The following is a 55,324-nucleotide window of genomic DNA, read 5'->3' as shown; positions in this document are numbered from 1 at the left end:
CCACCGGTTGCTGCAGACCGGCGTGAACTGGAAGAACCTGGGGCTGGTCATCGTCGACGAGGAACAGCGCTTCGGCGTCGAGCACAAGGAGCACATCAAGGCGCTGCGCACCCACGTCGACGTGCTGACCCTTTCGGCTACCCCGATCCCGCGCACCCTCGAGATGTCGATGTCCGGCATCCGCGAGATGTCCACCATCCTCACCCCGCCCGAGGACCGCCACCCGGTGCTGACCTATGTCGGCCCCGAGGAGGAGCAGCAGGTCGCCGCCGCCATCCGGCGCGAGCTGCTGCGCGACGGGCAGGTCTTCTACATCCACAACCGGGTCTCCGACATCGAGAAGAAGGCCCGCCAGCTGCGCGAGCTGGTGCCCGAGGCGCGCATCGTCGTCGCCCACGGCCAGATGAGCGAGGAGATCCTCGAGCGCACCGTGCAGGGCTTCTGGGACCGCGAGTACGACGTCCTGGTGTGCACCACCATCGTGGAGACCGGCCTGGACATCCAGAACGCCAACACCCTGATCGTGGAGAACTCCCACCATATGGGGCTCAGCCAGCTGCACCAGCTGCGCGGCCGCGTCGGGCGTTCCCGCGAGCGCGGCTACGCCTACTTCCTCTACCCGAAGGGCACCACGCTCACCGAGACCTCGTACGACCGGCTCTCGACGATCGCGCAGAACAACGACCTCGGCGCGGGCATGGCCGTGGCCATGAAGGACCTCGAGATGCGCGGCGCCGGCAACGTGCTCGGCTCCGCGCAGTCCGGCCACATCGAGGGCGTCGGCTTCGACCTGTACATGCGCCTGGTCGGCGAGGCCGTGGAGACCTACCGCGCCCTGGCCGAGGGCAAGACCCTCGACGCCACCGACAAGGGCCCGAAGGAGATCCGCGTCGACCTGCCCGTCGACGCCCACATCCCGGAGAGCTACATCAACTCCGAGCGGCTGCGCCTCGAGGTCTACCGCCAGCTGGCCGCCTCCGAGTCCGATCAGGACCTGCAGCTGGCCGTCGAGGAGATGGAGGACCGCTACGGGCCCGTGCCCGAGGAGGTCGCCCGGCTGCTCTCCGTGGCCCGGCTGCGCCACCAGGCCCGCAGGGCCGGGGTGACCGACATCGCGGTGCAGGGCACGCGCATCAAGGTCCACCCCGTCGAGCTCAGCGACTCGCGCCAGGTGCGCCTCAAGCGGCTCTACCCGGGCTCGAACTACCGGGCCGCCGCCAAGGCGATCCAGCTGCCCTTCCCGAAGGCCGGGCGCAAGCTGACCGACCCGAAGCTGCGCGACGAGGACCTGCTGCAGTGGGTGGCCGACTTCCTCAGCGAGATGTTCGACCTCGAGCACGCCGACGTCCGCGGCGGCGGTGCCGATGAGGACGGCAAGGGCGCTGACGGTAAGGACAGCAAGTCCGGGAAGAGGCGGGTCGTCTCCGTCAGCGAGTGAGCCGGGGCTCAGGCCTCGGGGTCGCGCAGGCCGCCGGTCTCGCGCAGGTAGTGCAGGATCGCGCGCACCCGCCGATTGTCCTGCTCCGGGGAGAGCCCCAGGCGCAGGAAGATGTTCGCCACGTGCTTGGACACCGCCGCCGGCGAGAGCACCAGCTCGGCGGCGATGTCCGCGTTCGAGCGCCCGCGCGCCATCAGGTCGAGCACCTCGGTCTCCCGCGGGCTGAGCCGCTCCACGCCCGCCCCGCGCGAGCGGCGCAGCAGCGTGGCCGCGACCTCCGGGTCGATGACCATGCCGCCACCGGCGACCACCGACAGCGCGTCGAGGAACTCGCGCACGTCCGAGACCCGGTCCTTGAGCAGGTAGCCCGTGCCCGCCGCCGAGCGGTCCGCCTCGGCGAGCAGCCGGTCGGCGTGGGTGACCGCCACGTACTGGGAGAGCACCAGCACCGCCAGCCCCGGGTGCGTGCCGCGCACCTCCAGGGCCGCCACCAGGCCGTCGTCGCGCATGCCGGGAGGCATGCGCACGTCGGCGATCAGCACGTCGGGGACGTCTGCGGCGCCGAGCCCGGCCGCCCACGCGCGCAACTGCGCGGCGTCGGCAAGCTGGGCGCACACCTCGTGGCCGCGGCGGGTGAGCAGGCCCGCCAGGCCCTCGCGGAAGAGCACGGAGTCGTCGGCGAGCGCGATGCGCAGGGGAGCGGTCATCAGGATTCCTCTCCGATCAGTCCGGGTTCGCCGCGGTGGAGCAGCAGCGGGATGCGCGCGACGACCTGGGTCGGCCCGCCGGCGGGGGAGTGCACCGTCACGGTGCCGTCGAAGGCCTCCAGGCGGCCGGACATCTCGGCCAGCCCGCCGCCGGGGCGCACCTCGGCGCCGCCCGGGCCGCGGTCGACCACGGAGACGGTCAGCTCCGAGTCCGCGGTCAGCAGCACGGTCACCGGTGCGCCGGGGGCGTGGCGCGCACAGTTGGTCAACGCCTCGGAGGCGAAGAAGTAGGCCGCGGCCAGCACCGCCGCCGGCAGCTCCGGCAGCGGGTGGGGCGCGCGCACCTGCACGTGCGAGCCGTAGGAGGCGGCCACCGCGCCCACGGCGGCGGCCAGGCCTTCGTCGACGAGCACCTGCGGGTGGATGCCGTGCACGGTCGCTCGCAGCGCCGTCAGGCCCTCGCCGAGCAGTTTCCGGGCTCGGGCCAGCTCACGGGCCAGTTCCCCGGGAGCCGAGCCCGTACCGGCCTCCTCGGCGAGCATCTCCGCCTCGCCGAGCGCCATCGCGGCGGCGACGAAGTACTGCTGCGCGCCGTCGTGCAGGTCGCGCTCGATGCGGCGGCGCTCGCGCTCGTAGGCCTCGGCCACCGAGCGCCGCGAGCGGGTCAGCTCGGCGATGCGCGCCGCCGACGCCGCCTCGCGCGACTCCTGCACCCTGTCCCGGAGAACGCGGCTCCGGCGTGCCCAACCCAGCATGACGTCTACCCTAAACGGGGCCCGACGTCGCGGGGGTGGAGCCAGCTCCACCCGGAAGACTCGGCTCCGGGCCAGTGTGCACGCGGCGGGCGACTGCTGGACTGGAGGTCATGGAAAACACACGCACCACGGCGCACGAGCCGCTGCTCGTCGCACGCGACATCACCAAGGACTACGGCTCGGGCCCCGTGCTCGGCGGAATCAGCCTCAGCGTCGGCCACGGAGAGACCGTCGCGATCATGGGGCCCTCGGGCTCCGGCAAGTCGACCCTCCTGCACTGCCTGTCGGGAGTGCTCCAGCCGAGCACCGGCGAGGTCCGCTTCGCCGGCGCCGAGCTGAGCGCGGCCGGCGACCGGCGGCGCTCCCGGATCCGGCTGCACGACTTCGGCTTCGTCTTCCAGGACGGCCAGCTCCTCGACGAGCTCACCGCCGCCGAGAACGTCGCCCTGGCCGCCCGCCTGGCGGGCACGACGCGCGCCGCGGCCGAGCGCGAGGCCGTCGATCTGCTGAGCCGGCTGGGCGTCGGCGGGCTGGCCGACCGCCGCCCGGCGGCGATGTCCGGCGGGCAGGCCCAGCGCGTGGCCATCGCCCGCGCGCTGGCGAACTCCCCGCAGGTCGTCTTCGCCGACGAGCCCACCGGCGCGCTCGACCAGGCCACCGGCCACGAGGTCATCCAGCTGCTCACCGCGCTGACCGCCGAGCGCGGTGCGTCCCTGGTGATGGTCACCCACGACCGCGGGGTGGCCGACTGGTGCGGCCGGCTCGTCGAGATCCGCGACGGCATCGTGCACGCGGATCGGAGCAACCGATGAACCCCGCGCAGATCGCGGGCACACTCGCCCGCGCGAACCTGAGAGGCGACCACGGCGGTCGCGGAGCCTCGCTGATGCCGCTTCTGGCCACGGCCGCGTTCACCGTGATGAGCTGGCTGGCCGCCACCATCGCCGGCGGGGCGTGGATGTTCTACGAGCGCGCCCATGGCGGCGCCGAGCTGGCCCCGGAGTTCGCCCAGCTGCCTCAGGTCCAGGTCATCCTGAACTTCTACCTCGTCCTGACGAGCCTGGCCTGCGTCTTCCTCGTCCCGGCGATGTTCTCGCTGACACAGCGGGCCGCCGTGCTGGGGGCCAGCGGGCGCGAGCGCCGGTTGGCAGTGCTGCGCCTGCTCGGGCTCTCCGCGCGGAAGGTCACGGCGGTGGCACTCGTCGAGACGCTCACCCAGGCGGCCGTCGGCGTGCTGCTCGGCACGCTGCTCTCGCTTCTGACCGCGCCGCTGTGGCAGGCGTTTACCTTCCAGTTCACCCCGTTGCGCACCGCCGAGATGATCCTGCCGTGGTGGGGGTATGCCTCGCTGTGCCTGCTCATGCTGGGCCTCGCGGCGGCGGGCGTCGCCGCCGGGCTGCGGCGGGTGTCGGTCACCCCCCTGGGGGTGGCCCGCAGGGCGCCGGCCGCCCGGATGGGCAAGTGGCGGCTCTGGGCCGTTGTGGGCGTCGTCGTCGTGGTCGTCGTGGTGGTCGGTGTGGTCGACCCCGAGACCGTCGGGCGCATCCTGCCGGTGCTGCTGCTCGCGGTGATCGCCGCGTTCCACCTCGCCATGACATGGGTCCTGAAGGTCCTGGCGGCCGTCGCCTCCCGCCTGCCCGGGGTCGCGCACCACACGGCCTGCCGGCGCATCGTGGCCGAGCCCGCGCGCACCTGGAACGGGGTGGCGGTGCTGGCCTACCTCTTCGCGTTGCTGGGCGCGATCGCCGTCCAGCCGGTCGAGATCCTCGCCGACGGCGACGAGGCGGAGCTGAAGTTGATCGCCGACGTGGTCACCGGCGGCTACCTCACCGTCGGCTTCGCCTTCGTGATCGCCGCGGTGACCACCCTGCTCGAGCGCTCGGCGGCCGTCTACCGTGAGCAGCGGCTCGACCACTCGCTGCACCTGCTCGGCGCGCCCGGGTCCTTCCTGCGGCGTGTGGCGTTCCTGCAGGTCTTTGAACCGCTGGTGGTGGCCGTCGTCGCGGGGCTGGCGCTGGGGGCCAGCGGGCTCGGCCCGGCGATCTCCTGGTCCGTCGACGTGGACCCCGAGCTGAAGAACCTGCTGTTCACCTCGCTCGGCGCTGTCGCGGGATTCGCGGTCGTCGCGCTGGCGCAGGCGGGCAGCGAGGCGCTGCGCACCCGGGTGCGCGCGGCGGGCGAGTACCGCCGCCGCGAGTGAGCCTTACAGCGCCATAGAGCCGGTGGCCAGCCCCCACACGGCGAACGCGGAGGCCACGCAGATCAGCGCGACCACGCACCACTCGAAGCCGTTGAAGAGCCGCTCCCCGCGCAGCCGGCGCGTCCACACGTAGGGGATCAGCCCCGGCAGCACGGACAGGGCGCCGAAGAGCACGTAGCGCGGCTCGGCGGCGTAGAAGAGCCACAGCGAGTAGATCAGCGCGACCAGCCCGATGAGCAGGTGGCGGCGGTTGTCGCGGCGCGGGATCTCGGGGCCGGAGTCGTCGAAGCTGACGCCGGCCTGCGGGTGCGAGATGCCCTTGCCGCGCACCGCGAGCAGCACCAGGTAGAACGCGGAGAAGAGGTAGGGCAGCAGGTAGAGCACCGTGGCCAGCTGCACCATCTGCACGTAGGTCGTCTCGTTGAGGAAGAAGACAATGACCCACATCTGGATGACGGTGGTGGAGATCAGCTGGGCAACCCAGGGAGCGCCCGAGTCGTTGACCGCCCCGATGCGCCGCGGCAGCAGCCCGTCGACGGCCATCATCATCACCGGCTCGGCGCACAGCATCTGCCAGGAGACGTAGGCGCCCAACACGGACAGACACAGGCCCAGCGAGACCAGCGCGCCGCCCCAGGGGCCGACGACGGCCTCGAGCACGCTGGCCATCGAGTTGTCCGGCAGCGCGGCCAGCTCGGCGCGCGAGAGCACGCCGAAGGAGAGCACGGAGACGCTGACCAGGAGCGCAAGCACGGAGAGGAACCCGACCACGGTGGCGCGCGCGACGTCGGAACGCGAACGCGACTGCCGGGAGTAGACGCTGGCGCCCTCGACACCGATGAACACCCACACGGTGAACAGCATCACGCCCTGGACCTGCTCGAAGACGTCGCCGACGCCGCCGTCGCCCGAGCCCCAGAAGCCGAGGGTGAAGCGGTCCCAGGAAAACCCGATGAAGGCCGCGAGGACGATGAACGCGAAGATCGGCAGCAGCTTGGCCACCGTCGTCACCGCGTTGAGCACCGCGGCCTGGTGCACCCCGCGGGCGAGCACGGCGAAGATCACCCAGGTCAGCACCGTCACCGCGCTGGCGGAGACCCAGCGGTTGTCCGCCGAGAACAGCGGCACGTAGTGGCCGATGGTGGAGAAGAACAGCGTGGCGTAGCCGACCTGTGCGATCACGCTGCCCAGCCAGTAGCCCCACCCGGCGGTGAAGCCGATGAAGTCGCCCAGGCCGGCGCGCGCGTAGGCGTAGACGCCGGAGTCCAGGTGCGGCTTGCGGCGGGCGAGCACGTGGAAGACGAACGCGACCGAGAGCATGCCCACGCCCGCGATGGCCCACCCGATCAGGGTGGCGCCGGGGGCGGCCACGGACGCCAGATTCTGCGGCAGCGAGAAGATACCCGCGCCGACGGTGGAGCCGATGATCAGCCCCACGAGGGTCCACATGGGCACTGACCGGCGCCGGGAGTCTTCGCCTGCGATAATCATCGGTCAAATCTTACGCAGAGCGCCTCAGTGACGTAACCTCGGGGACGCATTAATCGCGACCGACTGAAAGGACACCACAATGGGCATCTTCGACAAGGCCAAGGGCAAGGCGGAGGAGTTCCTCAACTCCGACGAGGGCAAGCAAAAGGCGAACGACGCGCTGGACACCGCGGCCGACAAGGCCAAGGACCGCTTCGGCGAGGACAACGCCGACAAGATCGACACCGTCCGCGACAAGATCGGCGAGCGTCTCGGCGGCGACCAGCCGGAGGGCGAGAAGTAGTTGACCGTCCTCGTCCTTGACGCGCGGTGGCCGGACCTGGTTCCGGCCACCGCTTTCGTTTCGGGTGCGCTGTGCGCACCCGTCTCAATTTCCGACGCCGTGCCCCACGACGTCGCCGCGATGGCTGACGCGGTTGCGGCGCAGGCGCCGGCTGACGCCGGCGCGGGTGCCGAGGGCACCTGGGTGACTCTGGACGAGACGGACGCGGAGGCGCGGCGTCGGAAAGCGGCGGGGGAGCAGGTCCTCCGGGCGGCGAGCCTTGCGGACCCGGTTGCCGAGGCGCGCCGGGTCATCGCCGCGGCCCGCGAACGCGGCGAGTGGGAGCGCGGGCAGACGCACGTCTCGCTGCTGCCGTACCTGGCCGAGGAGGCCGGCGAGTACGCCGAGGCGGCGCGCGCCTGGCAGGCCGCCGAGGACGCCGGCGGGGCGGGGGATGCCGAGGAGGCCGAGCTGCTCGCCGAGCTCTCCGACGTGCTGCTGCAGGTGCTCTTCCACGCCGAGATCGCCCGCGGGCGCGGGGCGTGGGACTTCGGCGACGTCGCGGCGCGGTTCACCGCGAAGATCCGCTCGCGCGCGCCCTACCTCTTCGACGGCTCGACCGGGGTGGTCGACCAGGCCGCGCAGGACGCCGCGTGGGCGGCGGGCAAGGCGCGCGAGAAGGGCGGCGCGGTATAGCGCGCCGACGGTTCCGGGGGGGGGCTTCAGGGACCCCGGGCCCACGTCCCGGAATTACAGGGAGGACAGCAGGGTCAGCGTGTCGTAGGCCTTGTCGAAGCCCGGGATCTGGGAGCTCAGTGCGACCTGCGGGTCGGGGGTGACCACGCCGCACTCGAGGGCGCGGTCGGCCACGGCGGTGACCGACTGCGCGGAGATCAGCTTCAGGGTGGTGTCGTCGGAGACACCGCGCAGGTTCTTCACGAGCTCCGAGCGGGTGGTCTTCTCGCCGACCATCCCGGTGCTGCGCAGCGCGAAGTCCACGACGCGGCAGTCGGCGGTGGCGATGTTGCCGTTGAGCTGGTCGAGCAGCCCGGTGCGCGTGTCGGCGGCGTTCGCGGCGGGGGCGAGGACGCCGGTGGCCAGGGCGGCGGTGGCGAGGGCGGCGGCGAGGGTCTTCTTCACGGCGGTGTCCTTTCGGGAACCTCTCCTGTTATTGATGTGGCATAAGTATCTTCGTGTGGCTGATGTTGTGCAACCGGGGCTGAATATCGGGGGAGCGGGAGGTCGCGTGGGCCGGTTCGACGGGTGGCTCCGCGACGCGTGCCTGCGGGTTGCGCGCCTGTGCGGCGGTGGGCGGTAGGATCGCTCGCCATGGACGAAACGGGACGGCGGGGCAGAGGCTGCGGGTGCATGACGGCGCTCGCGGTCGTCCTCGTCATCGCCGTGGTCGGCTGGGCGCTGTCCATGGTCGTCGGCGGCACCCAGCCCTTCCGCCAGCTGCAGCCGATCCCCGACGACGTGCCCCCGGCCGCCGGCGAGCCCGTCGCCGAGATCGACGTTCACGGCCCGGGGCGCACCGCCGACAAGCTGACCTACTGGGCCGGCGACCTCTCCGAGGACACCGGCATCCCGGCCGCCGCGCTGCGCGCCTACGGCAACGCCGAGCTCATCGCCCGCGACGCCTGGCCCGAGTGCAACCTCAACTGGACCACGCTGGCCGGCATCGGGCAGGTGGAGACCCGCCACGGCACCTACTCCGGCAAGCTGCTCTCGGGCGGCTCGCTCGACGAGAACGGCTACGCCAACCCGCCGATCATCGGCCCCGCACTCGACGGCAGCGGCGGTTTCGCCGCCGTGCACGACACCGACGGCGGCGAGCTCGACGGCGACACCGAGTGGGACCACGCCGTCGGCCCCATGCAGTTCATCCCCGAGTCCTGGGAGCGCTTCGGCATCGACGCCGACGGCGACGGCCACCCCGACCCCAACCAGATCGACGACGCCGCGGCCTCGGCGGCGAAGCTCCTGTGCAACGGGCGCGACCTCTCCGACCCCGAGGACTGGGTTAGCGCGGTGAAGTCCTACAACATGTCCGGCGAGTACCTCACGGACGTTCGCGACGCCGCCAACTCCTACGCCCTGCGTCAGCCCGCGGCGCACTAGGTGGCGTGGCTCCGCCACGCCGCCGGGGTGAAGGCGCGCTACCGGGGTGAGGGCGCGCCACCGGGGTGAGGGTGCGCCACGGGGGAGGGATGCAGATGGGTGACCCGCGGGACGTCGTCAATCGTGTCTGCGAGTGCCCAACCGGGCGTCCGGTTGCACGTTCAAACGACCGTGTGTGCCGTCGATCGGCGGCCGCGGGGTGGGAATCCGCGCACAATTTCCCGCACATGCAAGCCCGGGACCTGCATGTATTCAAAAATCGGGGGGAACCGGGCAGAACCGGACATGTTCCAACGGGCATTCCGGGCGAATCTTTGGAATAATGGCCCCTGAAGATGCCGCGGGGCTCGGCCGGCGACTGCGACCGAACGGTGCAGCGGCCGACGCGGTGCCCATGCACCCTCGGAACCCAAGGCGTCTCAACGAGAAGCTGTTCCTGCTCACGAGATGGCAATAGGAGGCCACGGTGGCTGACATCATGCACGTTTTCGCCCGCGAGATTCTCGATTCCCGCGGTAACCCGACCGTTGAGGCTGAGGTGTTCCTGGACAACGGCGCCCACGGTGTCGCCGGTGTGCCCTCCGGCGCCTCGACCGGCGTCCACGAGGCGCACGAGCTGCGCGACGGCGGCGACCGCTACCAGGGCAAGGGCGTGACCAAGGCCGTCGCGAACGTCAACGAGGAGATCGTCGACGAGGTCGCCGGCATGGAGGCCGACGACCAGCGCCTCATCGACGAGGCCATGATCAAGCTCGACGGCACCGAAAACAAGTCCCGCCTCGGTGCCAACGCCATCCTCGGTGTGTCCATCGCCGTGGCCAAGGCCGCCGCCGAGTCCGCCGAGCTGCCGCTGTACCGCTACATCGGCGGCCCGAACGCCCACGTGCTGCCCGTGCCGATGATGAACATCCTCAACGGTGGCGCCCACGCCGACTCCGGCGTCGACGTCCAGGAGTTCATGATCGCCCCGATCGGCGCGGAGACCTTCTCCGAGGCCCTGCGCATGGGCGCCGAGGTGTACCACACCCTGAAGTCCGTCATCAAGGAGAAGGGCCTGTCCACCGGCCTGGGCGACGAGGGCGGCTTCGCCCCGTCCGTCGACTCCACCCGCGCCGCCCTCGACCTGATTGTCGAGGCCATCGAGAAGGCCGGCTTCAAGCCGGGCGCCGACGTGGCCCTGGCCCTGGACGTCGCCTCCTCCGAGTTCTACAAGGACGGCACCTACCACTTCGAGGGCGGCGAGCACTCCGCCGAGGAGATGGCCAAGGTCTACGAGGAGCTCATCGCCAACTACCCGATCGTCTCCATCGAGGACCCGCTGCAGGAGGACGACTGGGCCGGCTACACCACCCTGACCGAGAAGATCGGCGACAAGGTCCAGATCGTCGGCGACGACTTCTTCGTGACCAACCCCGAGCGCCTGAAGAAGGGCATCGAGGAGAAGGCCGCCAACGCCCTGCTCGTCAAGGTCAACCAGATCGGCACCCTGACCGAGACCTTCGACGCGGTCGACCTGGCCCACCGCAACGGCTACCGCACCATGATGTCGCACCGCTCCGGTGAGACCGAGGACACCACCATCGCCGATCTCGCCGTCGCCCTGGGCAGCGGCCAGATCAAGACCGGTGCCCCGGCCCGCTCCGAACGCGTGGCCAAGTACAACCAGCTGCTGCGCATCGAGCAGGAGCTGGGCGACGCCGCCGTCTACGCCGGCCGCTCCGCCTTCCCGCGCTTCCAGGGCTAAGACCCGGAACCGGGAGGCCCCGGACCAGACCCCGTCGCCCGCGGGAGTTCACTGAGTTGAACCCGCGCGGTCCGGCGGGGTTTTTGCCGTGCCGGGGGCTGATAGTCTGTCCTCCATGGACTCGATGAAGGTCACGGACCTGCCCGACCGGTCGCAGGACTACCTGAAGAAGATCTTCGACCTGGTCGACTGGGGCCGCGGGGACGTCTCGACCGCCTCCGGCGTCGCGCTCTCCGACCTGGCCGAGGCCCTCGGCCAGCAGCGCTCCACCGCCTCCGAGGCGGTCAAGCGCCTCGCCGGCATGGGGCTGATCGACCACACCCCCTACAAGCCGATCATGCTCACCGAGCAGGGTCGCGAGCTCGCCGTGCAGCTGGTGCGCCGCCACCGGCTCGTGGAGACCTTCCTCGAGCGCGTCGTCGGCTACGGCGTCGAGGAGATTCACGCCGAGGCCGAGGTGCTCGAGCACGCCGTCTCCGACCTGTTCATCGAGCGTATCGACGAGGCGCTGGGACACCCCACCCGTGATCCGCACGGCGACCCCATCCCGTCCTCCGACGGCACCGTCGAGACCGTCGACAGTGTGCCGCTCTCCGCGCTCGAGGAGGGTGAGCCCGCCATCGTGGTGCGCCTGCGCGACCGCGACGCGAAGCTGCTGCGCTACCTCACCGATTGCGGCGTGGCCCCCGGCGTGGGCGTGCGGCTGCTGCCGGCGCCCTATGACGGCATGGCGCGCATCGCCGTCGACGGCCGCGACGAGGCCGTCACCCTCGCCGCCGACGCGCTGGGTCACATCCAGGTCCGACGCGAGCCGGCGGAGTAGAATCCCCCTGGTATGAGCACCGCCGAGACCAGCACCGACGAGGCCGACGAGGCCGCCGAGGAGACCCGCACGAGCGAGCGGGCCCCCCGGCGCGGCCGCGTGCCGGTCACCAGCCGCGACAACGCGCCCGCGCGCCCGAAGCGGCGCCTGCCGCGGGTGCGCATGGGGGCCGCCGACCTGGCCGTGCTCGCGCTGGCTGCGCTGATCGTGCTCGGTGCCGTGGCCGCACCCGCGCGCAACTACTTCAGCGGGCGCACCGAGATCGCCCGCCTCAACGAGTCCATCGCCGCCAAGCAGGAGCGCGTCGACGAGCTCGACGCCGAGCTGGGCCGCTGGAACTCCGAGGCCTACGCCCGCGAGCAGGCCCGCCGCCGCCTCGGCGTGATCGGGGAGGGCGAGACCGCCTACCGCATCCTCGACCCCGAGATGGACCAGACCCCGACCGTGGCCGGCGAGGTGCCCGCCTCCCAGGACCGCAGCTGGCTGGACAAGCTGTGGGACTCCATCTCCGTGCCCGCCGAGGAGGCCGGTTCCGCGGCCTCCGACGAGAAGGGCGCGATCGGCGGCGGCGAGGTGGACACCCACATGCCGCTGGACGGCGAGGCCCCGGCCGAGGGTGAGGCGCCGGCGGCGGGGTAGCGCCCGGCCGAAGGCGAGGATCGCGCCGCGCCGTGACACAATGACTGCCATGACAGTCAGCCAGACGGACCTGGAGACGGTCGCCGAGCAGCTGGGGCGTACCCCGCGCGGCGTCGTCGACGTCCCTTACCGCACCCCGGACGGCGCCCCCGCCGTGGTCACCACCGCACCGCGTCTGCCCGACGGAACCCCGTTCCCCACGCTCTACTACCTGACCGACCCGCGGCTGACCGCGGAGTGCTCGCGCCTCGAGGTCGCGCAGGTGATGGTCTGGATGACCCGCAGGCTCGGCGAGGACGCCGAGCTGGCCGCCGACTACCGCGCCGCCCACGAGCACTACCTTCAGGTGCGCAACGCGATGGCGGACCTGGGCACCGACTTCTCCGGCGGCGGGATGCCCGACCGCGTCAAGTGCCTGCACGTGCTGGCCGCCTACGCGCTGGCCGAGGGGCCGCAGCGGGTGCGTCTGGGCACCGAGACGGTCGCCATGGCCGCCGACCACGCCGGGCTGCGCGGCACCGCAGTGCCGGCCGACTGGCCGAGCTGTGCGGACCTGGGCATCGACCTGGTCGACTTCGACCTGGAGCCGGTCCACGAGCCGGAGCAGGGCGCGGACGTCGAGGTCGAGTCATGACCCGGCTGGCCGCCGTCGACTGCGGCACCAACTCGATCCGCCTGCTGGTCAGCGAGGTGGGCCCGGCGGGCCGCATCCGCGACCTGCACCGCGAGATGAAGATCGTGCGCCTGGGCCAGGGCGTCGACGCCACCGGTGAGCTCGACTCCGAGGCCATCGAGCGCACCCGCGCGGCGCTGGCGCACTTCGTCGAGATCATGCGCCACGAGCACGTGGAGAAGGTCCGCATGGTCGCCACCAGCGCGACTCGCGACGCGACGAACCGCCACGACTTCTTCGACATGACCGCCGAGCTGCTGGGCCAGGTCCAGGAGGGCGCGCGCGCCGAGGTCATCACCGGTGAGGAGGAGGCCGAGCTCTCCTTCCGCGGCGCGATCGGCGACCTCGCCGCCGACCGCGGCCCCTTCCTGGTCATCGACCTCGGCGGCGGCTCCACCGAGTTCGTCGTCGGCGACGCCGAGAACGGCGTGGCGGCCGCGCACTCGACCCAGATGGGCTGCGTGCGCCTGACCGAGCGCATCATGCGCGCCGATCCGCCGACGGCCACCGAGATCGAGATCGCCCGCGACTACGTCGAGGAGCGCCTGGACCGCGTGCGCACCCTGCTGCCGCTGTCGAAGGTGCGCACCGTGGTCGGCTGCGCCGGCACCTTCACCACGCTCTCCGCGCTCGCGCAGGGCCTCGAGGAGTACGACCCGGACGCCATCCACGGCTCCGAGCTGAACTTCTCGGCGCTGCGGCTGATCACCCAGATGCTCATCTCCGAGTCATCCTCGGCGCGCGCGGCCAACCCGGTCATCCACCCGGGCCGCGCCGACGTCATCGGCTCCGGCTCGGTGATCGTCGAGCAGATCATGGACCTGGCCAAGGAGTCCACCCAGGCCACGAGCTTCGTGATCTCCGAGAAGGACATCCTCGACGGCATCATCGCCGGGCTGGCCGAGGGCTAGACAAGGCCCGGGAAGGCCTGGAAAGGGCGACGCCCCGCCGCTCGGGGGAGCGGCGGGGCGTTGCTAGGATTGACCGGCGCCCGTGCGGGGCGCCCACGGCCCCCATGGCCCAATTGGCAGAGGCAACGGACTTAAAATCCGTGAGTTCTGGGTTCGACTCCCAGTGGGGGCACCGTCTGCGCGTGCGGCGTCACCGTCAGAGATTGTCGACGGCGTACTGCGCCTCCTCGGGGGTGAACTTCTCGCCGTACTCGCTGACCAGCTGGTCGTAGATCGCGTCCGTCGACATGGCCATGGTCTCCTGGTAGTTGCGCGCCTTGGCCAGGGCGTTGGCGTTCCAGTCGGCTTCGACGTGGTCCACGGCGTACTGGGCGGCCTCGGCGGGGAACTGGCCGCCGTACTCGCTGATGAGCTGGTCGTAGATGCCGGCCTTGCTCATGTGCAGCGTCTTGGCGTACGACTTCGCCTGGCGCAGCGCGTTCTTGCCCTGCTCCGGCACCGCCTCGTCGGCAGGCTGGGAGTCGGCCTCCGGGGACGCGGCGTCCCCGGCGCCGAGCGCCGCGGCGTCGGTGTCCACGTCGGCGGCGGTGTCGGCGAGGCCCGTGGTCGGGTCCGCGGCCTCGACGTCGTCGGCGGCCGCAGCGGTGGTCTCGGAGTCGGCCGGGGACGAGGACGTCCCGGTCGAGTCGTCGCCGAGGCCCATGCCGATGCCGGCCAGGACGACGAGGATGATCAGCCAGACCCACCAGCGCTTGTACCAGGGCTTCGCCTCCTTCACGGGCTGCTGTGCGAGGACCGCCGGGGCGCCGCCGGGGTAGTTCGCGCCGGGGTGGACCGGAGTCTGGGAGGGCTGGGTCATGGTTTTCCTTTCCGGAAAGTGGGGGCGGTCCCTGTGACCGCCACGCACACAACCTGGGAGAGGGCCGGGACAGAACTGTCCGCCCGCTAGGAAAGGTGTTCGAGTCCCGACCGCGATCGCCAGCATGAGCGGCGGAAACGTGAGAGACTCCCGTCTGGGCCCGGCGGCGGGGAACTTCCGCGGGGGCCGATGCGTTGAACAAAGTGGACGCGCCCGGAGGGCGCGCGCGAACACACGTAAATCACACGAAGAAGACGACGTCGCACAACAGGCGACACCGACGAAAGAGAGGACCGCGGAGTGCGCAGTTCCAACCCCGTCATGCGGAACCTCGGCAGCGACTTCAACCGCAACCAGTCCGCCGGGGCCTACCAGCAGGGCTTCCAGAATCAGTTCGACAGCTACGGCGCCCAGGCCGGCCAGGACCGCGGTTACGGTCAGCCGGCCTTCGGCGGCCGTCAGGGATCCGAGCGCCCGATGACCGTCGACGACGTGGTGACCAAGACCGGCATCACCCTCGGCGTGATCGTGCTCTTCGCCCTGATCAACTTCGGCCTGTCCTTGGTCAACCCGGGTCTGGCCCTGATCCTGACGGGCGTGGGCGGCATCGGCGGCTTCATCACCGTGCTGGTCCACTCCTTCGGCAAGAAGTTCGGCTCCGCGGCGGTCACCCTGATCTACGCCGCCTTCGAGGGCCTGTTCGTCGGCGGCATCTCGCTGGTCTTCGCCGGGATGTTCAGCAGCCAGGGGATCGACGCTGACGCCGGTGCCGCCATCATCGGCCAGGCGGTCCTGGGCACCATCGGCGTCTTCATCGGCATGCTCTTCGTCTACAAGACCGGCGCCATCAAGGTCACCCCGAAGTTCCAGCGCATCGTCACCGGCGCGATCGTCGGCGTGGCCGTGCTGGCCCTGGGCAACCTCCTGCTGGCCCTGTTCACCGGTATGAACCCGCTGCGTGACGGCGGCATGCTGGCCATCATCTTCTCCCTGGTCTGCATCGTCCTGGCGGCCCTGAGCTTCCTGCAGGACTTCGACCTGGCCGACGAGCTGGTGCGCGCCCAGGCGCCGCAGCAGATGGCCTGGGGCGTGGCACTCGGTCTGGCTGTCACGCTGGTCTGGCTCTACACCGAGATCCTGCGTCTGCTCAGCTACTTCAACCGCAACTGACGCAGACGGCCCCCGGGGCCGGAACCCGCCCCGGGTAAGCGAACCGCCCGCAGGAGTTGATCTCCTGCGGGCGGTTTTTCCGTCGGCGCCGTAAGGCGCCGCACGCGCTTAAGGGGTGACGGTCTCGCCGTCGACGGTGACCGTCGTGAAGACGGTGGCGCCGGCCTCGTTGGCGGTCGGCTCGGAGAGCTCGACGTCGACCTTCTCGGAGCCGCGGGTGCCGGTGCCGGTGGCGCCCTCGGCGGTCCACTCGTCCCACTGGACGCCGGTCACGCGGTCGTCGAGACGCACGCAGTCGAGGGTGAGGGTGGCCGGCTCGGTGACGGGCGCGGCCTGGCAGTCGGCGTAGCCCGGCAGCTCGGCGGCGGCCGCGGAGGTGGTCGCCGTGGCGCTGCTCGTCGCGGAGCTGGCCGCGGTGGCCTGGCCGGCGGGCGCCTCGGTGGCGGTGTCGAACTTCTTCTCGGAGTCCTGCTCGTTGGGCGGGGAGCAGGCGGACAGCGCCAGGCCGGCGGCGAGGGCCGCGGCGCTCAGCGCGCCGAAGCGGCGGAGGGAACGGTTCATGGGAGGCTCCTTGGGGTCGTGGGGGAGGGGGTTACGGGAAAGTCCCGGGCCTTAGCTCTGACGCGGGGTGGCGGCCTTGATGGAGTCGTAGGGGGCGGCCGACTCGATGGTCACGGAGATGGTGCGGCCGTTCGGGGCGGTGTACTCGCGGGTCTCGCCCTCGCTGGCGCCCAGGATGGCGGCGCCGAGCGGGGACTGCTCGGAGTAGGTCTCCAGGTCCTTGTTGTCCGAGGCGGCGGCGCGGGTGCCGATCAGGAAGGTCTCCTTGTCGCTCTCGTCGCCGTTGTAGTAGACGTGCACGACGCAGCCGACGTTGGCCACGCCCTCGACGACGGCGGAGCGCTCGGTGGTGGAGTTGGCGAGGATCTCGGAGATCTTCTTGATGCGGGCCTCCTCCTGGTCCTGCATCTCACGCGCGGCGTCGTAGCCGGCGTTCTCCTTGAGGTCGCCCTCCTCGCGGCGCTCGTTGATCTCGGCGGCGACCACGGGGCGGTGGTCGATGAGGCTCTGCAGCTCCTCCTCGAGCTTCGCCTTGGTCTCGGGGGTGATGTACTGCTGCTGACCGTCTGCCATGCGTGGCGTCCTTTCCGCTTTGCGAATCCTCGTCGGCCCGCCGCGCGGGGCTGCTCCCGCGGCGCGGGCGGGCCGTCACACACCACCCGCGGCCTCCCCGCCCGTGGCCCCTGCCGGGCCGGGGCGGTGAAACCGCAGGTCAAATGCGCACTAGATGGTGCCCGATCCTAGCACACGGGTGCTAGTGCTCCAGGAAGGCGGGCATGTTCGTGGAACAGCCGTAGACGCTGCCCGAGACCGGCAGGTCACGGGTGGTGATCTCGACGTCGATGCGCTGCGTCTCCGGCCCGCCGGCGGGGATGACGACGTCGCGGCGACCGACCTCGGCCTTGTCGTAGTTGAGCGCGGTGACGATGCAGTAGGAGGGCTTGTCGACGTCGTCGCGGGTGACGTCGATGCTCATGGCCAACGTGTCGTCCTCGACGCGCTCGAAGTTCGTCATCGAGGCGGTGACGTCGGCGTCCTCGCGCTGCGAGATGAACTGGGCGAAGAGGACGACGGTGACGATCGCGACGAAGAGGACGGCGAGGATGAGTGCCCGGCCGGTCCTGCGGTTGGACTTGTCGACGGGTCGGCGCGCGGCCCCATAGCGCTCGGCGGGGCGGGTGAACTTGGTCGAATCGGACACGGTGGTCGCTCGGGCCTCCTCGGCGCGGGATCGGTTCAGGGGCGCGGTGACGGCGGGCTCGCGCACCCGCGGTCACCGGTGGCGGTGCCCTCATCGTAGCCTGCCGCGTACAGTGGGTAGTCTTGTAAGGTTCCCCCGAGACCCACCCGCGAAAGGAAGGGATGCACCGGTGAGTGCCACCCGGCTTCTGGCCATCCACGCCCATCCGGACGACGAGTCGTCCAAGGGTGCGGCGACCCTCGCCCGCTACGCCGACGAGGGCCACCCGACGACGGTGCTCACATGCACCGGTGGGGAACGCGGCGACATCCTCAACCCGGCGATGGACCGCCCGGGGATCAAGGAGAACATGGTCTCGGTGCGCCGCGAGGAGATGGCCCAGGCCGTCGCCGCGCTCGGCGTGGACCACGTCTGGCTCGGCCACGTCGACTCGGGCCTGCCGCAGGGCGACCCGCTGCCGCCGCTGCCGGAGGGCTGCTTCGCCCTCGACGACAGCGAGGAGGTCACCCGCGAGGTGGTCAAGGTCATCCGCGAGCTGCGCCCGCACGTGATCATCACCTACGACGAGAACGGCGGCTACCCGCACCCGGACCACCTGAAGGTCCACGAGGTCTCCATGAAGGCCTGGGACAAGGCCGGCCGCTCCGACTACGCCCCGGAGCTGGGCGCCCCCTGGGCACCGCTGAAGCTGTACTACACGCACGGCTTCGTCCGCCAGCGCCTCGAGCTCTTCCACAACCTGCTCATCGAGCAGGGCCTGCCCAGCCCGTACGAGCCGATGTTGGCCCGCTGGAAGGCGCATGACGCCGACATCATGGCGCGCGTGACCACCCAGGTGCGCTGCGACGACTACTTCACCAACCGCGACGCCGCCCTGCGTGCGCACGCCACCCAGATCGACCCGGCCGGCGCGTTCCTGGCGACCCCGCCCGAGGTGCAGGCGCGCCTGTGGCCCACCGAGGAGTTCGAGCTCGCCCAGACCCGTGTGAGCACCGACATCCCCGAGGATGACCTCTTCGCCGGCATCTCCGACGACGTCGCGGAGGCTGACGCCCAGGAGGCCGCGGCCCGCGCCCGGCTCTGATCCTGGCGCCCGCGGAGACTAACCTGGAATGAAACCGGGCGCATGTGCGCCCGCCCGGAGACTGACCCGGGGACCGACTAGAGGAAAGGCGGATGACGCCCGTGACCGGATTTGCTGCCGCTGCCCCGGCGTTCAACGCCGCGCTGGCCGGCGCCCGCGCGGACTTCGGCTACCTGATCGTGCTCGCCCAGCAGGAGAAGGGGGGACCGCTCGGCCCGGAGTTCGGCAAGGCGTCCCCGGTCGGCCTGCTGGTCATCGTGGCCCTGCTGGCCGCGGTGCTCTTCATCGGCTGGCGTTTCTACCGCCGCTACGCCCGGATGAACCGCCGCATGATGTTCGCCGAGCGCCACGGCATCGACCCCTTCGACGAGAAGGCGATCGACGAGGCGATGGCCGAGGCCGGTGTGCTCGACCGGTCGAAGAAACGCTGGCTGTAGGCTTCGCGCTCCTCGGCGCGCTGCCGCGCCGGCGCGCGGCCCCGCGGGATTCCCGCCCGAAAACGCCCCCGGCCGCCCGGCCGGTGTGCTAGCGTCGGGCCCATGACGCAGACCAGGCGATTTTATTTCGGCGAGGCTCCAGGAGTGAGCCGCGCCGCAGCGTCGGCGCCCACCCCCTGATAAGGCGCAGCCCTGGAGCAGCAGCACTTCCGCCACCCGGCGGGAGGGCTGCTTTTTTGTGTCCTGACCCCCTTTCCACCCCGCCACCGCCCGTACCGCGCGAACCACAGAATCCGCGCGGGCCTCACGAACCAGGAGCCACCCCATGAGCAGCCCGGTCTCCCTCGACCACCCGGCATCGACGACCAACCGCCGCGTGCTGGCCTTCCACTCCCTGCCCAGCCCCGCCAAGATCCAGTCCGAGCACCCGCTCGGCGCTCGCGCCCAGGCGCAGGTGGAGCGCGACCGCCAGGAGATCGCGGACGCCTTCGCCGGGGAGGACGACCGCCTGACCGTGATCGTGGGCCCGTGCTCGATCCACGACCCGGTCGCCGCGCTCGACTACGCCAACCGGCTCAGCCCCCTGGCCGCGCGGCTGTCCGACGAGCTGAAGATCGTCATGCGCGTCTACTTCGAGAAGCCGCGCACCACCGTCGGCTGGAAGGGCCTGATCAACGACCCGGACCTCAACGGCACCTTCGACATCCCGCGCGGGGTGCGCCTGGCCCGCCAGGTCCTCACCGAAGTCGTCACCCTGGGCCTGCCGGCCGCCTGCGAGTTCCTCGAGCCCAACAGCCCGCAGTACTACTCGGACGCGGTCGCCTGGGGCGCCATCGGCGCGCGCACCACCGAGAGCCAGGTGCACCGCCAGCTGGCCAGCGGCATGTCGATGCCCATCGGCTTCAAGAACGGCACCGACGGCAACGTCCAGGTCGCCGTCGACGCGGTGGCCGCCGCCGCGCAGCCGCACACCTTCTTCGGCACCACCGACGACGGGGAGCTCGCCGTCGTCGAGACCGCCGGCAACAACCACTGCCACATCATCCTGCGCGGCGGCACCGGCGGGCCGAACCACGACGCCGGCGCCGTCGACCGCGCCCTGCAGCGGCTCTCCGACGAGCGGCCGAAGCGGCTGATGATCGACGCCTCGCACGCCAACTCCGGCAAGGATCACGTCCGCCAGGCCGACGTGGTGCGCGACATCGCCGCCCAGGTCACCGCGGGCGGGGCCCACGGCTCGGCGATCGCCGGGATCATGATGGAGTCCTTCCTGGTCCCCGGCGCCCAGAAGATCGACCCGGCGCGGCTGAAGGCCAACGGGGGAGAGGGCCTGGTCTACGGCCAGTCGGTCACCGACGCCTGCATGGGCATGGACGTCACCGTCGACCTCCTCGGCGAGCTGGCCGCGGCGGTGCGCGCCCGTCGGGCGGCGCGCGACTAGACTCGGATGGCGTGAACTTCTCCCCGCGCAGGCTGCTCTACCCCCTCTACGAGCGCCGTCTCGAGCGCGAGCTCAAGGGGCTGCCGCAGCCCCGGCACGTCGCCGTGATGTGCGACGGCAACCGCCGCTGGGCCCGGGAGGCCGGCTTCGACGACGTCAGCCACGGCCACCGCGTCGGGGCGAAGAAGATCGGCGAGATGGTGCGCTGGTGCGTCGACACGCAGGTCGAGATCATCACGGTCTACCTGCTGAGCACCGAGAACCTGCGCCGCGAGCCCGAAGAGCTCACGATGCTCTACGACATCATCGCCGAGGTCGTCGCCGAGCTCGCCCAGAAGGAGAACAACTGCCGGCTGCGCCTCGTCGGCCACCTGGACCTGCTGCCCGAGGCGATCTCGCGCCGGCTCAGCGACGCCGCCGCCGAGACCGAGGGCAACGACGGGGTGACCGTCAACGTCGCCGTCGGCTACGGCGGGCGCCAGGAGATCGTCGACGCCGTGCACGCGCTCATCGACGAGGAGGTCGCCGCCGGCACCCCGGCCGAGGAGCTGGCGGGCAAGGTCTCCGTCGAGTCGATCTCGCACCACCTCTACACCCGCGGCCAGCCGGACCCGGACCTGGTCATCCGCACCTCCGGCGAGCAGCGCCTCTCCGGCTTCCTGCTCTGGCAGGCCGCCTACTCGGAGATCTGGTTCACCGACACCTACTGGCCGGCCTTCCGCCGCATCGACTTCCTGCGCGCCCTGCGCGAGTACTCCAAGCGCTCGCGCCGCTTCGGCCGCTGACACCGGCCGCGCCGCCGCACCGGCCCCGCGCCGCTGCCCACGGACCCACCGGTAGCCTGGGCCTTGACCGTCGCCCCGCCCGCGGGGCCGGCCTCCCGTCCGATCTCTCCGCACCCGTCGCCCTCCAGGAGCGCTGATTCACCCATGCCCGCAGCCGACGTCTTCTTCACCACCACCTACGGCTCCACCCGCCGCTACGCCGAGGAGCTCGCCGCCCGCCTGGGCACCGTCGCCCGCCCGCTCGACGAGGCCCGCGCGGCCGACCTGAGCGCCTCGCAGGCCCCGCTGGTCATCGCCTCGCCGACCTTCGGGCCCCAGGTCGAGGCCGCCGACTTCCTCGCCGACGCCGAGATCGGCACCCGCCCGGCCGCCGCGGTGGCCGTGGGCATGTCGCTGCCCGCCTCCGCCCGTGAGCGCGACCAGATGGCCGGCAAGCTGCGCGACCGGCCCGGCATCGCCCGCTTCTACCTGCCGGGCAAGCTGTTCTACTCCGAGATCAGCCGCGCCCACCGCGCGGTGATGTGGGGCGTGATCCGCGCGCTGAAGGCCAAGCCGCGCAAGTCCGACAACGACCGCGCGATGATCGCCGCCTACGACCGCGACGTCGACCAGGTCGACTTCTCCGAGCTCGACCCCATCGAGGCGTGGGTGTGCGCCAACGCCACGCACTGACGGGGAGATTGACGACGCCGCGCCCCGACGCTTCGCGGTTCCCCGCGGCGTGGGCGCGGCCACGGCTTTCCGGGCCGTAGAGCCTCAGAGCTTGCGCAGGCGCACCCGGGTGACCTGGTGGTCGTCGCCCTTGCGCAGCACCAGGGAGGCGCGCACCCGGGTCGGCAGGATGTTCTCGACCAGGTTGGGCAGGTTGATCGACTGCCAGATCTCGCGGGCCTCGGCGACGGCCTCGGCGTCGGGCAGGCCCGCGAAGTGGCGGAAGTGCGCGCCGGGCTTGGTGAACTCGGTGGAGCGCAGCGCGAGGAAGCGCTTGATGTACCACTCCTCGATGGTGGCCGTGGGCGCGTCGACGTAGACGGAGAAGTCGAAGAGGTCGGAGACCATCAGCGTCGGCCCGGTCTGCAGCACGTTGAGTCCCTCGAGGATGAGGATGTCCGGGCGGCGCACCGTCTGCACCTCGTCGGGCACCCGGTCGTAGAGGCGGTGGGAGTAGACGGGCGCCTCGACGGCGGGCATGCCGGACTTGACGTCGGTGACGAAGCGTAAGAGCGCGCGCCGGTCGTAGGACTCGGGGAAGCCCTTGCGGTTCATCATCCGGCGCCGGCGCAGCTCGGCGGCCGGCCACAGGAAGCCGTCGGTGGTCACCAGGTCGACCCGCGGGTGGGAGTCCCAGCGCTGCAGCAGGACCTGCAGCAGGCGGGCGGTGGTGGACTTGCCCACGGCCACGGAGCCGGCGACCCCGATGATGAAGGGCACGTGCTGGGCCTCGGCGCCGAGGAACTCGTCGGTGGCGGCGGTCAGGCGCTGGCGGGCGGCGACCTGCAGGTGGATCAGACGGCTCAGCGGCAGGTAGACCTCGGCGACCTCGCGCAGGTCGATGTTCTCGCCGATGCCGCGCAGGGAGGCGACCTCCTCCTCGGTGAGCACCTGCGGCATGGCACGACGCAGCTTCCGCCACTGTTCCCGGTCGAAGTCCAGGTAGGGACTGATGACGTTGCTGCGCGACATGGCCTACATCTTGCCAGGGAGGGTGCGGGTGGGTCGTCGCGGGGCGGGTCTAGACTGTGAACCGTCGCACTTGACCGTAGACAGGAACGAAAGGCCCGTCAGCCCCCATGACCGAAGACACCCGCCTGCAGCCGCTCTCGACGCTGGACCCCGACGTCGACGCCGCGATCCGCGCCGAGCTCAACCGCCAGCGCACCACCCTGGAGATGATCGCCTCCGAGAACTTCGTGCCCCGCGCCGTCCTGCAGGCGCAGGGCTCGGTGCTGACCAACAAGTACGCCGAGGGCTACCCCGGGCGCCGCTACTACGGCGGCTGCGAGCACGTCGACGTCATCGAGGACCTGGCGCGCGAGCGCGCGAAGTCCCTCTTCGACGCCGACTTCGCCAACGTCCAGCCGCACTCGGGCGCCCAGGCCAACGCCGCGGTGCTGCACGCCGCGGCCCGCGCCGGCGACACGATCATGGGTCTCTCGCTGGCCCACGGCGGCCACCTGACCCACGGCATGAAGATCAACTTCTCCGGCCGCCTCTACAACGTCGTCGCCTACGAGGTCGACCCGGAGACCATGCGCATCGACATGGACAAGGTCCGCGAGCTGGCCCTCGAGCACCGCCCGAAGGTCATCATCGCCGGCTGGTCCGCCTACCCGCGCACCCTCGACTTCGCGGCCTTCCGCTCCATCGCCGACGAGGTCGGTGCCGTGCTGTGGACCGACATGGCCCACTTCGCCGGCCTGGTCGCCGCCGGGCTGCACCCCTCGCCGGTGCCGCACTCGGACATCGTCTCGACCACCGTGCACAAGACCCTGGGCGGCCCGCGCTCCGGCATGATCCTGACCAAGCAGAACTGGGCCAAGAAGATCAACTCCGCGGTCTTCCCCGGCCAGCAGGGCGGCCCCCTGATGCACGTGGTGGCCGCGAAGGCCATCGCGCTCAAGATCGCCGCCACCGAGGAGTTCAAGGCCCGCCAGGAGCGCACCCTCGAGGGCGCGCGCATCCTCGCCGAGCGACTGACCGGCGAGGACTGCCGCGCCGCCGGCGTCGACGTGCTCACCGGCGGCACCGACGTGCACCTGGTGCTCGCGGACCTGCGCGAGTCCAAGCTCGACGGCCAGCAGGCCGAGGACCTCCTGCACCAGGTCGGCATCACCGTCAACCGCAATGCCGTGCCCTTCGACCCGCGTCCGCCGGCAGTCTCCTCCGGCCTGCGCATCGGCACCCCGGCGCTGGCCACCCGCGGCCTGGACACCAAGGCCTTCGAGGAGGTCGCCGACATCATCGGCACCGCCCTGGCCGCAGGCGAGAACGCCGACGTCGAGGCCCTGCGCGCCCGCGTGGCCAAGATCGCCGAGGACTACCCGCTCTACGATGGGTGGGAGAACTGGAAATTCAGCGACTAGAGGCCGCCTGAGTCGCCCCGGGAACCGGGGCGGCACCCGCAACGGGGCGGCACCCGCCCAGGGTGCACCGCGCGGCGTCGCCAAGCGGAAACGGAGAGCAGACCGTGAACCTCGACTACGCCATCTGGTGGCACGTCTACCCCCTCGGCGCCTGCGGGGCACCCGTGCGCGACCGGGACGGCGACGACGCCGCGCCGCGGCTGCGCCGCCTGGAGCCCTGGCTCGACTACGTCGTCCGGCTGGGCTGCAACGGGCTCTTGCTCGGCCCGATCTTCGAGTCCGTCGCGCACGGCTACGACACGCTTGACCACTACCGCATCGACCGGCGCCTCGGCGACGAGGAGGACTTCCGCCGGCTCATCGAGGCCGCCCACGCCCGCGGGCTGGACGTGATCCTCGACGGTGTGTTCAACCACGTCGCCGCCACCCATCCCTTTGTGGACGGGGGCGGTCCCGTGCGCCGCGACGCCGGGGGCGACGTCGCCGGCTGGGAGGGCGACGGCACGCTGGCCGAGCTCGACCACTCGGACCCACGCACCGCGGACTTCGTCGTCGACGTCATGCGCCACTGGCTGGACCGGGGGATCTCCGGGTGGCGCCTCGACGTCGCCTACGCGGTGCCCACGCAGTTCTGGGCGGAGGTCATCGACCGGGTGCATCAGACACACCCGGACGCGAAGTTCCTCGGCGAGATGATCCACGGCGACTACGCGGAGTTCGGCCTGGCCTCGCACCTGGACACGGTCACCCAGTACGAGCTGTGGAAGGCCGTGTGGAGCTCGCTGAAGGACGCGAACTTCTTCGAGCTGGCCCACGCGCTGGGCCGCCACCACGACTTCTCCGCGAAGCTGCTCATGCAGACCTTCGTGGGCAACCACGACGTCGACCGCATCGCCGGCACCGTCGGCGACGCCGGCGCGGTGCTCGCCGCCACCGTTCTGTTCACCGTGCCCGGGCTGCCGAGCGTCTACTACGGCGACGAGCAGGCCTTCCGCGGCGCGAAAGGGGAGGGCTGGGGCGCCGACGACGCGCTGCGCCCGCCGCTGCCCGGCACCCCGGAGGAGCTCTCGGGGCTCGGCCGCTGGCTCTACCCGGTCTACGAGGCGCTCATCGCGCTGCGCCGGCGCCACCCGTGGCTGACCCGCGGCGAGATCGAGGTCGTCGACACGGAGAACACGCGCCTGGTCTACCGGGTCACCGGTGCAGCCGACGGCGCGGAGCACCGCGCGGACGTGGAGCTGACGGTCTCCGGGCCGGTGCCCGAAGACGCGGACGCGCCGTACCCGGAGGGCACGGCGCGCGTCACCGTCGACGGTGAGGTGGAGTTCGCCTGGCCGCGGCGCTAGGCGCGGCCAGGCGGCGGGGTCAGTCCTCGTCTTCGGCCGGGGCCTCGGCGTCGTCCGCCGGGGCCTCTTCCTTGGCCTCGCCCTCGCCGCGGGCGGCCTCGCGCTCGGCGCGCAGCCACTCGGGCTGGTCGGCGAGCAGCGCCTCGATCTCGGCGGTGGTCAGGGGTCCGGCGGAGTCGTGCCGCTTCAGCGCGGCGATGGTCACGCCCAGCTTGGCGGCGACCACGGGCCGCGGGTGCGGGCCCTTCTCGCGCAGCTCGGTCAGCCACTGCGGCGGGTTGTGCTGCAGTTCGCGCAGCTCCGCGTGGGTGACGGCGTTGTCCTGGAACTCCTGGGGGGTTGCGGGCAGGTAGACGCCGAGCTTGCGCGCGGCGGTCTGCGGCTTCATCGCCCGGCCTGAGGGGCGGCGTCCGGCCAGTTCTTCGCTCATGGGCCTCACGGTAGCATTACCGCCATGTTGACCTTGAGTTTCGCCACCGGTTGCGAGCCCGGCAAGTGGCTGCGCCGCTACCGGCAGACCACCGCGCACGGGGGAGTGGAGGCCGCCGCCTCCGACGACCCCGTCGCCGAGGTGCTCGACGGCCGGGTCACCCTCGCGCTGGTGCGGCTGCCCGACCCGCGTGTCGAGGCCGCGCTCGAGAGCCTGCACAAGGTCGAGCTCTACGACGAGGCCCCGGGCGTGGCGGTGCCCAAGGACAGCGTCTTCGCCGAGCTCGGCGAGGAGGTGTGCCCCGCCGATCTCGAGGGCGAGACCGTGCACTACCGGCCCGCCGCCGACGGCACCGTCGACATCGCCCAGGTGCGCACCATGCTGCCCGTCGTCGGCGCGAACGTTGGCGTGGTGCTCGCGCCGCGCCCGGTGCTCAAGGTCCTGGCCAAGCGCCAGGTGGTTCCGTTGACGCTTGCCGACGCCGCGCAGGCCGGCGTGGTGCCTACCCGCGTGGCGTTGGTGTGGCGACGTGAGGCGGACTCGGACGCGGTGCAGGACTTCGTCGGCGTGGCCAAGGGACGCACGGGCAACTCGACCCGGCGCGCCAACCCGCGCGGCGGGCGGGGGAGCAGCGCGGGCGGCGCCCGGGACGACAAGGCGGGCAAGGGCGCCAAGGCCGGGAAGAAGGGCACCAAGGCCGGGAAGGCCGGTAAGGGCGGAAATGACAGGAAGGGCAGGGGCCCCGGGAAGTCCGCCGGGATCGGGGGACGCCCGGGCCGCGGCCGCGGCGGTCGGGGCGGACGTGGCGGGCGCGGGGGCCGCGGGAGGCGCTGAGCGGAGGCACCGCGGGGCGGATGCACGGGCACCCCGCCGGATCACGGGAGTGTCACAGTTGTCACCCACGGTGGCACGGGGACGGTCACATGACGCACCATGGAAAAGTACACACTCACTGTAAGAAAGGTCTTCACCATGAACCGTTCCCTCACCCGTCGCGTGCTCGCCGGTGCCGCCGCCGGTGCCCTGGCCCTCGGCCTGGTCGCCTGCTCGGATGACGGCAACGACGGCTCGATCGACGAGACCGTCACCTCCAACGCCGTGACCAGCGAGGCGGACGCCTCCGACTCCTCCGACCCCTCGGAGACCGCCTCCGAGTCGGCCTCCGCCTCCGAGTCGGACAAGGCCGACGGCGAGACCCAGGAGATCGAGACCGCCGGCGGCGAGAAGGTCGCCGTGCCGGGCGCGCTGGCCAAGGCCATCGAGGAGCACGAGTCCGACTTCGGCAAGGTCACCGACGTCGAGGAGGGCGAGAACGGCACCGTCGCCACCTTCGAGAACGACGACCGCATCGTCTACTCTGAGGAGACCGACCCGGTCGAGCTGGTGGGCAAGATCGGCGAGACCTGGGTCGAGGAGGGCGGCCTGGACGCCGAGGTCGGCCTGCCGACCGCCCCGGAGAAGGACGCCTCCGAGGCCACCGGCTGGACCCAGGAGTTCCAGAACGGCACCATCTCCTGGATCGACGAGGGCTCCGGCTTCGGCGCCGACATCCAGCAGAGCTAGGGCTCTGGGCTGAGGGCTGAGCCGAGGCTCACCCGGCCGGATCGCCGGTCCCGCACCACGTCGGTGCGGGACCGTTTTCGTCTCCTGGGGCTGTTGTGACTCGAGGGGAAAAGAGCCATCGGAAGTATCCGGCACAGTCACCGACCGTTCATATCCCAGCAATGTAATTCCCGCATACGGCCCTTAGCCTCGGCGGTGGACAGAGGAAAACCCGGCCTACCGAGGAGACGTCCCGACATGACCAGCCCGATCACGCGCACCGCAGAGCACGCCGAGCGAGAGGAGGAGGGTCGGGTGGCCACACGGACCTACGTCATCGACACCTCCGTCCTCCTCTCCGACCCGCACTGCCTGACCAAGTTCGCCGAGCACGAGGTCGTGCTCCCGCTGGTGGTCATCAGCGAGCTCGAGGACAAGCGTAACCACCCGGACCTCGGCTGGTTCGCCCGCGAGGCGCTGCGCCACCTCGAGGAGCTGCGCGCGACCTACGAGCGCCTCGACCGCCCGGTGCCCGTCAACGTCGAGGGCGGCACGCTCGTCGTCGAGCTCAACCACCAGGACCAGGCCGTCCTGCCCGTCGCCTTCCGCGGCCCCGGCGGCGACCAGCGCATCCTGGCCTGCGCGCTCAACCTGCGCGAGGAGGGCCGCGACGTCACCCTGGTGACCAAGGACGTCCCGCTGCGCGTCAAGGCCGGCGCCGTCGGCCTGCCGGCGGACGAGTACCACGCCCAGGACGTCGTGCTCACCGGCTACTCCGGCATGGCGCGCGTGCACGTGCCCGGCGAGGTCGTCGACGCCCTCTTCGCCGACGGCGAGCTCGACTTCGAGCACCCCGGCCTGGCCGACGTGGTCACCGACGACGGCGAGAACCTCGAGGACCTGCCCGTGCACTGCGGCGTGCAGTTCTCCGCGCTCTCCCAGTCGGCCCTCGGCCGGGTGACCGCCACCGGCGTGCGGCTGGTGCGCGGCGACGCCCAGGCCTTCGGCCTGACCGGCCGCTCCGCCGAGCAGCGCATCGCCCTCGACCTGCTCAACGACCCGGAGATCGGCATCGTCTCCATCGGCGGGCGCGCCGGCACCGGCAAGTCCGCGCTGGCCCTGTGCGCCGGCCTCGAGGCCGTCCTCGAGCGCGGCGAGCACCGCCGCATCATCGTCTTCCGCCCGCTCTACGCCGTCGGCGGGCAGACCCTGGGCTACCTGCCCGGCAGCGAGGACGAGAAGATGAACCCCTGGGCCCAGGCCGTGCACGACACGCTGTCCAGTCTCGTCTCCCAGAACGTCCTCGACGAGATCGAGGACCGCGGCCTGCTCGAGGTGCTGCCCCTGACCCACATCCGAGGCCGCAGCCTGCACGACGCCTTCGTCATCGTCGACGAGGCGCAGTCGCTGGAGCGCAACGTCTTGCTGACGGTCCTGTCCCGTCTGGGCGCGCGCTCGAGGGTCGTGCTCACCCACGACGTCGCCCAGCGCGACAACCTGCGCGTCGGCCGTCACGACGGCGTGCAGGCCGTCATCGAGAAGCTCAAGGACCACCACCTGTTCGCGCACGTGACGCTGCGCCGCTCCGAGCGCTCCGAGATCGCCGAACTGGTCACCGAGCTGCTCGGCGACTGACCCGGGAAAAGGCGTCCGGCCAACTGGTTGCGCGGCCCGCGCAGAGACAGGAAAATGGTGGGCATGGCAGAAAAGACCTTCACCGTCCGGGACTTCCGCCAGGAAGACTTCCCGCAGGTCCAGGGAATCTACGAGCACGGCCTGAACACCGGGCACGCCTCCTACGAGCGGCGCGCCTGGGACTGGGAGAAATTCAGCACCTCGAAGCTGCTGGAGAGCGTCCAGGTCGCCGTCGACAAGGAGGACGACTCGAAGCTGCTCGGCTGGGTCGCCGCAGCCCCGGTCTCCTCGCGCCGCGTCTTCAGCGGCGTGGTCGAGGACTCCATCTACATCTCCCCGGACGCCCAGGGCCGCGGCGTGGCCAGCGCCCTGCTCGACGCGCTGATCGAGCGCGTCTCCCAGATGGGCAAGTGGGCCATCCACTCCTGGATCTTCCCGGAGAACGAGGGCTCGGCGCGCCTGCACGCCTCCCGCGGCTTCGAGAAGGTGGGCACCTACCACCACCTGGCCAAGATGCCCTACGGCGAGCTCGCCGGCCAGTGGCGCGACACCGACGTCTGGGAGAAGCTGCTGCCCAAGCCCGAGATCCACGTCGACGACCTGCCCGACAGCTGACCTGCCCGACAGCTGACCTGCTCCGCGCCCGACCGGCCGCGGGCCTCACACAAGTCACAGGAAAGCGCCCGCCCCCTGCACCAGGGGACGGGCGCTTTTGCGCGCTCGCGCACGCCGCGCGGCGTCGGCAATCTCAACGCCGGATCAGGAGATGGTCTCCTTGAGGGTGTCGGCGCGGATGCCGATCAGGATCAGCCCGCAGACCAGGGCGATGGGGGCGAGCAGCAGGAAGATCGGGGTCAGCGCGTCGTTGTAGCTGGACTCGATGGCGATCATGATCGGCTCGGGAAGCGAGTTGACCAGGTCCGGGGTCAGCCGCGCGCTGTCGATCTGCGGCAGCTGGCCGCCGGCGGCCGCGCCCGCCTGGCCCATCGAGGCCATGGCCTCGGGGATGCGCTCGGCGAGCAGGTCCTTCAGCTTGTCCACGAACAGGCCGCCGACCAGGGCCGCGCCGACCGAGCCGCCGATCTGGCGGAAGAAGTTGTTCGCGGCGGTGACGGTGCCGACCTCGCGGACGGCGAAGGAGTTCTGCACGATGAGCACCAGCACCTGCATGGCGCAGCCGATGCCGAAGCCGAAGACGAAGATGCGCAGGCCCACGCCGGTCAGGCTGGTCTCGCGGTCCAGGCGCGACATCAGGACCAGCCCGGCGGTGACGATGAACATGCCCACGATCGGGAAGACCTTGTAGTTGCCGGTGCGCGAGACCAGGCCGCCGACGGCGATCGAGGTGCCCATGACACCGACCATCATCCAGATCAGCATCAGCCCGGCCGCGGTCGGGGACAGGCCGTGGACCATCTGCAGGTAGGTGGGGAAGTAGGCCAGCGAGCCGAACATGAAGACGCCGATGCCGAAGCCGGCGACGGTGGTCAGCACGAAGTTGCGGTTGGCGAACAGCCGCATCGGCACCAGCGGGTCCTCCGCGCGCAGCTCGACGAAGACGAAGAGCGCGCCGACGACGACGAAGGTCACGATCAGCCCGATGATCACCGGATCCGACCACTCGTACTCGTTGCCGCCCCAGGTGGTCACGAGCACCAGGGCCGCGGTGGCGATCGCCATGGTCGCGGTGCCCGCCCAGTCGAGGTTGAGGCGGCGCTCGCGCTCGGGCAGGCGCAGCAGGAAGGCGACCGCCACGATCGAGACCAGACCCAGCGGGACGTTGAGCCACAGGCCCCAGCGCCAGCCGGGGCCGTCGGTGAACCAGCCGCCGAGCACCGGGCCGAGCACCGAGGAGACGGCGAAGGCCGAGCCCATGATGCCCATGTACTTGCCGCGCTCGCGAGGGGTGGTCACCTCGGCCGTGATGGCCTGCGAGAGGATCATCATGCCGCCGCCGGAGATGCCCTGCAGCACGCGGGCGACGATGAGCACGGCCATCGAGTTGGCGAACCCGCCGAGCAGGGAACCGAGGACGAACAGGGCGTTGGCGAAGATGAACAGGCCCTTGCGCCCGATCTGGTCGCCCAGCTTGCCGAAGATCGGCAGCGAGATGGTCTGGCCGAGCAGGAAGCCGGTGATCACCCAGCTCATGTGCTCCACGCCGCCGAGCTCGCCGACGATGGTCGGCAGGGCGGTGGAGAAGATCATCTGGCCCAGCGAGCTCATCAGCATGGAGAGCATCAGCGAGGCGATGATCCAGGGCAGCAGGCGGCGGGTCTCGGCGGGGATGCCGGAGGGGTGCGTGGCCTCGGGGGTGGTGGACGTGGCGGCGGCGGTGTCGGGCATGCGGTCGCCGGCGTCGTGCTTGGCGACGGTCGCGGTATCGGCTGGGTCAGTGGTGCTCACCGGTGGCCTCCTTTCGGGTCTCGGGGGAAGTGTTCTGGTTGTTCTGTGTGGCCGGGTCGGGCGCGGCGTCGGGGCCGGGGCGCAGCGAGAGACGCAGCAGGTTGCGCAGCGCCTCGCGGCAGGTGGGCTTGAGGTCCTCGAGCACGCTGTCCGGCTGCCGGATCCAGGCGTGCATGCCGACTCGGAGCGCGGTGCCGCACAGCGCCACCGCGTACAGCGCCTCCTGCTCGACCGGCATGTCGGGGGCCGAACGGGCCCCGGGGTGACGCTCGAGGAAGGCCGTCATGATCCCCGCGTAGGCGGAGTACAGTTCCGGGTCCCGGTAGTACCTCTGGATCACCGAGCCCGGGGCCTGACGGTTGAGGATCTTGCGGCGCTTGATCACCTGCAGGCTGGGGGCGCGTCCCTTGGGGGCGGCCGCCAGCACCGAGCAGTCGAAGTAGAAGTACAGCAGGTCGACCAGTGGCTCGGCGTGCTCCGCCTCGATGAAGGCGGTGCCCGCGTCCTCGGAGGGCGGCTCGAGCGGCAGCCCGTAGACGGCCGTCTCCTTGGAGTCGACGTAGTTGAAGAAGGTGCGACGGGCGATGCCGGCGACCTCGCAGATCTCGTCGACCGTGACGCAGTCGAAGCCGCGCTCGAGGACGAGCGCGGTCGCCGCGTCCTCGATCGCGTCGAAGGTCGCCCGCCGCTTCGTCTCGCGCAGGCTCAGGTTCTCATCGGTCACGGCGGACCAACTTAGTGCTATCAGTGCACTGGGTGCAAGTATGCACGCGGTGCATGTTTACGGTGCAGGTCAGAGGCTGTGCATCGCGCACAGAGAGACCCGTCCCGGCCGCGGGTGCGGTCGGGACGGGTCCGGTCGTGCTCTGTGCCGCTCAGCGGCGGGGGATCACTCGTCGCGGTCGGTGTTGCACATGCTCAGCACGTCGAGGCGCCTGTCCAGCTCCTCCTCGGTGAGGTTCTCGCCGTCGACGAAGCCGAGGTCGATGACGGCCTGGCGCACGGTGATCTTCTCGTGCAGGGCGTGCTTGGCGGCCTTGGCGGCGTTCTCGTAGCCGATCGCCGAGTTCAGCGGGGTGACGATCGAGGTCGAGGACTCCGCGAAGTGACGCATGCGCTCCACGTTCGGCTCGATGCCGTCGACGCAGTTCTCCGCGAAGATGCGGGCGACGTTGGACAGCAGGCGGGCGGACTCGAGCACGTTGCGCGCCATCATCGGGATGAAGACGTTGAGCTCGAAGTGGCCCTGGGAGCCACCGAAGGCGACGGCGGCGTCGTTGCCGATGACCTGGGCGGCGACCTGGGTGGCCGACTCGCACAGCACCGGGTTGACCTTGCCCGGCATGATCGAGGAGCCCGGCTGCAGGTCCTTGAGGTGGATCTCGGCCAGGCCGGTCAGCGGGCCGGAGCCCATCAGGCGGATGTCGTTGGCGATCTTGTTCAGGGAGACCGCGATGGTGCGCATCGCGCCGGAGTACTCGACCAGGGCGTCACGGGCGGCCTGCGCCTCGAAGTGGTTGCGGGCCTCGCGCAGCTGCTCCAGGCCGGTGAGCTTCTTGAGCTCCTCGGTGACCTTCGCGCCGAAGTCGGCGGAGGTGTTCAGGCCGGTGCCGGTGGCGGTGCCGCCGATGGCCAGCTCACCCAGGCGCGGCAGGGTGGCCTCGACGCGCTCGATGCCGGCGGCGATCTGGTGGGCGTAGCCGCTGAACTCCTGGCCCAGGGTGACCGGGGTGGCGTCCATGAGGTGGGTGCGACCGGACTTGACGATCTCCTCCCACTCGTGGGCCTTCTTGTCCAGGGAGTCGTGCAGGACCTTCAGAGCCGGGATCAGGTGGTTGACGGCCGACTCGGTCGCGGCGACGTGGGTCGCGGTCGGGAAGGTGTCGTTGGAGGACTGACCCATGTTGACGTGGTCGTTCGGGTGGATCTCGACGCCGTTGTTGTGCGCGATCGACGCGATGACCTCGTTGGTGTTCATGTTCGACGAGGTGCCCGAACCGGTCTGGAAGACGTCGATGGGGAACTGGTCGTCGTGCTCGTTGCCGGCGATCTCGCGGGCGGCGGCGATGATCGCGTCGGCCTTCTCGGCGTCCAGGGCGCCGGAGGCCTTGTTGACCTCGGCGCAGGCGGCCTTCAGCAGGCCGAGCGCGCGGATCTGGGTCGCCTCGAGGCCGCGGCCCGAGACCGGGAAGTTCTGCACCGCGCGCTGGGTCTGCGCACGCCACAGAGCGTCGACGGGCACCTTGACCTCACCCATCGTGTCGTGCTCGATGCGGTATTCCTGATCTGCCATGACTGTCTCAACCACTTTCATCTGCTGGTGTTAGTTAAGTATGTGGTCCGGTGCGCTCACCGACGGGGGAGCGCCGGGCGTGGCACCGGGTCCGACGCGGGGCCTATAGCCCCGGTGTCGGACCCGGGATCCAGTGTGCCCGAAAACTCAGGCGTTCGGGTCGGAGTAGTCGACCACGGCGTACTCCTGCAGCTTCTTGAGCAGGTGACGCGACTCGACGTAGCGCACCGTGCCGGACTTGGAGCGCATGACCACCGAACGGGTGGTGGCGCCGGCGTTGCGGTAGGTCACGCCGCGCAGCATGTCGCCGTTGGTCACGCCGGTGGCGGCGAAGTAGCAGTTGTCGGAGGTGACCAGGTCGTTGGTGGTCAGCACGCGGCCCAGGTCGTGGCCGGCGTTGCGGGCCTTGGCGGCCTCCTCGTCGTTGCGCGGGGCCAGGATGCCCTGGATCTCGCCGCCCATCGACTTCATGGCGCAGGCGGTGATGATGCCCTCCGGGGTACCGCCGGTGCCCATGCAGATGTCGACCGAGTTGAAGGTCGTGTCCTGGGCGGCGGCGACGGAACCGGCGACGTCGCCGTCGGAGATCAGACGCACCTTGGCGCCGGCGCGGCGGATCTCGGCGATGAGGTCCTTGTGGCGCGGGCGGTCCAGCACGACGACGTTGACCTCGGAGGGGCGGATGCCCTTGGCCTTGGCCACGGCGTTGATGTTGTGCGCGACCGGGGCCTCGATGTCGATGGAGCCGGCGGCCTCCGGGCCCACGGCGATCTTCTTCATGTAGAACACCGCGGACGGGTCGTACATGGTGCCGCGCTCGGCGGCGGCGATCACGGAGATGGCGTTCTGGCGGCCCTCAGCCATCAGGGTCGTGCCGTCGACCGGGTCCACGGCGATGTCGACCTCGGCGCCGAAGCCGGTGCCGACCTCCTCGCCGTTGAACAGCATCGGGGCCTCGTCCTTCTCGCCCTCGCCGATGACGACGACGCCCTTCATGGTCACCGAGTTGATCAGGGCGCGCATCGCGTCGACGGCGGCGCCGTCGCCCTCGTTCTTCATCCCGCGGCCCACCCAGCGGCCCGAGGCCAGCGCGGCCGCCTCGGTGACGCGGACGAGCTCCATGGCGAGGTTGCGGTCGGGGGCCTCGTGGCCCTCAGTGCCGTGCTTTTCGGTGGTCATACTGGCAATTCCTCCTGGGAGACCGGTTCTTGGGTACCACTTATATTGTTGCACTTTCCGGGGCGGAACCGGAGTGACGTGCACCCCTGGAATAGGGCAGTGCCGTGAATGCCACCGTCGGTCGCGCGTGCGTGCTCTCCCACGGGTGCGGTCATACGGAGTCTGTGAGTACTGTCTGCACACACCCCTGAGGTGGGCGGCTGCGGCCGTGTCCCGCGGACATGCGATACTTGGGCACGTGTCGGAGAAACCCAGGATCTTCAACGGAACGCGGGACATGGTCCTCACCCTCGTGGTGATGGGCGTGATCATCGTCCTCGCGGTCGCGCCGACCGGTATGTGCTCCTTCGAGCCGGGCCGCCCCGAGAACGGGCCGGTCCGCGAGGTCGACGCGGGGACCTTCCTGCACATGGAGGCCGCGAGCCTGGGCGTGCCCGTGCGCGACCCCGGCGTCCCCGAGGGCTGGACGCCGAACTCCGCGCGCCGCGGCACCGCCGGCGGCGAGGAGGCCGCCGTGACCGGCTACATCACCGCCGACGAGGGTTACCTGCAGCTGACCCAGACCGGCGCCTCCGAGCAGGACGCCGCCGCCACCGAGGGACGCGAGAAGACCGGCGAGCGCGAGGTCGCGGGCGTCACCGTCTCCGTCTACGCGGCTGACAGCGACGAGGTCCGCGACATCTGGGCGATCGACCTGGGCCAGACCCGCGCGCTGATCAGCGGCGCGGCCCCCGAGCCCGACTGGGAGACGCTCACCGAGGCCGTCGCGAAAGCCCCGGTCATCGACCAGAACCCCGGCGCGGAGACCGGCGGGGGCGCCGCCGACGGGCAGGCCCCGGCCGCCGCGAACACCGAAGCGGGGAGAGCCAGTCCTGACGGGTAGGCACGGGATCCCGCGCAACGCTGCGGGAGTTCACAGGGCCACACTCAGCCCGCACACAGGTCCGGGAGCACAATGGAGAGCATGCGTTTGACGTCCAGGTCCGCGACCCCCGTCGGCTTCCGCCGTCGGCGGCGCCGCGTGGCCGTCCTTGTGCCGCTGGTCGCACTCGGTGTGATCAGCGTCGGCGGCGTCGTGGCGCTGGTCCGCAATGACACCCTGACCTCGGCCCGCGGCGAGGAACCCGAGTCACTGGCCGTCGGTTCCCTGGTCGCGCCCACCGAACGCGGCGCCGCCGGGGCCGAGCAGGAGCCCGACGACGCCGGCCACGGCACCGGGGTCCTGCGCGCGGGCTCCGTCGGCGCGGACCCGACCGCCGCCGGCGGCGCGATGGCCACGGTGACCGTCAGCGCGGTCGATTTCCTGGAGTCCCTCGACGACGTCCAGCGCGCCCAGCTGACCGGCCGCGGCCTGGACACCCGGGAGCTCGACGGCCGCCAGCTGGCCGCCGGCAAGCGGCTCGCGCGCGTGCTGGTCAGCGACGACGCCTACTCCGCGCTCTCCGAGAGCGGCGACGGGGACGCCAGCGACGACCTGCGCCTGCGGATGAGCGGCGACCCGCTCGACGGCGACGCCTGGTCGGTGCGCGCCGACGGGGAGTCCCTCGACGTCGGCGCGGCCGTCGACCCGAAGCGCAGCACCGTCACCGTCGCCCCGGCCCGGGCCAGCTACACCGCGGCGGACAACGGCCGCGGCGCGGAGCCGCGCAACCCGGTGCTGGGCATGTACGGCTCGGCCTTCGCCTTCTTCAACTCGCTGACCCACGAGCAGCGCTCGGCCGTCTACCAGAACTCCACGCCCGAGGCCTCCGACTGCCTCGAGGACGTCTCTTGCACCCGCCCCGAGGTCGACGGGCTCAAGGGCAGCGAACTCAACGACGCCCAGAAGCACCTGCTGCTCGACATGGTCGCCGACTGGGTCGACCTGACCTCGCAGAAGTCCGGCAAGGCGGTGCTGCGCGAGTTCACCGCGGACATCGACTCCGTCTCCGTCGAGTGGTCGGGCTCCACCGTCTACGACCTGTCCCAGGGCGGCGGCATCGGCCTGCGCCTGAAGGGCTCGCCCGGCTACTTCGAGTTCGCAAACTCCGACTGGACCGCCGCGCGCAGCGTCTACCTGCGCGGCTGAGCGGCCCGCCCCCCCTCAGACAGATTGACGACGCCGCGCGTGCGGCGCCGTTTTCGTCTTTGTTACTGCTGCGCGTTCGCCCCGGTGCTCTGCGCGCCCGCGCCGCCCTCCTGCCCGGCGCCGTCGCGGCGGGAAAGGGCGTCCTCGACCTTCTTGGAGGCCCGCGCGAGCTGGCGCTCGCAGTGGCCGGCCAGCTCCTCGGCGCGCTCCCAGTAGCGCAGGGACTCGTCCAAGCTCATCTGGCCGAGCTCGAGGATCTTGACGATCTCGACGAGCTGGTCGCGCGCGGTCTCGTAGTTGAGCTGGTCGACCGGCGGGAAGGCGTCCTCGCCGGGCTCGCCGGTGCCGAAGGCGTCGCGGTTGGCGTGCTGCTGGTTGGGCTGGTTGGCGTTCGGCTGGGTCATCGTGGTTCTCCTCTGGAAGTTGGCGGGGCGGGTCAGTCGGCGGGGCGGGGCGGGTCAGTCGGCGGGGCGGGTGGACATGCCGGCGGCGGTGATCGAGCCGTCGGTGACCCGGATGCGCAGCTGGCTTCCGGGCGGGGCTTGGCCGATCTCGGTGACCACCTCCGGCGGGGTGCCGTCGCGCGGGACGACCTGGACCACCGAGTAACCGCGGGCCAGCGTGGCGGCCGGGCCGAGCGTGGCCACCCGGGCGCGCAGCCCGGTGACCCGCTCGCGCTCGCGGGCGAGCAGCTGGCTGATGTCGCGGCGGGCCAGGTCGAGTGCGCGGCCGATCTCCTCGCGCCGGGTCTCGATCGGGGTCATCGGGTTAGCCAGCACCGGCCGCGAGCGCAGCTGGGCGAGGCCTCGCTCCTCGCGGCGCACCCAGTTGCGCAGGGCGGCCGCCGCCCGGGCGCGGGCCTCTGCGAGCAGGTCGCGCTCGGCGGCGACATCCGGGACCACGCGCTTGGCCGCGTCGGTGGGTGTGGCCGCGCGCAGGTCGGCGACGTTGTCGAGCACCGGGTGGTCCGGTTCGTGGCCGATCGCGGAGACGACCGGGGTGCCGGCGGCCGCCACGGCGCGCTGCAGGGCCTCCTCGGAAAACGGCAGCAGGTCCTCGACCGAGCCGCCGCCGCGGGCGATGATGATGACGTCGACCTCCGGGTCGGCGTCGAGGGTGCGCAGCGCCTCGATGACCTTCGGCGCGGCGTCGGCGCCCTGCACGGGCGTGTGCACCGTGCGGAAGGCGACCTCGGGCCAGCGGTCCTCGGCCACCGAGCGCACGTCGCGCTCGGCGGCGGAGTCGCGCGAGGTGATCAAGCCGATGAGCTGCGGCAGGTACGGAAGCCGGCGCTTGCGGGAGGGGTCGAACAGCCCCTCGGCGGCCAGCTGGTTGCGCAGCGCCTCGATGCGGGCGAGCAGCTCGCCCACGCCGACGGGACGGATCTCGGTGGTCCACAGCGAAAACTCGCCGCGCCCCGCGTAGAAGGCGGGTTTACCGCGCACGACGACCCGCGCGCCGTCGTCAAGCGGCATCGGCGAGTCGCGCACGAGCTTGGCCGGGCACGTCAGCTTCACGCTGGCCTGGCGCTCGGTGTCGCGCAGCGTAAGGTAGGCCAGCTTCCAGTTCGGCTTCGCGGCGACCTGGGTGAGCTGACCTTCGACCCAGATCGTGCCCATCCGCTCGACCCAGCCCTTGACCATGTCGTTGAGCCGGCTGACGGGGACCGGCCGTTCGGCGCTGGTGACCATTTTGCCCATGGCGCAGAGTCTATCGCCGCCGCGCGACGGCCCGCCGGGCGCACCGGAGCGGCCGGTGGAAGACGCCACGGACGGGTGTGAGGCTGTGGATAACCGGACCCGCGCGCTGTGCGTTGTGCCCCGTGGACAGGGCTGGGTACGGTGGGGCGCATGAGTGAAGGAGACAAGCAGGTGCTGCTCGCCGCGCCCCGCGGCTACTGCGCGGGTGTCGACCGTGCGGTGGAGACCGTGGAGAAGGCGCTGGAGAAGTACGGCGCCCCCGTGTACGTGCGCAAGGAGATCGTGCACAACCGCTACGTGGTGGACACGCTGGCCGAACGCGGGGTCATCTTCGTCGACGAGACCGACGAGGTCCCCGAGGGCGCCCACCTGGTCTTCTCCGCCCACGGCGTCAGCCCCGCGGTGCGCGACTCGGCCGACGGGCTGCAGCTGCGCACCCTGGACGCGACCTGTCCGCTGGTGACCAAGGTCCACAACGAGGTCAAGCGCTTCGCCCGCGACGGCTACCACATCCTGCTCATCGGGCATGAGGGCCACGAGGAAGTCGAGGGCACCGCGGGTGAGGCCCCGGAGGTCACCCACCTTGTCGACGGCGTCGAGGGCGTGGCGAAGCTCCCGGACTTCCTCGACGACGAGAAGCTGATCTGGCTGTCCCAGACCACGCTGTCGGTCGACGAGACCCTGCAGATCCGCCAGGAGCTGCACCGGCGCTTCCCGCAGCTGGAGGACCCGCCGAGCGACGACATCTGCTACGCCACCCAGAACCGCCAGGTCGCCGTCAAGGCGATCGCGGAGCGCTGCGAGCTGATGATCGTCGTCGGCTCCCAGAACTCCTCGAACTCGAAGCGTCTGGTGGAGGTCGCCCTGCAGGCCGGCGCAGAGGACGCCCACCTGATCGACTACGCCGAGCAGATCGACCCGGCGTGGCTCGAGGGCGTCACGACCGTCGGCGTGACCTCGGGGGCGAGCGTGCCGGAGATCCTGGTGCGCACCGTCGTCGAGCGCCTGGGGGAGTACGGCTTCGGCGGGGTCGAGGAGGTCACCACGGCCTCCGAGACGATCACCTTCGCGCTGCCGCGTGACCTGCGTCCGGCGCGCACCCGCAAGGGCGCGGCCCGGGCGGCCCAGTCCTCCTAGGGACTCCGGGGGCCTGCGCCTCCCGGGCCCCTTGAGGCTCAGTCCTCGTAAAGGTCGCGGTTGAGCGACTCGCGGCGCTGACGCCGCGCTTCGTTGCGGCGGATCAGCTCCTGCACCGTGACCTGCTGGCTGCGGCGCTTGGCGCGGTCCGAGGTGCGCTCGCGGCGGTCGCGACGGCCCTTGCGCGAGCGGCGCTCGCCGCGCGGCTCCTCGACCCCGGCGTCGGGGGTGCGCCGACGGATGGGGCGCCCGGGACGCTCGGTACGCGCGGAGACTTCAGCACGCCCGGTACGTTCGCTGCGCTCAGCGCTCTCGTCGCGATCGGGGCGCTCGTCGCGCAGGACACGCGGGACACGCGTCGAGGCGGCGGCACCGGCCACGGTGGCCTCGTCCTCGCGCACACCCTCGCCCGGTGCCGCGGTCGCGGTGGTCGCCGTGGCCGCCCGGCCCTCGCCGGCACCGGCGCCTGCGCGTCGGCGGGCCCGGGTGGCGGTGGTGCGGTTGCGGCGGTCCGCCTCGGCGTCGCGGCGCCGCCTGGCCTGCCGCTGGCGCTGGCTGCGCGCCAGGTTGCGGTGCAGCAGGTGCAGGCGCAGCCAGGCGATCAGGGCGGCGCCGGCGACCACGAGCGCGAGCACGGGGAAGAACTGGAAGACCGGGTAGATCATCGTGATGATCGCCGTGGTCGAGGTGCCCGAGACGTTCGGGCTGAGCTGGCGGCCGATCAGCCAGGCCGTGGCCAGCGTGAACACCACGAAGGTCAGCGGCATCGTGGCGACGGTCAAGAAGAGCCCCCGCGGCTGGGTGAACAGGGCGACGACCACGGCGGCGACGGCGAAGCACGTCAGGTAGAGGGCGCCCATCTCCTGGTTGAGCAGGCTGATGAGCATCCCGGTGGCCAGCGCGGCGACCACGATGGCCACGCCGGACCACACCGGCAGCCCGACGGCGCCGAGGTCGGAGGCGGTGCGGAATCTACGGGTCGTGTGGGACACGGTCCGCAATCTTACCGTGGCGTCCGCCCTCGACCGATGCGGGTCGGGGCCGCGTGGCGGGCTGCGGGTCGCGCACCTCGCGGTCGGTGCGGACGGGCACACCCATCTCGGCGAGCCTGCGGGCCGTCACCCCGACGCGCGAGTCCAGGGAACCCAGCGTCGAGTTGTAGGCCTCGACGGTGCGGTCGAGGGCCCGGCCGACCTGCGCGTAGTGCTCGTTGAGTGTGCCCAGGCGGGTGTAGAGCTGGCGACCCAGCCGGTGGATCTCGCGGGCCTTGTCGGAGAAGTCCTCCTGGCGCCAGCCCAGCGCCACGGTGCGCAGCAGCGCGAACAACGTGGTGGGGGTGGCGATGACCACGGAGTTGGCCATGCCGTACTCGAGGATCTCGGGGTCGACCTGCAGCGCGGAGTCCAGGAACGGGTCGGCGGGCACGAAGAGCACGACGAACTCCGGGGTGGGGGAGAAGGCGGCGACGTACTCGCGGCGGGCGAGCTCGACGACATGCGAGCGCAGCTGGTGGGCGTGGCGGCGCAGGAAGGCGGCGTGCTCCTCCGGGTCGTCGGTCTCCAGGGCGTCGAGGTAGGCGGCGTAGGGCACCTTCGCGTCGACGACGATGCTGCGCCCGCCGGCGAGGTGGACGACCATGTCCGGCTTGACCAGCTTGCCCTCGAGACGGGCGGTGACCTGGGTGTCGAAGTCGCAGTGCTCGACCATGCCGCCGAGCTCGACGACGCGGGAGAGCTGCATCTCGCCCCAGCGGCCGCGCACCTGCGGCGAGCGCAGCGAGGCGACCAGCCGGTCGGTGCGGTCGGAGAGCCTCGTGGAGGTGCGCGTCATCGCCTGGACCTGGCTGGTCAGCGCGGCCATGGTGGCCGCGCGGTCGTGGTCCATGCCGCGCAGCTCGGCGCCGAGGCGGCCGACGGCCTCGTTGAGCGGGGCGATGGAGGCGGCCACGTCGGAGACGCGGGCCAGCGGGTTCACCGTGGTGGCGTCGGGATTGCTGACGCCCCACCCGTCGCCGTCGCCGGTCCCGTCACCGCGGGCGACCTCGCGCCCGGGCGCGGTGGCGGAACGGCCGCGCCCCCAGGCGAGCCAGCCGCCGACGACGCCGAGGACGAGGCCGACGAGCAGGGAGACAATGTGAATCGTCATGCCTCCCAGACTGGCACAGGCGCGCGGCGGGAGTCCTAGCGGCGGCGCAGTTTATCGAACACGGAGGCGACGCGGCGTGCGCCGGCGGCGGTCGCGGTGCCGACCGCGGCGGTGCGCCGGGCGAAGCCGGAGCGCCCCTCGCCTGCGCCGTCCCCGCGCTCTGCGCCGCCGAACCAGCCGCGCCCGCCGAAGCCGGGGCGGTGGCCGTGGCCGGAATCTGTGGCGCCTTCAGGCGCCGCCTCCGCCGGGGCGTCGGGGTCGCCGGCGGCGGCGACGCGCACGGCGTCGTGAAGCTCGGCGCGCATGCGCTGGCCCTCCTCCTCGGCGACGGTGCCCACCGCCACGCCGGCGCGGGTGATGAACTCGATCTCGTCGAGGCTGCGCTCGCCGGAGCGCAGCATCATGATGTCCTGGCTGTAGCGGAAGGCCACGGCGATCATCGCGGCCATCGGCACGGCCAGGAAGGCGCCGGCGATGTTGAACAGGCCGCCGCCGACGGTGACGGAGACCAGCACGATGACCGGGTGCAGGTTCATCGCCTTCGACTGCAGCATCGGGGAGAGCACGTTGCCCTCGAGCTGCTGGACGGCGACGATGAGCACGAGCGTGATCAGCGCCTCCGGCACGCCGAGGGAGACCAGCGCGATGAGCACGGCCAGCGCGCCGGCGCTGACGGCACCGACGATCGGGATGAAGCCGGCGACGAAGGTGATGATCGCCAGCGCGAGCGCCATGGGCACGCCGATGAAGTACAGGCCGACACCGATGCACAGCGCGTCGACGGCGGAGACGACCGCCTGGGCGCGGATGTAGCCGCCCAGCGAGCGCCAGGCGCGGGTGAGTAGCTCGGTCAGGTGCCAGCCCTGGCGGCGGCCGACCACGCGGCGCACCCAGGGCAGGAACTTGTGGCCGTCCTTGAGGAAGAAGAAGGTCAGCACGAAGACGACGACGAGGGTGAACGCCATCGAGGTCACCGTCGAGATGCCCGCGAACACGCCGCCGGCGATGGTGCCGGCCTGGTTCTGGATCCAGGAGACGGCCTCGTTGATGGCCTGGTCGAAGTCCTCGCTGTCCAGGTTGACCGGCGGGCCCTGCAGCCACAGGCGCAGGCGCTGGATGCCCTCGACGGCCTGCAGGATCATCGCCTGCGACTGCCGGGCGACGTCCGGGGCGACCACGGCGAAGAGGCCGCCGACGATGCCGAAGAAGCCGAGCAGCGTGATCAGTGCGGCCAGCCCGCCGGGCACGTGGTGGCGGCGCAGCCAGCCGGTCGGGGCGGCCAGCACCGTGCACAGGATCAGGGCGATGATCACCGGGAAGATGCCGGCCCAGAACTTGCCGAGCACGAACCACGCGCCGTAGGCCGTCACGCAGATGACGAGGATCTGCACGCAGACCTTCGCCGCGTCGCGCAGGGCGCGCAGCATGACTACGGAGCGGTCGACCTCGTCGTTGGCGGTGTCCACGGTGCTCATCGCGTCCGTGCGCAGCGCGTCGTCGACCGGGGTGTACGGCTCCTCTTCGGGGGCGGTGTGCTCGGCGTCGGGGAGCTGGTCCGCGGCCTCCGCCGCGATTGCCGACGCCGCGCGGGCGTCGCCGTCGCCGGGTACGTCACGGCGAGCGTCGCGCTCCCCGCCGACGTCGCCGGCGTCGGGATCCGGGCCGCGGGGCGTTGTCTCCTCGTTGTCACTCACGCCCACCATCTTGCCGTACCCGCGCGACGGCGGCCCGTGGGGTGGTGGCACGGCCCGGCCGCCGGCCGCTGCGGGCCAGCGGCTAGGATGGGCGCCCGTGAGCCTTACTCTTGGAATCGTCGGTCTGCCCAACGTAGGGAAGTCCACCCTGTTCAACGCCCTGACACGCAATGACGTGCTCGCGGCGAACTACCCCTTCGCCACCATCGAGCCCAACGTCGGCCTCGTCGAGCTGCCGGACAAGCGGCTCAAGCGCCTGGCCGAGATGTTCGAGTCCGAGCGCATCCTGCCGGCCACCGTGTCCTTCGTGGACATCGCCGGCATCGTCAAGGGCGCCTCGGAGGGCGAGGGCATGGGCAACGCCTTCCTCGCCAACATCCGCGAGGCCGACGCGATCTGTCAGGTCGTCCGCGCCTTCGCCGACGACAACGTCGTCCACGTCGACGGCGAGGTCAACCCGGCCAGCGACATCTCGGTCATCCAGACCGAGCTGATCCTCGCGGACCTGCAGACCATCGAGAAGGCCGTCCCGCGCCTGGAGAAGGAGGCGCGCAAGGACAAGGAGCGCGCCGCCGAGCTCGAGGCCGCCAAGAAGGCCCAGGCCGTGCTCGAGGACGACCGCACGCTTTTCGCCGCCGCCAAGAACGGCGAGATCGACCTGGCCGACCTCAAGGAACTGCGCCTGATGACGGCCAAGCCCTTCCTCTTCGTGTTCAACTCCGACGAGGAGGTCCTCACCGACGAGGACCGCAAGCAGCAGCTGCGCGAGCTGGTCTCCCCGGCCGACTGCGTCTTCCTCGACGCCAAGAGCGAGGCCGAGCTCCTCGAGCTCGACGAGGTGGAGGCCGCCGAGCTGCTCGCCGCCGTCGGCCAGGAGGAGCCGGGCCTGCAGACGCTGGCCAAGGCCGGCTTCGCCACCCTGGGCCTGCAGACCTACCTGACCGCCGGGCCCAAGGAGGCCCGCGCCTGGACGATCCACCAGGGCGACACCGCCCCGCAGGCCGCCGGCGTGATCCACTCCGACTTCGAGAAGGGCTTCATCAAGGCCGAGATCGTCAGCTTCGACGACCTCGACGAGCTCGGCTCCATGGCCGAGGCCCGCGCCCACGGCAAGGTCCGCCAGGAGGGCAAGGACTACGTCATGCAGGACGGCGACGTCGTGGAGTTCAAATTCAACGTTTAGCGTTTAACGCTGTTACCGGCGGAGGTACTCTCCCACCACAGCGCCTCCGAGTTCGTTGAGGTCGGGGGCGACGACGTTGGCGCCGGTGCGGTTGGCGAGGGCATCGATAAGCGAAACGAGCCCTGGATCATCCCCGAGGCGGAAGAAGGTGATCTTCGTCCCGCGTTTGGTCACCGTGTCAAGCGCATCGACTGTGCGCGCGAGCGTGGTGCGGTCGGTCGGCCAGTTGAAGTAGGCCTCGCCCCATTCGGTCAGGATAGAGGTCGGCTCGCCGTCGGTGACGATGAGAAGCGTCGGGTCGTAGTTGGCGTGGCGGTTGAAGAACTCGTTAGCGAAAAGCAGCGCGTGCTGCAGGTTGGTGCCTTTTTCCTGCATCGGCGGCAGGGCGGTGAGTTCTTCGATCGTCAGCGTCTGCGCGTAGAGGCCGAAACCGATTAGCGCGAGCTCGTCGCTGCGGAACTGCGTGGTGATGAGGTGGTTCAGCGCTAGCGCGGTCTGCTTCATCGGCGTCCAGCGGCCTTCCATCGCCATGGAAAAGGAGGTGTCCACAAGGAGTGCAACGGCGTTTTTCGTACGCGCTTCGGTTTCGACCACTTCGATGTCGTTCACGGTGATCGCGAACGGCTCGCCGCTGGCGGCACTGCGCTGGAGCGCGTTCGTGATGGTCTGGGTGGTGTCCCACGCCTGTCGCCGAACTCCCAAGGGCGGGTGCCGCCGGTGGGTTCGCCCTGCTGACCGGCGAGGCGGGAATCGTGCTGGCCGCGGGATAACTGGGGGTCGCGCCCTTCAACAGCTCCTTGCCCAGCATGCGCAGCGCTTTCGGGGACAGCTGCAGCGATCCGGACTCGCTCTTGGTCAGCAATTCGGAGTCGCGCAACGCTTTCTCCAAGTCGCGCAGATGTTTAGCGCTGGTGGCGGTGTCAGTGCCTAAGAGGTCGGCGACCTCGTACAAGTCAATGTCTCCGGGGCGTTCACCTCCGAGGGTGGCAGCGAGCTCGTCGAGGCCCCCGAGGTCGCGCATCGCGCGGGTGGCTTCGCCGAGGCCCATGCCGCCCGATGTCCCGTCGCCGTCGAATGATTCGGACCCAGTCCAGTCCAGGTCGGGGCGGATGCTGCGCAGGTTCGCATCCAGCTTGCCAACGAGGTTCATCAGCTCCTCCGAGCCGAAGGCCTCGGCCGCGAGCTGCATGAGCTCGGCGCGCTGCTCGGGAGTCATGGACTTGAGCAAGCGCCGGGCTGCCGCCGATCGCTGCGCAAGTAGCTCCACCAACTCCTCGATGTTGCGGGGGTTCTCCGGAAACTGATCCCTGTGCTTGGCCATGAAATCCTGAAAGTCTTGCTCCGTGGCCATGCCGGCGCGATGCTTGCCCAACAGCACGTTGAGATCGTGAAGCATCTCGGCGACGGATGCGCGATCTTCATCGGTGGCACCCTCCAGTTCCTCTTTCATGCTGGCGAAGCGCTGGTCTAAGAGTTCGCGGCCGATGAGGTTTTTGATCTCCTGGTACTTGTCGCGCGCTTCGGAGGAAGCCCAGTCGTAGCCGTTCAGTTCGGTCACCGCCGCCGCGGGGGAGACGGGCAGGTTGTCGAATGCCATCGCCCGCATTGTGCGGTCGAGATCGTCCATGTCCACGTCGCGGGCGAGTCGGCCGCGTTCGGCGAGCACCGCTTCGTCGAGAAGCTTCTTTGCTTCCTGGAGCGTGCCCCCGAGGTTGGTCTTGTGCAGCAGCTCCTGGCGGCGCTACGCGATTTGGCGCAGGAAGTCGTCGTAGCCCTCGCGGTGCAGATACTCGCGCATGGCCTGCTCGGTGGAGTAGCCGTACATGACGTCGTCGGCAATGGCGCGCACCGCCTTGGTCAGGTCGGGCGGTGGGGCGAGCGGATCCGGGCTCGGGGTGTACCTGCGGTACCTGTGTTGCTTAGCCATAGATGCTCTCACCTTCGCCAGAGTCCTTCGAAATCTTTTGGGTGAGGTGGAGTGCCTCCACCGCGAGCTCGATGGCACTAGCGCGCTCGCCCTCGCTCTCGGCGTTGAATGTCGAAGCAATGTCTCCGTAAAGCGTGCCTTCGAGCTGGGGCAGGCGGTTGAGGAATTCTGCCGCCGTAATGTTTTCTCCAGTGGTGATGAAGGTGGAGCCGTCGAGCGCCTCGATCAGCGGGGTGAAGTCGATTCCTTGATCCGGGGGCGAAGAGTCTGAGCCACGGAGTTGCGCAGCAGGTACTCGAGGATGTCCCACTCGCGGCCTTCCTCGCCGTGCTCGAACTCCACCTTGCCGCCGAGCACATCGACGGCGGCCTCCAGGTCCACGAAGCGCGCGACCGGGTCCTCCCCGGTAATGGCGGCACGGCGGGCAGCGGAGGCCGCGACTGTCTCGGCGCCGGCGACGGCGAAGCGCGCCGAGACACCGGCACGCTGGTTCACCGCGTCGGATTCGCGCAGCGCGCGGGTGAACCGGGCGAGGGCTTCCATAATGGTTTGCGGAACATAGGCCGTGAGCTGTGATTCCTGCTCGATGACGCGAATCTCGTCGTCCAACTCGACGAGGTAGTGGGTGCGGATCTCAGCGCCGAAGCGGTCCTTGAGCGGGGTGATGATGCGCCCGCGGTTCGTGTAGTCCTCCGGGTTCGCCGACGCCACGACCAGCACGTCCAGCGGCAGGCGCAGCATGTGGCCGCGGATCTGGATGTCGGCTTCCTCCATTACGTTGAGCATGGCCACCTGGATGCGCTCGGCCAGGTCCGGCAGCTCGTTGATGGCCACGATGTCGCGGTTGGAGCGCGAGATGAGGCCGTAGTGGATGGTCTCTGGGGCGCCCAGGCGGCGGCCCTCGGCCACGCGCATCGGGTCCACGTCGCCGATCAGATCCGCCACGGAGGTGTCCGGGGTGGCCAGCTTCTCGGAGTAGCGGGCCTCGCGCGGGATCCAGACAATGGGCAGCGCGTCTCCCTCATCCTCGACGCGGCGCTTCGTGGCGTTCGTCAGCGGGTTCAGGGGGTGTTCGCGCAGCTCGGATCCTTCGACGGCGGGCACAAAGGCGTCGAGAAGCAAAGGAAGCGTCCGAAGCAGGCGGGTCTTGCCCTGGCCGCGCTCGCCGAGCAGCACGATGTCGTGGCCGGCGATGATGGCGCGCTCGACCTGCGGCAACACGGTGTGCTCGAGGCCGTGGAGGCCGGGCCACGGGTTTTCGCCGGCGCGCGGTATGGCGATTAGGTTGTCGCGCATCTCTTCGCGCACGGTCTTGTAGGTGTAGCCGGCGGCCTTGAGCGCGCCGAGGGTGGTGATGGATGGCCAAAACCGAGTGGCAGGTCGTGTAGAGGCGGCCCGGGGAGTTCCGCTTCCCTGGCGGTGAGTCGTTCGTGGAGATGCAACACCGCGTAGTAGGTTGCGTGCGCACGATCGCGGCGCGGCACCCGGGCGAGGCCGTGACCTGCTTCACCCACGCCGACCCGATCAAGGCAGCGTTGGCGCATTCCACGGGCTGAGGTTGGGGCGCGTTCCAGCAAATCCCGGCGGAACCGTGCTCGGTGTCGGAGCTTGAGCTGTGACCGCGAATGAGCTGCTTGAATTGCTTCAACACGGCGAGGTCGGTTTCGTAGGCCAGCTCGCGGAGTCCTCGAACCTCACGGTGGTTGTGGACCTCACGCTTGCTCGCGACGGTGGCCGAGAGGACTACTGCTGGGGCATCTTCAAGCCTGAGGCGGGGGAGCGTTACCTCCACGATTTCCCGGCGGGGCTGTGGCGGCGCGAGCGGGCTGCGTACCTGCTCAGCGAGTGTCTGGGCTGGGACATCGTGCCACCCACGGTGGTGCGCGAGGTGGGCCCGCTCGGTGTCGGGTCGTTGCAGTACTACGTGGACAACGACGGCTCCCACTATTTCCCGCTGTACGAGACTCGCCCCGACCTGCATCCCCAGTTACTGTGCATGGCCGTCTTCGACCTATTGGTGAATAACACGGACCGTAAATCGGGCCACGTTTTGCTCGCACGCTCGCAAAACGCGAACCGCGTTGACCACGTGTGGGGCATCGACCAGGGACTGTGCTTTCATCATGATCCGAAGTTGCGCACCGTGATCTGGGACTTCGCGCACGAGCCGATCCCATCCGAGCTGGTGGATGCGGTGGAGCCGCTCGTCGACGAGGTTCCGGAAGGCGTGGCGGCGTTGCTGGCGCCGGAAGAGGTGGCGGCGTTGGGATCGCGCGCCTTACGCATCGTGCGCCTGCCGTGGCTGCCGCAGCTCCAGTCAGAGTTTCCTTACCCTTGGCCGCTGGTGTAGGCGCTACTCCCGCGCGGGGTAGCGCACGAGGAGGTCGTCGCCGACCACGGCGCCGTCGTTAAGCGTTGCTTTGCGTATCGACGCACCTTTGGCCCCCAACCCCATCACGTGCTCCACCTCGTCCCCGTGGGCGAGGAGGTGATCGGCGATGATGCGGCGGTGGCAGCGCCACCACACCGCCTCGGAACACATGATGGCGGTCGGCGTGTGAGCGGCGTGCTGGCGCAGTTTCTCCAATGCTGTTGAGAATTCTTCACCCAGGGCGTGGTCGGCGTAGTTGTGGAAGCTGCGGTTTTGCCAGTTGGCGTTGACTTCGAACGGGATCGTCTTGGATACGTTGCGCCGCCCCGCCAGACCCTCGTTCTTCATGTAGTCGATGCCGTGCTCGGGGAGGTGCTGGGTGAGGGCGTCGTCGTTGAACCACGGGTACTTCCGTGAACCGGTCAGCTTGCGCACATCGACGACTGCCGCGGCCCCGGCTGCCTGAAGTATTCGCGCGAACTCGTCAAATTCGAGGTTGGAGTGGCCGATGGTGAAGATGCGCATGGGTGCCACCGTACCCCTAACCCGAGGTGTTCCTGAGCGGAGCCGCCTGAATCAGACGCGCTGGGCGAGATCGGGGTAATGTACGACCGCTCCGTCGCGGTCCATTTCTAATTCGATGTCGACTCCACGTGTTCCGCTTGCGTAGCGCACTGTCTTAGAGTCGATTGAGCTGTCGTACTGGTCCGAAGCGATCACTTCTAGCGATGGCATATCAATCCAGGACATGATGAGTTGCGTCTTAGGAACCTGAGCTTCCAAAAGCCCCAAGCGGCGAAGGGGCATCGTGTTCGTGAGCGGGCAAAGGCCGAGTTCATAATCCAGCGCGTCTTCCAGGTCTGCTGAACGAGCAATTCCCGGGGAGGGCAGATCTGTTGGCTGGGTGCCCTCTTCTTTGGTCTGCGACGACCATACGTCCTGCTCGGACCTGACGAGTCTGAGGCTCCGCTCCCAACCATCGCCTTCAACGTTCACCGTCACATTTTGGGTCACCCAGTTCTCCGTGGCCTCTAGTGCCCAGGTTGCCCGGTAACCCTCTCCGTTTTGCACTCCGGTGGCCGATTAACCGGCTCCGTGAGATCGAACCGTAGCCTCGTTCCGGATGACGGGGTTGACTATGTGCACCTACCTGTAGCTGCGTTCCACGGTGGTTAGGCTATCGAGAGACCATGCATGGGAAAGCGGGTAGTCGGCTGCAGCCGGCCCCGAGGAGAGTGTTGCGGTTCTGTAGTTTTGCGGGGACGCTGACTAAAGTCGCGGGCACGAAGCGCTTGTCCATCAGAATGGTGGCGGTGATTTTGGCCGTCGCAGGTGTTGTCGCGTTTGCGTGCGGTGGCCAGCGCCCGAATCACCGGCAGGCGGCGCTTGAGGTCCCCGTGGGTGCAATGGCGGTGCTCTCCAATGACTGAGCACCACACTGCCATTGTCGTCGGTGGTGGCCAGTCCGGTTTAGCCACGGCCTATTATCTGCGGCGCTTCAAAGTGGATTTTCTGGTACTGGACAACCAGGAAGAACCCGGCGGCGCATGGTTGCATACGTGGCCTTCACTGACACTTTTCTCGGCCGCAGGGTTCGCCAATCTCCCCGGCTGGCCTATGCCGCGGTACCCGGGGTACCCGCCAGCAAGCCATGTCATCGACTATCTGGAAGGTTACGAACACCGGTACGACCTCCCGGTTAGGCGCCCAGTGCACGTCCACAGCGTGTCCCACGAGGAAGGGATGTTCTCCCTAGATACCAGCGCCGGTCAATTCACAGCGGAACACGTTATCGCGGCCACAGGCACGTGGTCCGCGCCCTTCGTGCCCCACTATCCCGGCACCTTCCACGGACGCCAGTGGCACTCGTCCACTTACCCCGGTCCCGAACCGTTTCGCGGCGCGAAGGTCGCGGTGGTCGGTGCGGCCAAGTCGGGTGCCCAGATCGCCGCAGACCTCATTGGGACGTCGGAGGTCACATGGTTCACGCGTGAGGAGCCGCGTTGGATGCCCAATGACGTCGACGGCCGCGATCTCTTTCTCAGCAGCCGCCGCCGGATTCTCGGCGCCGATTCCGGCCGGAACCTCGGGGACATTGTCGCACTTCCTCATCTACGTGAGCTCCGCAACTCCGGTCAGCTCACCGCTACCGCCATCTTCGACAGCTTGAGCGAGCTCGACCACGACCACTTGATCTGGTGCACCGGTTTCCGTCCGGCCCTCGGCCCATTCCGCCACCTCATGCGCGGCCGCGAACCTGAAGTGGAGAATCTGCATCTAGTCGGTTACGGCAACTGGACCGGCGACGGCTCGGCAACGCTGATGGGGGTGGGGCCCTTTGCCAAACACACTGCCCAGGTAGTCGCGGGCCGTGTCGATGAAGCTCGGCATCAAAAGTTTTGAGATGACGCTTGGTTCCTGATCAGCTCGATCGTTCCAAGATCCGCGTTGGAGAGCCAGCGCGCTGGGCGAAAGTGTGGCTCAGCGCTTCGCTTGCGCGGCCCGCAGGCCGTTCAAGATCACGATGACTTCGGCTACCTCGTGAACCAACACCACGGCGGCCAGGCCCAGCACGCCGCTGATCGCCAGCGGCATCAACACGATGATGATGGCCAGAGACAGCACGATGTTTTGGTTGATGATCCTGCTGCCTCGGCGGGCGTGCTGCAGCGCCTGCGGGATCAGCCGGAGGTCGTGGCCGGTGAAGGCGACGTCAGCGGACTCGATCGCGGCGTCGGCGCCAGTCGCTCCCATCGCTATGCCCACCGTCGCGCCCGCCAGTGCCGGCGCGTCGTTGATGCCGTCACCAATCATCGCCGTCGGCGTCTTGGAGGAGAGTTCGGCTACGATGCTCGCCTTGTCCTCCGGGCGCAGCTCGGCGCGCACGTCGTCGATTCCGGCGATTTCAGCCAGTGCCCGGGCGGTGCGAGTGTTGTCGCCGGTGAGCATGCTCACTTCCACGTCGTTGGCGTGCAGGGCCTGCACGGCTTCGGGCACCTCGGGCCGCAGCTCGTCACGGACCCCGATCGCCCCGGCGAGAGCGTCATCGACGGTGACCAGGACGCAGGTCTGGCCCTCGGACTCCATGCGCTCAACGTCTGCTTTCAGTGGCCCGGCGTCGATCCATCGGGGGCTGCCCACCAGCACCCGTCGGCCTTCGACGGTGCCGCCGATGCCATGCCCGGCTTCTTCGCTGATGTCCGAGGCGGTGGGCGCTTCGGACCCCGCTGCCGCGATCGCCGCGGCGAGGGGGTGCGTCGATTGCTGCTCAACTGCCGCCGCGAAGGAAAGCACCTGCGTCCGATCGAATCCGTCTGCCAGAACCACTCCGGTAACCTCAGGCTGGTTGCGGGTAAGGGTTCCGGTTTTGTCCACTGCCAGGTGACGGATGCCGCCCAGTCGCTCGAACGCCGCGCCGGACTTGATGACCACTCCGAACTGGCTGGCCGCGCCGATCGCGGCCACGACCGTCAACGGCACGGAGATTGCCAGCGCGCACGGCGACGCTGCGACCAGGACTACCAGCGCACGGGTGATCCACGTCTCAGGGTCGCCCAGCAGCGAGCCGATAACGCCGACCAACACCGCCAGGATCATCACCCCGGGCACTAGGGGTTGGGCAATCCGGTCAGCGATCCGGGCGCGGTCGCCCTTTTCCGCCTGCGCTTGCTCGACTAGGTCCACGAGTGTGGTCAGCGAGTTGTCCGTTCCAGCTGCGGTCGTCTCGACCTCCAGCACCCCGGCGGAGTTGATCGCTCCCGCAGGCACTTCGTCGCCGGGCGCAACCTCCTCCGGAATGGATTCTCCGGTGATCGCTGAGGTGTCAAGGCTGGAGCGCCCGGACCGAATGATGCCGTCCGTGGCGATCCGCTCCCCGGGACGCACGAGCATTAGCTCGCCAACCTCGAGGTCCTTCGCTTCGACCTCGGCCGCTGTGCCGTCGCGCAGCACCGTCGCGGTCTGCGGTACCAGCTTCAACAGCGCCCGCAGTCCGCCTTGGGCCCGGTCCATCGCCTTGTCTTCCAGTGCCTCGGCAATCGAGTACAGGAACGCTAGCGCCGCGGCTTCTCCGACGAATCCGAGGATCACCGCGCCGACCGCGCTGATCGTCATTAGCAAGCCAATGCCGAGCTTGCGCTTCGTGACAAGGTTCCGGATCGCTCCAGGCGCGAACGTGTAAGCGCCCAACAGCAGGCCAATCCAATACAGTACCGTCGCGGGCGTCTCCAAGTCGGACCAGTCCAACGCCAGTCCTGTTATGAGGGCTACGCCGGAGAAGATCGGTAGCAGTAGCTCAGGGTCCTTCCACCATGGCCGATCGAGCTCGTCAATCTCCGTGTCGGGTTCGTGTTCGCATCCACATGCTGAACTCATGCGTCCGCTCCTTTCTCGCCGCAGCCGGGCACCGAGCACTCAGGGTCGATGCACGGGGCGTTTTCGTCGACAGCCAACGTCGCGTTCACCAGCGCGTCGAGCGCTGCCGCGAGGTGCGGATCGGCGATTTCGTAGCGAGTCTTGCGGCCTTCCGGCTCGGCGACGACGATGCCGCAGTCACGCAAGCAGGTTAGGTGGTTCGAGACGTTCGAGCGGGTCAGGTCCAGGTCGCACGCAAGCACGGCCGGGTAGCTCGGGCCGTCAAGTAGGGTCATCAGGATTCTGGAGCGCGTCGGATCCGCCATGGCCCGGCCGAGCCGGTTCATGACGTCGAGGCGTGAAGCAATAATCAGCATACGCTGAACTATACAACATATGCTGAATTATTCAAGATGAACTGAACTGAAATGAACGTGTAATTCCTGCGACCTGCAGGGATTAGTTGATGGGATAGCCGGTAACTGGGCCTTCGCTGTTCGGCTGTCAGCCCAGCGCAGGGGCGACGTTGGTGGCGAAGTTTTCCAAGATTTTCACGTTGACATCTACGCCCATGCCGGTGGGGGTGGTGATGAGCAGGGTGTCGGCGGACATGACGGCAGGGTCGGCCTTGAGCTGCTCAATGAGCTTGTCCGGCTCGGCGGCGTAGGTGCGGCCGACAGTGGTGGAGCCGACATCAGGCAGCGCGCCCACTTGGTCGGAACCGGAGGCCTGCATGCCGAACATCTGCATGTCCGCGCCGTCGACGATGGGGAAGATGGAGCGGGACACCGACACGCGCGGCGTCCAAGCGTGGCCTGCCTCCTTCCACGCGGCGTGGTAGCAGCTGATCTGGTCCGCCTGGATTTCGCCCAGGGTCTCGGCGGTGGTCTCGGAGACCAGGGTGGACGACATCAGGTTCAGTCCATCCTTGGCAGTTTGTTCGGCTGAGGTGTGGGTGCCGGAGCCGTAGAAGATATGTTTGCGCAGTTCGGGCACCATGGGGAAGACCTGCAGGGCGGAGTCGGGCTGGAACATGTTGGGGTACTGCCGGTCCAGCGGTGCAGCGGCGGCGAACCCATAGCAGTCCACCGCGGACATGAACGCCTCAAGGTGGGCGCGTGCCACGTCCGCGCCGTTGGGTGCTTCGCCCTTGTAGCCGAAGGCCTCCCAGCCGCGGTCAGCCACCTCCGGGGCTCCGCGCGAGACGCCCAAGGCCACGCGGCCGCCGGAGAGCTGGTACAGCGACGCGGACTCTTCGGCGAGGTAGAGCGGGTTTTCGTAGCGCATGTTCGTGTTATGGCTCTCGCTTTCTCGGTCCGCGTCCCTCTACAGGTACCGGCAGACCTGGTCTGGGCTGCATGTGTCGGGGTCCGGGTGCGCGGCGTCGTGCCGGAGGTCGGCGATGGTGCCGTGCATGGCGGTGAGCTGGGCGATCTGCTGCTCGATCTCGGCCAGGCGCGCGTCGAGGAGGTCTCGCACGTGCTCGCAGGGCGCGTGGCCGCTGTCGCGGATGTCGAGGATTTGGCGGAT

Annotated in this window: 54 protein-coding genes, 1 tRNA gene and 3 pseudogenes (2 of these 58 only partly in view); 31 read left to right on the top strand and 27 right to left on the bottom strand. The window is 70.0% G+C overall.

What is annotated here, in order from left to right; translation table 11 throughout:
- Positions 1–1,438, top strand: the 3' end of a protein-coding gene (gene mfd / locus QQA02_RS04830; protein ID WP_284773046.1) for a transcription-repair coupling factor. The gene continues 2,240 nt to the left of window position 1, outside the view; 1,438 of the gene's 3,678 nt are visible here — the last part of the coding sequence; its start codon lies off the left edge, out of view; the stop codon is at positions 1,436–1,438.
- A gap of 8 nt (positions 1,439–1,446) precedes the next feature.
- Here the strand turns inward: mfd and QQA02_RS04825 are convergent, their stop codons facing one another.
- Together QQA02_RS04825 and QQA02_RS04820 are read right to left on the bottom strand one after the other, a co-directional pair.
- Positions 1,447–2,145 (bottom strand): response regulator transcription factor, encoded by a 699-nt coding sequence (locus tag QQA02_RS04825; RefSeq protein ID WP_284772842.1) that lies wholly within the window; start codon positions 2,143–2,145, stop codon positions 1,447–1,449.
- Positions 2,145–2,900: a sensor histidine kinase gene (locus tag QQA02_RS04820; protein WP_423777729.1), complete on the bottom strand. Its 756-nt coding sequence runs from the start codon at positions 2,898–2,900 to the stop codon at positions 2,145–2,147. Before QQA02_RS04820 ends, QQA02_RS04825 begins: the two co-directional genes overlap by 1 nt.
- A 110-nt stretch (positions 2,901–3,010) precedes the next feature.
- Between QQA02_RS04820 and QQA02_RS04815 the strand changes: the two genes are divergently transcribed.
- Positions 3,011–3,712, top strand: a complete 702-nt coding sequence (locus QQA02_RS04815; protein ID WP_284772846.1) for an ABC transporter ATP-binding protein — start codon at positions 3,011–3,013, stop codon at positions 3,710–3,712.
- On the top strand, positions 3,709–5,100 hold the full coding sequence (locus tag QQA02_RS04810) for an FtsX-like permease family protein (RefSeq protein ID WP_284863450.1): 1,392 nt from the start codon (positions 3,709–3,711) through the stop codon (positions 5,098–5,100). Before QQA02_RS04815 ends, QQA02_RS04810 begins: the two co-directional genes overlap by 4 nt.
- Before the next feature lie 3 nt (positions 5,101–5,103).
- Here QQA02_RS04810 and QQA02_RS04805 read toward each other — a convergent pair whose 3' ends face one another.
- Entirely contained in the window at positions 5,104–6,591 is a 1,488-nt protein-coding gene (locus QQA02_RS04805) for an amino acid permease (RefSeq protein WP_284772851.1), read from the bottom strand.
- Between the two features lie 79 nt (positions 6,592–6,670).
- On the opposite strand from QQA02_RS04805, the gene QQA02_RS04800 reads away from it, so the two are divergent.
- Positions 6,671–6,874 carry an antitoxin gene (locus QQA02_RS04800; RefSeq protein ID WP_284772852.1) on the top strand — a complete coding sequence of 68 codons (204 nt, stop codon included), beginning with the start codon at positions 6,671–6,673 and terminating at the stop codon, positions 6,872–6,874.
- Positions 6,875–7,549, top strand: coding sequence for a MazG nucleotide pyrophosphohydrolase domain-containing protein (locus QQA02_RS04795; protein ID WP_284772853.1), 675 nt, complete (start codon positions 6,875–6,877; stop codon positions 7,547–7,549).
- A 54-nt stretch (positions 7,550–7,603) separates the two neighbouring features.
- Here the strand turns inward: QQA02_RS04795 and QQA02_RS04790 are convergent, their stop codons facing one another.
- On the bottom strand, positions 7,604–7,993 hold the full coding sequence (locus QQA02_RS04790; protein ID WP_284863448.1) for a hypothetical protein: 390 nt from the start codon (positions 7,991–7,993) through the stop codon (positions 7,604–7,606).
- Positions 7,994–8,182: 189 nt separating this feature from the next.
- On the opposite strand from QQA02_RS04790, the gene QQA02_RS04785 reads away from it, so the two are divergent.
- From QQA02_RS04785 to QQA02_RS04755, 7 genes are all read left to right on the top strand, one after another.
- Complete coding sequence (locus tag QQA02_RS04785; protein WP_502870973.1) at positions 8,183–8,974, top strand: lytic transglycosylase domain-containing protein; 792 nt, start codon at positions 8,183–8,185, stop codon at positions 8,972–8,974.
- A gap of 466 nt (positions 8,975–9,440) precedes the next feature.
- Entirely contained in the window at positions 9,441–10,718 is a 1,278-nt protein-coding gene (gene eno / locus QQA02_RS04780; protein ID WP_284772856.1) for a phosphopyruvate hydratase, read from the top strand.
- Between the two features lie 124 nt (positions 10,719–10,842).
- Entirely contained in the window at positions 10,843–11,541 is a 699-nt protein-coding gene (locus QQA02_RS04775; RefSeq protein WP_284773049.1) for a metal-dependent transcriptional regulator, read from the top strand.
- Between the two features lie 12 nt (positions 11,542–11,553).
- Positions 11,554–12,180, top strand: a complete 627-nt coding sequence (locus tag QQA02_RS04770; RefSeq protein WP_284863445.1) for a septum formation initiator family protein — start codon at positions 11,554–11,556, stop codon at positions 12,178–12,180.
- A gap of 49 nt (positions 12,181–12,229) precedes the next feature.
- Positions 12,230–12,814, top strand: a complete 585-nt coding sequence (locus tag QQA02_RS04765; RefSeq protein ID WP_284863444.1) for a DUF501 domain-containing protein — start codon at positions 12,230–12,232, stop codon at positions 12,812–12,814.
- Complete coding sequence (locus QQA02_RS04760) at positions 12,811–13,764, top strand: Ppx/GppA phosphatase family protein (protein WP_284863442.1); 954 nt, start codon at positions 12,811–12,813, stop codon at positions 13,762–13,764. The genes QQA02_RS04765 and QQA02_RS04760 overlap by 4 nt, the downstream gene beginning before the upstream one ends.
- Before the next feature lie 98 nt (positions 13,765–13,862).
- Positions 13,863–13,936 (top strand) — tRNA-Leu (locus tag QQA02_RS04755).
- Positions 13,937–13,960: 24 nt separating this feature from the next.
- Here QQA02_RS04755 and QQA02_RS04750 read toward each other — a convergent pair.
- On the bottom strand, positions 13,961–14,623 hold the full coding sequence (locus QQA02_RS04750; protein WP_284863441.1) for an Ltp family lipoprotein: 663 nt from the start codon (positions 14,621–14,623) through the stop codon (positions 13,961–13,963).
- Between the two features lie 300 nt (positions 14,624–14,923).
- Between QQA02_RS04750 and QQA02_RS04745 the strand changes: the two genes are divergently transcribed.
- The gene (locus QQA02_RS04745; protein ID WP_284863440.1) at positions 14,924–15,793 is read left to right on the top strand and encodes a Bax inhibitor-1/YccA family protein; all 870 of its coding nucleotides are present in this window, start codon (positions 14,924–14,926) and stop codon (positions 15,791–15,793) included.
- 108 nt (positions 15,794–15,901) lie between these two features.
- Here the strand turns inward: QQA02_RS04745 and QQA02_RS04740 are convergent, their stop codons facing one another.
- The 3 genes from QQA02_RS04740 to QQA02_RS04730 form a co-directional block, all read right to left on the bottom strand.
- On the bottom strand, positions 15,902–16,354 hold the full coding sequence (locus tag QQA02_RS04740) for a hypothetical protein (protein ID WP_284863439.1): 453 nt from the start codon (positions 16,352–16,354) through the stop codon (positions 15,902–15,904).
- Positions 16,355–16,405: 51 nt separating this feature from the next.
- Positions 16,406–16,927, bottom strand: coding sequence for a transcription elongation factor GreA (gene greA, locus QQA02_RS04735; RefSeq protein WP_284772863.1), 522 nt, complete (start codon positions 16,925–16,927; stop codon positions 16,406–16,408).
- A gap of 181 nt (positions 16,928–17,108) precedes the next feature.
- Complete coding sequence (locus QQA02_RS04730; protein ID WP_284863438.1) at positions 17,109–17,555, bottom strand: DUF4307 domain-containing protein; 447 nt, start codon at positions 17,553–17,555, stop codon at positions 17,109–17,111.
- 169 nt (positions 17,556–17,724) lie between these two features.
- Here QQA02_RS04730 and mca point away from each other — a divergent pair, with 169 nt between their 5' ends.
- The 5 genes from mca to QQA02_RS04705 all read left to right on the top strand — a co-directional run bounded on the left by mca (position 17,725) and on the right by QQA02_RS04705 (position 21,974).
- Entirely contained in the window at positions 17,725–18,639 is a 915-nt protein-coding gene (gene mca / locus QQA02_RS04725; RefSeq protein ID WP_284772865.1) for a mycothiol conjugate amidase Mca, read from the top strand.
- Positions 18,640–18,731: 92 nt separating this feature from the next.
- Entirely contained in the window at positions 18,732–19,076 is a 345-nt protein-coding gene (locus QQA02_RS04720) for a hypothetical protein (protein ID WP_284863437.1), read from the top strand.
- A 325-nt stretch (positions 19,077–19,401) separates the two neighbouring features.
- Complete coding sequence (locus tag QQA02_RS04715; protein ID WP_284863436.1) at positions 19,402–20,517, top strand: 3-deoxy-7-phosphoheptulonate synthase; 1,116 nt, start codon at positions 19,402–19,404, stop codon at positions 20,515–20,517.
- A gap of 11 nt (positions 20,518–20,528) precedes the next feature.
- Positions 20,529–21,302, top strand: coding sequence for an isoprenyl transferase (locus tag QQA02_RS04710; RefSeq protein WP_284772867.1), 774 nt, complete (start codon positions 20,529–20,531; stop codon positions 21,300–21,302).
- A 144-nt stretch (positions 21,303–21,446) separates the two neighbouring features.
- Positions 21,447–21,974, top strand: coding sequence for a flavodoxin domain-containing protein (locus QQA02_RS04705; protein ID WP_284772868.1), 528 nt, complete (start codon positions 21,447–21,449; stop codon positions 21,972–21,974).
- An 84-nt stretch (positions 21,975–22,058) separates the two neighbouring features.
- Here QQA02_RS04705 and coaA read toward each other — a convergent pair whose 3' ends face one another.
- Positions 22,059–22,985: a type I pantothenate kinase gene (gene coaA, locus QQA02_RS04700; protein ID WP_284772869.1), complete on the bottom strand. Its 927-nt coding sequence runs from the start codon at positions 22,983–22,985 to the stop codon at positions 22,059–22,061.
- Positions 22,986–23,092: 107 nt separating this feature from the next.
- Here coaA and glyA point away from each other — a divergent pair, with 107 nt between their 5' ends.
- Together glyA and QQA02_RS04690 are read left to right on the top strand one after the other, a co-directional pair.
- Entirely contained in the window at positions 23,093–24,385 is a 1,293-nt protein-coding gene (glyA, locus tag QQA02_RS04695; protein ID WP_284772870.1) for a serine hydroxymethyltransferase, read from the top strand.
- Between the two features lie 104 nt (positions 24,386–24,489).
- Complete coding sequence (locus QQA02_RS04690) at positions 24,490–25,731, top strand: alpha-amylase family protein (protein ID WP_284772871.1); 1,242 nt, start codon at positions 24,490–24,492, stop codon at positions 25,729–25,731.
- A gap of 19 nt (positions 25,732–25,750) precedes the next feature.
- Here the strand turns inward: QQA02_RS04690 and QQA02_RS04685 are convergent, their stop codons facing one another.
- A complete protein-coding gene (locus QQA02_RS04685) occupies positions 25,751–26,161 on the bottom strand; it encodes a DUF5997 family protein (protein WP_284772872.1) in 411 nt (136 codons plus the stop codon).
- A 24-nt stretch (positions 26,162–26,185) separates the two neighbouring features.
- Here QQA02_RS04685 and QQA02_RS04680 point away from each other — a divergent pair, with 24 nt between their 5' ends.
- The 4 genes from QQA02_RS04680 (at position 26,186) to QQA02_RS04665 (ending at position 29,953) form a co-directional block, all read left to right on the top strand.
- On the top strand, positions 26,186–26,995 hold the full coding sequence (locus QQA02_RS04680) for a type 2 periplasmic-binding domain-containing protein (protein ID WP_284772873.1): 810 nt from the start codon (positions 26,186–26,188) through the stop codon (positions 26,993–26,995).
- A 138-nt stretch (positions 26,996–27,133) separates the two neighbouring features.
- A complete protein-coding gene (locus QQA02_RS04675) occupies positions 27,134–27,724 on the top strand; it encodes an LGFP repeat-containing protein (RefSeq protein ID WP_284772874.1) in 591 nt (196 codons plus the stop codon).
- A gap of 237 nt (positions 27,725–27,961) precedes the next feature.
- Positions 27,962–29,338, top strand: coding sequence for an RNA 5'-3' helicase PhoH2 (phoH2, locus tag QQA02_RS04670; protein ID WP_284772875.1), 1,377 nt, complete (start codon positions 27,962–27,964; stop codon positions 29,336–29,338).
- A 63-nt stretch (positions 29,339–29,401) separates the two neighbouring features.
- On the top strand, positions 29,402–29,953 hold the full coding sequence (locus QQA02_RS04665; protein ID WP_284772876.1) for a GNAT family N-acetyltransferase: 552 nt from the start codon (positions 29,402–29,404) through the stop codon (positions 29,951–29,953).
- A 144-nt stretch (positions 29,954–30,097) separates the two neighbouring features.
- Here the strand turns inward: QQA02_RS04665 and QQA02_RS04660 are convergent, their stop codons facing one another.
- From QQA02_RS04660 to glpX, 4 genes are all read right to left on the bottom strand, one after another.
- Positions 30,098–31,684, bottom strand: coding sequence for an MDR family MFS transporter (locus tag QQA02_RS04660; RefSeq protein WP_284863484.1), 1,587 nt, complete (start codon positions 31,682–31,684; stop codon positions 30,098–30,100).
- A gap of 46 nt (positions 31,685–31,730) precedes the next feature.
- Entirely contained in the window at positions 31,731–32,468 is a 738-nt protein-coding gene (locus QQA02_RS04655) for a TetR family transcriptional regulator (protein WP_284772877.1), read from the bottom strand.
- A 165-nt stretch (positions 32,469–32,633) separates the two neighbouring features.
- Positions 32,634–34,037, bottom strand: coding sequence for a class II fumarate hydratase (locus QQA02_RS04650; protein ID WP_284772878.1), 1,404 nt, complete (start codon positions 34,035–34,037; stop codon positions 32,634–32,636).
- Positions 34,038–34,184: 147 nt separating this feature from the next.
- Positions 34,185–35,216: a class II fructose-bisphosphatase gene (gene glpX / locus QQA02_RS04645; protein WP_284772879.1), complete on the bottom strand. Its 1,032-nt coding sequence runs from the start codon at positions 35,214–35,216 to the stop codon at positions 34,185–34,187.
- 238 nt (positions 35,217–35,454) lie between these two features.
- Between glpX and QQA02_RS04640 the strand changes: the two genes are divergently transcribed.
- Positions 35,455–36,099 carry a DUF4245 domain-containing protein gene (locus QQA02_RS04640; RefSeq protein WP_284772880.1) on the top strand — a complete coding sequence of 215 codons (645 nt, stop codon included), beginning with the start codon at positions 35,455–35,457 and terminating at the stop codon, positions 36,097–36,099.
- Positions 36,100–36,180: 81 nt separating this feature from the next.
- Positions 36,181–37,284: a DUF3500 domain-containing protein gene (locus tag QQA02_RS04635; protein ID WP_284772882.1), complete on the top strand. Its 1,104-nt coding sequence runs from the start codon at positions 36,181–36,183 to the stop codon at positions 37,282–37,284.
- A 62-nt stretch (positions 37,285–37,346) separates the two neighbouring features.
- Here the strand turns inward: QQA02_RS04635 and QQA02_RS04630 are convergent, their stop codons facing one another.
- Positions 37,347–37,688: an exodeoxyribonuclease VII small subunit gene (locus QQA02_RS04630; protein ID WP_284772883.1), complete on the bottom strand. Its 342-nt coding sequence runs from the start codon at positions 37,686–37,688 to the stop codon at positions 37,347–37,349.
- Positions 37,689–37,742: 54 nt separating this feature from the next.
- On the bottom strand, positions 37,743–38,984 hold the full coding sequence (gene xseA, locus QQA02_RS04625) for an exodeoxyribonuclease VII large subunit (protein WP_284772885.1): 1,242 nt from the start codon (positions 38,982–38,984) through the stop codon (positions 37,743–37,745).
- Between the two features lie 150 nt (positions 38,985–39,134).
- Here xseA and QQA02_RS04620 point away from each other — a divergent pair, with 150 nt between their 5' ends.
- Positions 39,135–40,121 (top strand): 4-hydroxy-3-methylbut-2-enyl diphosphate reductase, encoded by a 987-nt coding sequence (locus QQA02_RS04620; protein ID WP_284772886.1) that lies wholly within the window; start codon positions 39,135–39,137, stop codon positions 40,119–40,121.
- Positions 40,122–40,159: 38 nt separating this feature from the next.
- Here QQA02_RS04620 and QQA02_RS04615 read toward each other — a convergent pair whose 3' ends face one another.
- Genes QQA02_RS04615 through QQA02_RS04605 form a run of 3 tightly spaced genes read right to left on the bottom strand, consistent with a single transcriptional unit; the run spans position 40,160 to position 43,969 of the window.
- The gene (locus tag QQA02_RS04615; protein ID WP_284772887.1) at positions 40,160–41,113 is read right to left on the bottom strand and encodes a DUF6542 domain-containing protein; all 954 of its coding nucleotides are present in this window, start codon (positions 41,111–41,113) and stop codon (positions 40,160–40,162) included.
- Positions 41,094–42,266, bottom strand: coding sequence for a DNA recombination protein RmuC (locus tag QQA02_RS04610; RefSeq protein ID WP_284863435.1), 1,173 nt, complete (start codon positions 42,264–42,266; stop codon positions 41,094–41,096). The genes QQA02_RS04615 and QQA02_RS04610 overlap by 20 nt, the downstream gene beginning before the upstream one ends.
- A 35-nt stretch (positions 42,267–42,301) precedes the next feature.
- Complete coding sequence (locus QQA02_RS04605) at positions 42,302–43,969, bottom strand: AI-2E family transporter (protein WP_502870972.1); 1,668 nt, start codon at positions 43,967–43,969, stop codon at positions 42,302–42,304.
- Positions 43,970–44,057: 88 nt separating this feature from the next.
- On the opposite strand from QQA02_RS04605, the gene ychF reads away from it, so the two are divergent.
- Entirely contained in the window at positions 44,058–45,143 is a 1,086-nt protein-coding gene (ychF, locus tag QQA02_RS04600; RefSeq protein ID WP_284863434.1) for a redox-regulated ATPase YchF, read from the top strand.
- 12 nt (positions 45,144–45,155) lie between these two features.
- On the opposite strand, the pseudogene QQA02_RS04595 reads toward ychF, so the two are convergent.
- Both QQA02_RS04595 and QQA02_RS04590 read right to left on the bottom strand, forming a co-directional pair.
- Positions 45,156–47,070, bottom strand: a pseudogene (locus QQA02_RS04595) (vWA domain-containing protein).
- Positions 47,063–48,426, bottom strand: a pseudogene (locus tag QQA02_RS04590) (MoxR family ATPase). Before QQA02_RS04590 ends, QQA02_RS04595 begins: the two co-directional pseudogenes overlap by 8 nt.
- Before the next feature lie 80 nt (positions 48,427–48,506).
- Between QQA02_RS04590 and QQA02_RS04585 the strand changes: the two are divergent.
- Together QQA02_RS04585 and QQA02_RS04580 are read left to right on the top strand one after the other, a co-directional pair.
- Positions 48,507–48,626, top strand: coding sequence for a histidine phosphatase family protein (locus QQA02_RS04585; protein ID WP_502870971.1), 120 nt, complete (start codon positions 48,507–48,509; stop codon positions 48,624–48,626).
- A 59-nt stretch (positions 48,627–48,685) separates the two neighbouring features.
- On the top strand, positions 48,686–49,420 hold the full coding sequence (locus QQA02_RS04580; protein WP_284863433.1) for an SCO1664 family protein: 735 nt from the start codon (positions 48,686–48,688) through the stop codon (positions 49,418–49,420).
- 3 nt (positions 49,421–49,423) lie between these two features.
- On the opposite strand, the gene QQA02_RS04575 is transcribed toward QQA02_RS04580, so the two are convergent.
- Together QQA02_RS04575 and QQA02_RS04570 are read right to left on the bottom strand one after the other, a co-directional pair.
- The gene (locus QQA02_RS04575) at positions 49,424–49,966 is read right to left on the bottom strand and encodes a DUF488 domain-containing protein (RefSeq protein WP_284863432.1); all 543 of its coding nucleotides are present in this window, start codon (positions 49,964–49,966) and stop codon (positions 49,424–49,426) included.
- A gap of 51 nt (positions 49,967–50,017) precedes the next feature.
- Positions 50,018–50,512, bottom strand: coding sequence for a putative glycolipid-binding domain-containing protein (locus tag QQA02_RS04570; RefSeq protein WP_284863430.1), 495 nt, complete (start codon positions 50,510–50,512; stop codon positions 50,018–50,020).
- A gap of 351 nt (positions 50,513–50,863) precedes the next feature.
- Here QQA02_RS04570 and QQA02_RS04565 point away from each other — a divergent pair, with 351 nt between their 5' ends.
- Positions 50,864–51,844 (top strand): NAD(P)-binding domain-containing protein, encoded by a 981-nt coding sequence (locus tag QQA02_RS04565; RefSeq protein WP_284863429.1) that lies wholly within the window; start codon positions 50,864–50,866, stop codon positions 51,842–51,844.
- A gap of 78 nt (positions 51,845–51,922) precedes the next feature.
- On the opposite strand, the gene QQA02_RS04560 is transcribed toward QQA02_RS04565, so the two are convergent.
- The 4 genes and pseudogenes from QQA02_RS04560 to QQA02_RS04545 form a co-directional block, all read right to left on the bottom strand.
- Positions 51,923–53,815, bottom strand: a complete 1,893-nt coding sequence (locus tag QQA02_RS04560; protein ID WP_284863428.1) for a heavy metal translocating P-type ATPase — start codon at positions 53,813–53,815, stop codon at positions 51,923–51,925.
- Positions 53,812–54,171 (bottom strand): Cd(II)/Pb(II)-sensing metalloregulatory transcriptional regulator CmtR, encoded by a 360-nt coding sequence (gene cmtR / locus QQA02_RS04555; protein ID WP_284772898.1) that lies wholly within the window; start codon positions 54,169–54,171, stop codon positions 53,812–53,814. The genes QQA02_RS04560 and cmtR overlap by 4 nt, the downstream gene beginning before the upstream one ends.
- A gap of 127 nt (positions 54,172–54,298) precedes the next feature.
- Positions 54,299–55,084: pseudogene (locus QQA02_RS04550) on the bottom strand (LLM class flavin-dependent oxidoreductase); the annotation flags it as partial.
- A 36-nt stretch (positions 55,085–55,120) separates the two neighbouring features.
- Positions 55,121–55,324: the 3' portion of a heavy metal-responsive transcriptional regulator gene (locus tag QQA02_RS04545; protein ID WP_284863426.1), read on the bottom strand. The gene runs 186 nt beyond the window's last position; only the last 204 of its 390 coding nucleotides appear in the window; its start codon lies off the right edge, out of view; it ends in the stop codon at positions 55,121–55,123.

Source organism: Corynebacterium sp. MSK006, assembly GCF_030232385.1.
Lineage (GTDB): Bacteria > Actinomycetota > Actinomycetes > Mycobacteriales > Mycobacteriaceae > Corynebacterium > Corynebacterium frankenforstense_A.
Note: the sequence above shows the minus strand (reverse complement) of the source record. Positions and strands in the feature narration are given on the sequence as shown.

Coding starts and splice junctions, on each gene's coding strand:
- QQA02_RS04720 (WP_284863437.1), top strand. CDS start 18,732: ATGACGCCCGTGACCGGATTTGCTGCCGCTGCCCCGGCGTTCAACGCC.
- QQA02_RS04610 (WP_284863435.1), bottom strand. CDS start 42,266: ATGACGATTCACATTGTCTCCCTGCTCGTCGGCCTCGTCCTCGGCGTC.
- coaA (WP_284772869.1), bottom strand. CDS start 22,985: ATGTCGCGCAGCAACGTCATCAGTCCCTACCTGGACTTCGACCGGGAA.
- phoH2 (WP_284772875.1), top strand. CDS start 27,962: ATGACCAGCCCGATCACGCGCACCGCAGAGCACGCCGAGCGAGAGGAG.
- cmtR (WP_284772898.1), bottom strand. CDS start 54,171: ATGCTGATTATTGCTTCACGCCTCGACGTCATGAACCGGCTCGGCCGG.
- QQA02_RS04805 (WP_284772851.1), bottom strand. CDS start 6,591: ATGATTATCGCAGGCGAAGACTCCCGGCGCCGGTCAGTGCCCATGTGG.
- QQA02_RS04705 (WP_284772868.1), top strand. CDS start 21,447: ATGCCCGCAGCCGACGTCTTCTTCACCACCACCTACGGCTCCACCCGC.
- QQA02_RS04760 (WP_284863442.1), top strand. CDS start 12,811: ATGACCCGGCTGGCCGCCGTCGACTGCGGCACCAACTCGATCCGCCTG.
- QQA02_RS04750 (WP_284863441.1), bottom strand. CDS start 14,623: ATGACCCAGCCCTCCCAGACTCCGGTCCACCCCGGCGCGAACTACCCC.
- QQA02_RS04810 (WP_284863450.1), top strand. CDS start 3,709: ATGAACCCCGCGCAGATCGCGGGCACACTCGCCCGCGCGAACCTGAGA.
- glpX (WP_284772879.1), bottom strand. CDS start 35,216: ATGACCACCGAAAAGCACGGCACTGAGGGCCACGAGGCCCCCGACCGC.
- QQA02_RS04630 (WP_284772883.1), bottom strand. CDS start 37,688: ATGACCCAGCCGAACGCCAACCAGCCCAACCAGCAGCACGCCAACCGC.
- QQA02_RS04620 (WP_284772886.1), top strand. CDS start 39,135: ATGAGTGAAGGAGACAAGCAGGTGCTGCTCGCCGCGCCCCGCGGCTAC.
- QQA02_RS04785 (WP_502870973.1), top strand. CDS start 8,183: ATGGACGAAACGGGACGGCGGGGCAGAGGCTGCGGGTGCATGACGGCG.
- greA (WP_284772863.1), bottom strand. CDS start 16,927: ATGGCAGACGGTCAGCAGCAGTACATCACCCCCGAGACCAAGGCGAAG.
- QQA02_RS04675 (WP_284772874.1), top strand. CDS start 27,134: ATGAACCGTTCCCTCACCCGTCGCGTGCTCGCCGGTGCCGCCGCCGGT.
- QQA02_RS04660 (WP_284863484.1), bottom strand. CDS start 31,684: ATGCCCGACACCGCCGCCGCCACGTCCACCACCCCCGAGGCCACGCAC.
- QQA02_RS04605 (WP_502870972.1), bottom strand. CDS start 43,969: ATGGTGGGCGTGAGTGACAACGAGGAGACAACGCCCCGCGGCCCGGAT.
- QQA02_RS04680 (WP_284772873.1), top strand. CDS start 26,186: ATGTTGACCTTGAGTTTCGCCACCGGTTGCGAGCCCGGCAAGTGGCTG.
- QQA02_RS04635 (WP_284772882.1), top strand. CDS start 36,181: ATGCGTTTGACGTCCAGGTCCGCGACCCCCGTCGGCTTCCGCCGTCGG.
- QQA02_RS04820 (WP_423777729.1), bottom strand. CDS start 2,900: ATGCTGGGTTGGGCACGCCGGAGCCGCGTTCTCCGGGACAGGGTGCAG.
- QQA02_RS04560 (WP_284863428.1), bottom strand. CDS start 53,815: ATGAGTTCAGCATGTGGATGCGAACACGAACCCGACACGGAGATTGAC.
- QQA02_RS04565 (WP_284863429.1), top strand. CDS start 50,864: ATGACTGAGCACCACACTGCCATTGTCGTCGGTGGTGGCCAGTCCGGT.
- QQA02_RS04650 (WP_284772878.1), bottom strand. CDS start 34,037: ATGGCAGATCAGGAATACCGCATCGAGCACGACACGATGGGTGAGGTC.
- QQA02_RS04715 (WP_284863436.1), top strand. CDS start 19,402: ATGAGCAGCCCGGTCTCCCTCGACCACCCGGCATCGACGACCAACCGC.
- QQA02_RS04770 (WP_284863445.1), top strand. CDS start 11,554: ATGAGCACCGCCGAGACCAGCACCGACGAGGCCGACGAGGCCGCCGAG.
- QQA02_RS04685 (WP_284772872.1), bottom strand. CDS start 26,161: ATGAGCGAAGAACTGGCCGGACGCCGCCCCTCAGGCCGGGCGATGAAG.
- glyA (WP_284772870.1), top strand. CDS start 23,093: ATGACCGAAGACACCCGCCTGCAGCCGCTCTCGACGCTGGACCCCGAC.
- QQA02_RS04800 (WP_284772852.1), top strand. CDS start 6,671: ATGGGCATCTTCGACAAGGCCAAGGGCAAGGCGGAGGAGTTCCTCAAC.
- QQA02_RS04575 (WP_284863432.1), bottom strand. CDS start 49,966: ATGCGCATCTTCACCATCGGCCACTCCAACCTCGAATTTGACGAGTTC.
- QQA02_RS04665 (WP_284772876.1), top strand. CDS start 29,402: ATGGCAGAAAAGACCTTCACCGTCCGGGACTTCCGCCAGGAAGACTTC.
- QQA02_RS04815 (WP_284772846.1), top strand. CDS start 3,011: ATGGAAAACACACGCACCACGGCGCACGAGCCGCTGCTCGTCGCACGC.
- QQA02_RS04765 (WP_284863444.1), top strand. CDS start 12,230: ATGACAGTCAGCCAGACGGACCTGGAGACGGTCGCCGAGCAGCTGGGG.
- QQA02_RS04775 (WP_284773049.1), top strand. CDS start 10,843: ATGAAGGTCACGGACCTGCCCGACCGGTCGCAGGACTACCTGAAGAAG.
- QQA02_RS04825 (WP_284772842.1), bottom strand. CDS start 2,145: ATGACCGCTCCCCTGCGCATCGCGCTCGCCGACGACTCCGTGCTCTTC.
- QQA02_RS04740 (WP_284863439.1), bottom strand. CDS start 16,354: ATGAACCGTTCCCTCCGCCGCTTCGGCGCGCTGAGCGCCGCGGCCCTC.
- QQA02_RS04585 (WP_502870971.1), top strand. CDS start 48,507: ATGCAACACCGCGTAGTAGGTTGCGTGCGCACGATCGCGGCGCGGCAC.
- xseA (WP_284772885.1), bottom strand. CDS start 38,984: ATGGGCAAAATGGTCACCAGCGCCGAACGGCCGGTCCCCGTCAGCCGG.